The sequence below is a fragment of the Pseudonocardia sp. Ae331_Ps2 genome, from assembly GCF_001932405.1.
Classification (GTDB): domain Bacteria; phylum Actinomycetota; class Actinomycetes; order Mycobacteriales; family Pseudonocardiaceae; genus Pseudonocardia.
In genome coordinates this window covers 5,776,140-5,830,502 of the sequence record NZ_MCIM01000001.1, presented here as the reverse complement: position 1 = coordinate 5,830,502, position 54,363 = coordinate 5,776,140, and the positions used below count along the sequence as shown (strand labels likewise).

The window sequence follows — 54,363 nt, the reverse complement described above, 5'->3', positions numbered from 1 at the left end:
AGCAGGACACGCACAGGGTCCGGCCTCCCTCTTCCGACTCGGTCACGGGTCCGACGGTTCTACTGCACGTCTACTGCACGCGGGGGGAGGCCGGGCGTGGCCCGGCGTCCCCCGATCGGAGGGCCTCGACCTCGACGGTCAGGCCGCGCAGCCGGTGCCCTGTGGTGCGACGCAGGTCGGCGTCGATCCGCTCCCGGACCTCGGCGACGGCGGCCCGCACCGACCCGGGGTGGGCCAGGGTGAGCCGCAGCCGGACGTCGACCTCCCCGGCGTCGCCGGTCGTGTCGCCGCTGGCGCCCCCGACCGTGCCCCGCGCCGGACCGGGCCGCCGGGTCACCCGGGCGGTCGGTCCGGACTCGCCGACGTCGAGCCCGGCGACCCGCCGGGCGCGGTGCCGGGTGGCCGGTGCGGTGTCCGCGGCGTACTCGACGATCTTGCGCAGCACCGCCGGATCGATCTCCAGGACGCCGCGCTCGGCGGGGTCGGGGAGGGTGCTCACCGGTCGCGGCCCCGGCCGAGGCCGGACAGGTCCAGCTCGCCGTCGAGGACCCGGCCGACCACCAGGCCGATGATGCCGAGCACCAGGGTGATGACGAAGGCCAGGAAGCCGCCGGTGGCACCGGCGACGCCCAGCAGGAGGCCCGCGAGCAGGCCGGTCTGGGTGGCGTTCATGAGATGTCCTCTCCGGGACGGGTGGGTCGGGGTGAGTGCCGGCCGGGCCGGTCGACCCGGGGGTGCGTGCGACGTCGGACGGTGCGGATCAGGGCCACCAGGACCCGGGTCGGCAGCGGCAGGTCGCGCACGATCTCGATCGGTGCGTCGTAGCGGGGGTCGTCGTAGTCGGGGTCGCCGAGGCCGGGGGTCGGGCCGCCGCGCGGGTCGGCCGCCAGGGCGCGGAAGCGGGCCAGCCCGGCGCGGAAGACCTCCGGGTCACCCCCGCGGTCGGGGTGGTGGGTACGGACGAACGAGCGGTAGGCCGACCGCTGCTCGGGGGTCAGGCCCCCGTGCGCGCCGGGGTCCGGCTCGACCATCCCGTTTCCACCTCCACCTCAGGTGACCTCCACGTCGGTCACCGTCACGTCGACCGGGACCCCGTCGACCAAGGGAGCGACCGATGCCCGCAGCGCCGCGACGGTAGCCGGGATCGGCCGGTCCAGGCGCAGCACCACCCCGATCTCGACCGGATCGTCGGCACGGTCGATCCCGACGCCGACCAGCCGTCGTCCGGGCAGCCAGGTCGCGATGGTGCCGAACGCGCCGCCGTCGAGCCGCACCACCGACGGGTGCGCGGCGACCGTCTCGGCGACCAGCTCGGCCAGGACGGCCGGGCTCCGTTCCGGCACCGTCACTCCACGACGCGGCCGGTCGGGGCGGGAGCCGCCGGGGCCTCGTCCCGGCTGTCGTCCTCGCCGGCCAGGTGGATGTCGTTCACCGAGATGGTGACCTCGATGACCTCCAGCCCGGTCATCCGCTCGACGGCGCCGATGACGTTGCGGCGCACCGCCGAGGCCAGGTCGGCGATGGCGACGCCGTACTCGACGACGACGTCCAGGTCGATCGCGGCCTGCTTCTCGCCGACCTCGACCGCCACGCCCGCGACGGTCGAGGCGCCGCTGGTGCCGCCGCCGGGGATGCGCTCGCGCAGCGCACCGAAGGCACGCGACGCGCCCGACCCCATCGCGTACACCCCGGAGACCTCGCGGGCGGCGATGCCGGCGATCTTCTGCACGACGGACGGGGCGATGGTGGTGCGGCCCTGACCGGTGCCCTCGGCGAGGCGTCCCGTGGGTGTCGCGGCCGGTGTCGAGGTGGAGGTGGTGGTCGGGGTGCCGGAGGTCATCGGTGCTCCTCTCACGGGCCGGACCCGGGTTGGGGGCCCGCCGCGGTGCGTGTGATGTCCCCCGTGGGATGCCCGTCCCCGGACCTTCCTCACGGTGGTTCACCCGTTCGGCGCAGCCGGGACGGCGGCGGTGGCGCGGACGTAGTGCAGGAGCAGGGTCCCGTCGGCCGCCGCCTCGTGGCCGGCCAGGCGCAGCGCACGCGGTGCGGGGAGGGGGTCCGGCCCGGTCGCGATCCGCCTCTCGGGGCCCCCGACCAGCACCGGGACCAGGGTGAGGCGCAGCTCGTCGACGACGTCGGCCCCGACCAGCGCGCCGAGCAGGGTCGGCCCGCCCTCGCACAGCACGGAGGTGTGGCCGCGGCGGGCGAGGGCGGTGAGCAGCGTGGTGGGGGAGAGGTCGTCGAGCAGGACGACGTCGGCGCCCGCGGCGGCGAGCGCGGCCCGCCGGTCGGCAGGGGCGGCGGCCGTGGTGAGTACGACCGGTGCGGTGACGGTGTCGGTGAACAGCCGTGCGCCGGGGTCCAGCCCGGCCGACCCGGTCACGACGACGACCGGCGGTGGCGGCCCTGGCCGGCGCCCGTTCGGCCCGGGACGGCGCGGCCGGACCCCGCGGTAGTCCTCGTCCCGTGCGGTGCCCGCCCCGACGAGCACGCAGTCGGCGGACCGGCGCAGGGCGCGGAACAGGTCCCGGTCGGCGGGGGTGGACAAGCCGCCGGAGCCGGCCCCGCCCGCGCTCACGGCACCGTCGGCGGAGCTGACCATGACCGCGGTGACCCGCGGCCGGACGGGCGGGGGACCGGACGCGGAGGGCTCGGTGGACACCCGCCGAGCATCCCGCCGTGCGGGCGACGTGACGCACGGGGGTGTTCTGTCGTAGGGCAGCCTCACTTATGGTGAGCGGAGCCGCACCGGATGGGTGGGGCATCCGGTCGAGCAGGGGGCCACGAGCAAGGTGAACGCGATCCGGGTCCGACCACCGTCGGTGCAGCAGCCGGCCCCCCCACGGCGGTCGTTGCGCCGCCGGCGGCTGATCGGCCTCGCGGCGCTGGCCGCGGCGCTGCTGCTGGCGGTGCTGGCCAGCATCGCGATCGGGACCAAGGTCATCCCGGTGAACGAGGTGTTCTCCGCGCTGGTCGCCCCGACCGGCAGCGAGAACGACGTGGTCATCCGGTCCCTGCGGATCCCGCGCACCCTGCTCGGGCTGCTGGTCGGGATCGCGCTCGGCCTGGCCGGCGCGCTCGTGCAGGGCTTCACCCGCAACCCGCTCGGCGACCCGGGCCTGCTGGGCGTCAACGCGGGGGCGGCGTTCTTCGTCGTCATCGGCATCTACGTCTTCGGCGTCAGCACGCTGTTCGGCTACGTCTGGTTCGCCTTCGCCGGCGCGCTGGTCGCCAGCGTCGTGGTGTTCGTGATCGGCACCCGGGCACCCGGCGGCGCCACCCCGGTCTCGCTGGCGCTGGCCGGGGCGGCGGTGAGCTTCCTGCTGCAGGCGGGCACGTCCTCGGTGGTGCTGCTCGACGAGACCAGCCTCGACGCCTACCGGTTCTGGGTGGTCGGCTCGCTCGCCGGGCGCGACGCCGCGGTCGGCGGCCAGGTGGTGTGGTTCATCCTCGTGGGCACGGTGCTCGCGCTGGCCAGCGCGCCCGCGCTCAACGCGCTCTCCCTCGGCGACGACGTCGCCACCTCGCTGGGGCACTCGGTCCGCCGGACCCGGGTCGTCGGCGTCGTCGCGATCACGCTGCTCGCCGGTGCGGCCACCGCGGCCTGCGGGCCGATCGCGTTCCTCGGGCTGATCGTGCCGCACGTCGTGCGGGTGTTCACCGGGCCCGACCACCGGTGGCTGCTGCCCGCCGCCGGTCTCGCGGGGGCGGTGGTGCTGCTGCTCGCCGACGTCGTCGGACGGGTGGTGGCCCGCCCCGGCGAGCTGCAGGTCGGCATCGTGATCGCGTTGATCGGCGGGCCGTTCTTCATCGCGCTGGTGCGCCGACGCAAGCTGGGGGCCGTGTGAGCACGCTGACCGACCCGGACACCGGGCCCCGGCCCTCGACGGTGGTCGTCCCCGGCCGCCGCGCCGTCCGCGCGGGCCGCTTCTCCGGCGTGCTGCGCGTGCGCACCGCGGTGGTGCTGCTCGTCTGCGCCGTCGCGCTGGTGCTGGCCGCCGCGGTCAACATGGGCCGCGGCGACTACCCGATCGCGATCACCGACGTGCTGGCGACGCTGTTCGGCGGCGGTGACGCGGGCCAGCAGCTCGTCGTGCTGGAGCTGCGGCTGCCGCGCACCCTGGTCGGCGCCCTGGTCGGCGGCGCGCTCGCCGTGTCCGGGGCCATCCTGCAGGCGGTCGCCCGCAACCCGCTGGCGAGCCCGGACATCATCGGCGTCCAGTGGGGCGCCAGCGCCGCGGCGGTGTTCGTCATCGTGCTCGGCGGTGGCGCGGCCGGGGTCGGCGGCGCGTTCGCCTCGCTCGGCATCCCGCTCGCCGCCCTGAGCGGCGGGCTCGTGGCCTCGGTCGCGGTGTACGTGCTGGCCTGGCGCAAGGGCATCCAGGGCTTCCGGCTGGTGCTGATCGGCATCGGCATCCAGGCCGTGCTCGTCGCGGCGGTGCAGTGGCTGCTGACCGTCGCGCAGATCTACCAGGCCGCGCAGGCCCAGGTCTGGCTGAACGGCAGCCTGAACGCGCGCAGCTGGAACGAGGTCGTCCCGCTGTCGATCGCGATGCTGGTGCTCGTGCCCGCGGCGCTGGTCCTGGTGCACCTGCTGGGCGCGCTGCGCTTCGACGACGACACCGCCCGCGGCCTCGGCGTGCGGGTGAACGGTGCCCGCACCGCGCTGCTGCTCGTCTCCGTCGGCCTCGCCTCGGTCGCGACCGCGGCCGCGGGCCCGATCGCCTTCATCGCACTGGTCACCCCGCAGATCGCGCGCCGGCTCTGCCGGGTCGGGACCCCGCCGATCGGGGTCTCGCTCGTGCTGGGCGCCGCGCTGACCGTGCTGTCCGACCTGATCGCCCGCACCGCACTGGGGTCCGTCGAGCTCCCGGTCGGCATCGTGACCGCGGTGCTCGGCGCCCCGTTCCTGCTGTACCTGCTCGCCCGCACCCGCCAGGAGGCCCGTCGATGAGCACCGTCGAGGACATCAGTGTCGCGGAGGCCACCGCCTCCTCGACGACCACCGCGGGCGAACCCGTCCGCCCCGGCGAGGTCCGGCTGTCGGCCGAGCAGGTCACGCTCGGCTACGGCGACCGCACCATCGTCGACGGGCTGGACCTGGAGGTGCTGCCCGGCGCGGTCACCACCGTGATCGGCCCCAACGGCTGCGGCAAGTCCACCGTGCTGCGCGCGCTGGGCAGGCTGCTGCCCGCCAGGGCCGGCCAGGTGCTGCTCGACGGCAAGCGGATCGACCGCACCCCGACCAAGGAGGTCGCGCGGGTGCTGGGGATCCTGCCGCAGTCGCCGCTGGCGCCCGAGGGGCTCACCGTCGGCGACCTCGTCGCCCGCGGTCGGCACCCGCACCAGGCCTGGTACCGGCAGTGGTCCTCGGACGACGAGCGCGCCGTCGCCGAGGCGCTGACCTGGACGGGCCTGTCCGACCTCGCCGAGCGCCCGGTCGACGAGCTGTCCGGCGGCCAGCGCCAGCGGGCCTGGATCTCGATGGCCCTGGCCCAGGAGACCGACCTGCTGCTGCTCGACGAGCCGACCACCTTCCTCGACCTGGCCCACCAGGTGGACGTGCTGGAGCTGGTGCGGCGGCTGCAGTCCGAGGCCGGTCGCACCGTGGTCATGGTGCTGCACGACCTGAACCTGGCCGCCCGCTACGCCGACCGGCTCGTCGCGATGAAGGACGGCCGGATCGTCGCGGCGGGGCCGCCGGCCGAGGTCGTCACCGAGGAGCTGCTCGCCGACGTGTTCGGGCTGCGGGCCCGGGTGCTGCCCGACCCGGTCACCGGCACCCCGTTGGTCGTGCCGGACGCGGGCCCGTCGCTGCGCGCCCCGGAGCCGATCGCCGAGGCATGATCTCCGGCGTGACCCCCGGCGACGACCGACCACCCTTCCTCGCGACCCGCGCGGTGCACGCGGGCAACGACGTCGACGCCGGGACCGGCGCGATCCGCCGCCCGATCGTCGCGGCCAACTCCTACGCCCTGCCCGAGGACCCCTCGGAGCTGGACTGGTCGGGCACCGCGACCCGGCTCTACACCCGCAACGGCGGGGCGAACCAGGGCTGGCTGGAGGACAAGCTCGTCGCCCTGGAGGACCCGGCCGGGGTGTCGCCGGGCGGGTGCGCCGCGGTCGCACTGGCCTCGGGCGTCGCGGCGCTGCACGCGGTGTTCTTCACGTTCCTGCGGAGCGGCGACCACGTCGTCAGCTCCGACGTGACCTACGTCGCCACCCACCGGCTGCTCACCGAGCTGCTGCCGGACCGGTGGGGGATCACCGCCACCCTGGTCGACTCCTCCGACCCGGAGGCGGTGCGCGCCGCGATCCGCCCGCGGACCCGGCTGGTGCACGTCGAGACCCCGGCCAACCCGACCACCCGGATCACCGACGTCGACGCCGTCGCCGCGATCGCGCACGAGGCGGGCGCCCTGCTCAGCGTCGACGCCACCTTCGCGACGCCGGTGCTGCAACGCCCGCTGGAGCGGGGCGCGGACCTCGTCGTGCACTCGCTGACCAAGTACGTCAACGGCCACGGCGACGCGATGGGCGGTGCCGTGCTCGGTCGCCGTGAGCTCGTCGAGCGGATCCGGGCCGACGCGATGGTCGACGCCGGGGGAGTCATCAGCCCGTTCAACGCCTGGCTGATCGCCCGGGGCGCGGTGACCCTGCCGATGCGGATGCGCGCGCACTGCGCCGGCGCGCAGCAGGTCGCGGAGTACCTGGAGTCCCGCCCGGAGGTCGCCTACGTGGCCTACCCGGGTCTGGCGTCGCACCCGCAGCACGCGCTCGCGACCCGGACCCTCGACGGCGGGTACGGCGGCATGCTGGCCTTCGCCCTGGACGGGCCGCCGGAGCTGCAGAACCGGTTCGTCGCGGGCCTGCGCGTCATCACCTCGGCGGTGTCGCTGGGCCACGACGAGTCGCTGATCGTGCACGTCGGGGCCGGTGGCGACGGCCGGGCGGCGCACTTCCCGCCGGAGTTCCGCCGCCTCGGGCACCTGCGCCTGTCGGTGGGGCTGGAGGACCCGCGCGATCTCGTCGCCGACATCGCGCGGGCCCTGGACGCCGTGGCGGGCGGCCTCAGCCGATGAGCGACCGGCCGACGATCTCCTTCATGATCTCGTTCGTGCCGCCGTAGATCGCCTGCACGCGGGAGTCGACGAACGCGCGGGCGATCGGGTACTCGAGCATGTAGCCGTAGCCGCCGTGCAGCTGCACGCAGCGGTCGACGACCCGGTTCTGCAGGTCCGAGCACCACCACTTGGCCTTGGCCGCGTCGGGTACCGACAGCTCGCCCTCGCCGTTGTGCTCGGTGATGCAGCGGTCCACGAAGACCCGGGCGATGGACACCTCGGTGTCCATCTCGGCGAGCTCGAAGCGGGTGTTCTGGAAGTTCGCCACCGGGCGGCCGAAGGCCTTGCGCTCCTTGGTGTACTCCAGCGTCATCTTCACGGCGGCTTCGGCGCCCGCCACCGAGGCGACGGCGATCGAGAGCCGCTCCTGGGCGAGGTTCTGCATGAGGTAGATGAAGCCCTGCCCGACCTCGCCGAGCCGGTTCGCGTCGGGCACCCGGACGTCGGTGAAGCTCAGCTCCGCGGTGTCCTGGGCCTTCATGCCGACCTTCTTCAGGCGGCGGCCGCGTTCGAAGCCCTCCATCCCGCGCTCCACGACGAACAGGGTGAAGCCGAGGTGCTTGGCGTCGGGGTCGGTCTTGGCGACGACGATCACCAGGTCGGCCAGGATGCCGTTGGTGATGAAGGTCTTGGAGCCGTTGAGGATCCAGTCGTCGCCGTCGCGACGGGCGTTGGTCGCGATGCCCTGGAGGTCCGAGCCGGTCCCGGGCTCGGTCATGGCGATCGCGGTGATCAGCTCGCCGGAGCAGAAGCCGGGCAGCCAGCGCTTCTTCTGCTCGTCGGTGCACAGCCGCAGCAGGTAGGGCTGCACGACGTCGTTGTGCAGCGGGAAGCCGATGCCGCTCGCACCGGCCGCGACGATCTCCTCGGCCAGGATCGCGTTGTAGCGGAAGTCGTCGACCCCGCCCCCGCCGTACTCCTCGGGGACGGCGGTGCCCAGCAGGCCGGCCGCGCCCGCCGCGGTCCATACCGCTCGGTCGACCTGGCCGTCCTCCTCCCACTGCTCGTGGTGAGGGGTGACCTCCTTCGCGATGAAGGTCCGGCACAGGTCACGGAACGCGTGGTGCTCGTCGTCGAAGATCTCGCGCTGCATGGTCGGCAGTCTCACATACCGACGGGTAACTCCGGTCGTCCTCGCGGGCCGTCGATGACCCACGCGTGCCGATAGGGTGCGCCCGTGGATCTCGTGGACGCCGTCGCCAACGTGTGGGACCGGGCCGTGGTCGGCCACCTCGCCGACCTGCGCCGGATGCCGCGGGACGCGGTGGTGGGCTCCCCGCAGGGGATCCTGTTCCGGTACCGCCCGTTGTCCGGCGTGGATCCCTCCGAGGGCGCGCCGGTGCTGCTCGTGCCGCCGCTGGGTGCCCCGGACTTCGCCTACGACCTGCGCCGCGGCTGCTCGCTGGTGGAGCACCTGCTGCAGCAGGGCCGGACCGTCTACCTGATCGACTACGGGCCCAAGTCGTTCTCCGACCGCACCCTGGGCATCGAGAGCTGGGTCGACGAGCTGCTGCCCGACACGGTCCGCCGGGTCGCCGAGGAGACCGGCGACGAGGTGCACCTCGTCGCCTGGTCGCTCGGCGGGATCTTCGCGCTGCTCACCGTCGCCGCCGCGGTGCAGGCACGCGACCCGCTGCCGGTGCGCTCGGTCGCCGCGATCGGCACCCCGGTCGACATCTCCCGGGTGCCGCTGGTGGCGCCGTTCCGGCCGCTCGCGCAGATCAGCGGTGGCCGGCTGGTCTCGTCGATCTACCGGGCCGTCGGCAGCTTCCCGGCGCCGATGGTGAGCTGGGCGTTCCAGCTGACCGCGGTGGACCGGCTCGTCACCAAGCCGCTCGCGATCGCGTCGCGGATCGACGACCGGGACTGCCTGGCCCAGATCGAGGCCGTCGACCACCTGATGAGCAACATGCACGGCTACCCGGGGCGGGTGTTCGGGCAGCTGTTCCACCTGTTGCTCCGCAGCAACGATCTCGCGAGCGGCGGACTGCGCCTGGGCGGGCGCGACGTGGAGCTGGCCGACGTCGGTGTGCCGGTGCTCGTCGTCGCCGGGCGGGACGACGTCATCGCCCCGCTGCGCGCGGTGCGTGCCGGCGTGCCGCTGCTGACCGGCAGCCCCGAGGTCCGGTTCTCGACCTCGCCGGGTGGGCACCTGGGCGTGCTGACCGGGCGCCGGGCCCGGGACACGACTTGGCCGGAGCTCGACCGGGCCCTGACCGACTGGGACGCCGCCGCGGACACTCCCGACGACGAGGCAGGCCCCGCGGTCGGCGCCTGACCGAGCGCGCCGGCCCTGCCGCCTCCCGGCCCGAGCGCTGATCCCCAGTCCGCGCGCTGATCCGTCCGGCGCGCGCGTCCGGACGCGCGCGCCGGACGGATCAGCGCGCGCCGACGAGCAGAGGGATTGACCGGTGAGGCGGCTAAGTGATTTAGTCACTTTATGACCGCAGGGGAGACGTTGTCGGAGCGCCTGGCCGACGACATCATGGACATCATCCGGACCGGGAACCTCGGCCCGGGGGACCAGCTCGCGTCCTCCCGCGACCTGGCGCGACGGTTCGAGGTCACCACCCCGACGGTCCGCGAGGCGCTGCGACGCCTGGAGGCCACCGGTGCGGTGGAGTTCCGGCACGGCTCGGGCACCTACGTCGGCGACGGGGTCGGGCGGCGGCTGCTCGCGAACCCGCACCGCCCGTCGCGGACCTCCGACGGCGTGCACGAGCTGATCCGCGCCCGGCTCGTCCTGGAACCGTCGATCGCGGCCGCCGCGGCCCGGGAGCGTGACACCGCCGGGCTGGCGATGCTCGCCGAGAGCGTCACCAACGCCCTGCACCCGCCGGTCCGCGACCACCGCCCGGCCGTGCACTTCCACGTCGCACTGGCCGCGACCAGCGGCAACGCCCTGCTCCGCGAGACGGTGGAGGCGCTGCTGCACATCCGCGCCCGCGACCAGGTCGAGATCCGGCACCGCTACGACGACCGCGAGCGCGACCACGCCGAGCACGTCGCGCTGCTCGACGCCGTCCGCGGGGGCGACCCGGACCTGGCCGAGCGGCTCTGCCGCGAGCACCTCACCTCGATCGCCGAGGCGGTGGGCGCGTGAGCACGCGACGCCTGGGGGAGATGACGACGGTCGAGGCCGCGGCCGCCGTCGTCGACAGCCCGGTCGTGCTGCTGCCGGCGGGAGCCTTCGAACAGCACGGGCCGGGGCTGCCGCTCGCGACGGACCTGATCCGCGCCGAGGCGGTCTGCGACCGGGTCGCCGCGGCACTGGGCGGCACCGCGGTGGTCGGGCCGTCGTTGCCGGTCGGGGTGTCGCCGCACCACCTGGCCTTCGCCGGGACGGTCAGCCTGACCACCACGACGTTCGCCACGCTCGTGCGCGAGTACGTCGAGGGCCTGTACCGGCACGGCTGGCGCAAGATCTGCGTGGTCACGGGGCACGGCGGGAACGACGCCACTCTCGCGACGGTCGCGCAGGACCTCCTCGCCGCACGCCCGGACCTGCAGTTCGCGTGGAGCCCGCTCACCCCGCTGGCCGCCGACGTCGTCGCCGCGGCCGGGCCGCCCGAGGTCAGCGGGCACAGCGGGCAGGCCGAGACGGCGCAGATGCTCGCCGTGGCACCGCATCTGGTGCACACCGACCGGCTCGCGGCCGGGACCACCCGGCTCACCGAGCTCGATGCCTTCGGCGCACTGGCCCGGCGGCGCGGTGGTCCGACGCTCACCGCGCCCTACGACCGCCTGTCGGAGAACGGGGTCCTCGGCGAACCCCGCCGGGCCGACCCGGAGCACGGCGAGGCGATCGTCGCCGCGATCGTCGACCGGATCACCGACTTCGTCACGGCGTGGCTCAGGGCCTGACGTCCTCCGACCCGTACGGATCCACAGCACTCCCGCGGTGGCGCCACCGGTGCCCCCGTCGCACGACCTGCCCCGTGACCGGGCGGGACCAGCACCGGCCGTCGACGACGCCGTCCGAAGGGAACCCCATGTCCGCACCGAGATCGTCAGCACCGAGGCCGACGGCAGCGCCACGACCCGCGACGACGCCGTCCGTCCCGGAACGCCCGTCGGACGTGACCCGACGTCCCGGCAGAGCCCGCCTGCGTGCCGTGGCGACGGCCTGCCTCGTCGCGGCCGCCCTCACCACCGGCGCCGCCGTCGCCCCGACCGCCTCCGGCGCGCCCGCCTCGGGCGGGACGCCCGGCCCCGAGGCGACGGCCGGACCCGCCGGCACCGGCACGGCCCCCGGGCTGCCCGGCCCCGAGGCAACGGGACCCGCCGGCGCGACGCCCGGGCGGCCCGGCCCCGGCGCGGCCCCAGGACCGGTCGGAGCTCCGACCCCCGGCTGCGGCACCACACCGCCGCAGGCAGCGGGCACGACCGCGGTCCGCACCATCGACAGCGGCGGCCGGGAACGCAGCGTGCGGGTCCACCTGCCCGACGGCTACCGCCCCGACCGGCCCACCCCGGTGGTCCTGGTCTTCCACGGCCGCGGCAACGACGGCGCCACCACCGAGAACTTCTCCGGCCTGTCCGGGCTGCCGGCCGTCGTCGCCTATCCCGACGGGGTCCCCGGGGGAGAGGGCAAGCGCTCCTGGCAGGGCGCGCCGTACTCGGCGCCGGGCGTCGACGACGTCGCCTTCACCGGGGACCTCCTCGACGACCTGGAGTCCACCCTCTGCGTCGACCCCGGCCGGGTCTTCGCCACCGGCAAGTCCAACGGCGGCGGTTTCACCGAGATCCTGGCCTGCCGGATGTCCGACCGGATCGCCGCGATCGCCCCGGTCGCGGGCGCCTACTACCGCGACGGCGAGCCGCCGTGCCGGCCCGGCCGCCCGGTCCCCGCGCTGTTCGTGCACGGCACCGGGGACGCCACGATCCCCTACACCGGCGACGCCGACCGCGGCCTGCCCGCGATCCCGGCGAAGGTCGCCGAGTGGGTCGCCCGCGACGGCTGCCGGGCCCGCCCGCAGATCCGCCGGATCGAGCCCGACGTCACCATCTCGACCTGGCGGGGCTGCCGCGACGGAGCCCGGGTGGCGCACGTCGCCGTCGACGGCGGCGGGCACACCTGGCCCGGCGCGACCGCCTACTCCGGCGGCGGCGTCACGACACAGACCGTGCGCGCCACCGCGCTGATCGGGGACTTCTTCGGGCTCGGGGGTCCGCGGTGAGCGCGCCCGCCGGCACGTCGGACCGGGAGCTGCCCCGGCTGGTGCGGGCGATGGCCGTCGTCGAACGCGTCGGGAACGCGCTGCCGCACCCGTTCTGGCTGTTCTGGGTGCTGTCGGCGATCCTCGCCGTGATCAGCGCGGGACTGGCGGCGGCGGGCGTCGCGGTGGTGGCACCCGACGGCGAGCCGGTCGCGGTGCGGAACCTGCTCTCCGGCGACGGCCTCGCCATGGCCGTCTCGTCGATGATCGACAACTTCGCGCAGTTCCCACCGATGGCCACCATCGTCACGGTGATCATGGGCGTCGCCGTCGCCGAGCGCAGCGGGCTGCTCGCCGCGGCCATGCGGGCCGGGGTCGCCCGGGTGCCGGCGTCGCTGGTGGTGTTCGCGGTCGCGTTCGCCGGGACCGTCGCGCACGTCGCGTCGGCCGCGGCGTACGTGATCCTTGTGCCGCTGGGCGGGCTCGCGTTCCGCGCGGTGGGCCGCTCGCCGATCCTCGGGATCGTCGTCGCCTACACCGCCATCGCCTCGGGCTACGACGCCAGCCCGGTCCCCACCCCGAACGACGCGATCTTCGCCGGCATCACCACCGCCGCGGCCCGGATCGTGGACCCGGAGGTCGTGGTGACCCCGGTCGGCAACTGGTTCTTCAACATCGTCTCCTCGGTCGTGCTCGCGCTGGTGATCACGGCGGTGACCCGGCTGGTCCTGGCCGAGCGCCCGGACCTGGACCCCGACCCGGACGCCCCCGACGACGACGTCGCCGGCCTGAGCCTGTCGGCGGCCGAACGGTCCGGCCTGCGCCGCGCCGGCTGGGTGCTGCTGGCCTTCGCAGTGCTGCTCGTCGCGGTCATGGCCCCGGAGTGGTCGCCGCTGCGCGGGGAGAACGGGTCGATCGTCGAGTCCCCGCTGGTGGAGGGGATCGGCGCGGTCATCGCGCTGCTGTTCGGCCTGCTCGGCACGGTCTTCGGGCGCGCGGTCGGCACGATCACCACCGCCGCGGACGTCCCGAAGCTGATGGCCGACGGGATCCGGCAGATGGCCCCGGTGCTGGCGCTGTTCTTCGCGATCGCCCAGTTCCTGGCCTACTTCGACTGGACCCATGTCGGGGACGTGCTCGCCGTCGTCGCCGCGGACGCGCTGCGCACCACCGGCGTCCCGATCCCGGTCGTGTTCCTGATGGTGCTGGCCGTGCTCACCGTGGTGAACGTGATGGTGACCAGCGGGACGGCGATGTGGTCGATCGCGGCGCCGGTGATCGTGCCGATGCTGATGCTGGTCGACGTGCCGCCCGAGACCACCCAGGCGCTGTTCCGGATCGCCGACTCCGGCTCGACGGCGATCACCCCGATGAGCCCGTACTTCATCATGGCGCTGGGGTTCCTGCAGCGGTACCGCAAGGACGCGGGCATCGGGACGCTCGCGTCGTACACGCTCCCGCTCGCGATCGCGATGACGGTCGTCTGGACCCTGCTGTTCTTCGCCTGGTGGGCACTGGGGATCCCGCTGGGACCGGGGGCTCCCGTGCGGTAGCGGGGTGCGGGCGGGCCCCGGCGGCGTGGAGGACACTGCGCAGGTGCGCTACCTCGACGGCCTCGCTTCCGGACCACGACGCTGGTCGGTGATGGGGCTGGGCACCTGGCAGTTCGGCACGAGCGAGTGGGGCTACGGCGACACGCTGGAGGCCGGGCGGATCGTCGCCCGTGCCCGCGAGCTGGGTGTCACCGTGTTCGACACCGCGGAGCTCTACGGCCCGCTGCGCAGCGAACGGATCCTGGGCGACGCGCTGCGTGCCTGCGGCGGCCCCGGGTGGCGCGACGAGGTCGTGATCGCGACGAAGTTCTTCCCGGTCCTGCCCCTGGGGCCGGTGCTGCGCCGGCGCGCGGTCGCCTCCGCCGCCCGGCTCGGGGTGACCGAGCTCGACCTCTACCAGGTGCACAAGCCGCACCCGCTGATCGGCGACGCGTCGGCGATGCGCGGCATGGCCGAGCTGCAGCGGACCGGCCTGGTGCGCGACGCCGGTGTCTCCTCGTACTCGCTGGAGCGCTGGCTGGCCGCGGAGGAGGCGCTGGGCGGACCGGTGCTGTCCAACCAGGTCGAGTTCAGCCTGCTGCGCCGCCTGCCCGCCGGGGCCCTCGTCCCGCACGCCGCTGCGCACGGACGCATCGTGATGGCCTACAGCCCGCTCGCCCAGGGACTGCTCACCGGCCGCTACGACGCCGACCACCGGCCCACCAACGCGGTGCGCCGCAGCAAGCCGGAGTGGCTGCCGGAGAACCTGGCCGCGCTGGCCCCGCTCACCGACACCCTGCGCGACGTCGCGTCCGCGCACGACGCGACGCCGTCCCAGGTCGCGCTGGCGTGGGTGGTGCACCACCCGAACACCGTCGCCATCCCCGGTGCGTCGAGCGTGGCGCAGCTGGAGTCCAACGTGGCTGCGGCGGACATCGTGCTGACCTCGGACGAGTACGCCGGTCTCACCGCGGCCGCGCAGCGGGTCCGGCTGCGCACCGGACCCGCCACGCTGCCCGCCGTCGCGCGGGAGCTGTTCTCCCGGCGGTGAGGGCGCCTACTTCACGTGCTCGCGCAGGAACTGCGTCGCGCGGGTCCAGGCGATCTCCGCCTGCTCGGCGTCGTAGGTCCCCATGTGGTTCTCGTCGTTGAAGAAGGCGTGCCCGGCCGGGTACTGCAGGAACTCCGGGCGGGTGCCGGACTCGGACTCGATGCGGTCGGCGAGCGAGCTCACCGCGTCCGGCGTCGCCATGGTGTCCTCGGCCCCGAAGTGGCCCTGCACGGCCGCGGTCAGGTTCGCGAACGACGGGTAGTCCTCCTTCAGGACGCCGTAGAACGGCACCGCGGCCGCGACCTTGTCGCCCTGCTGCGCGGCGAGGACCAGCACGAAGCCGCCGCCCATGCAGAAGCCGACGGCGCCGACGGCCGAGGAGGTCACGTCGTCGCGCCCGAGCAGGTACTCCACGGCTCCGGCCAGGTCGGTGGCCGCCTGCTGGACCGGCAGCTCGGCCATGAGCTTGCCGGCCTCGTCGGAGTCGTGGGTGGTGCGTCCGCCGTAGAGGTCGGGCGCCAGCGCGACGAAGCCCTCGGCGGCGAACCGGTTCGTGACGTCCACGATGTGGTCGGTGAGGCCCCACCACTCCTGGATGACGATCAGGCCGGGCCCGGACCCCGAGTCGGGGCGGGCCAGGTAGCCGTGCGCGGTGCCGCCGCCGGAGGGGAAGGTGACGTTCTGCGCGGGGTTCTCGTTGGTGTGTGCCACGCGGGCGATGACATCACGACGGTGCCGGTGCCGCCCGCCGGGAAGATCGTCGCGCCCCTGTGACGGAGGACCCTCCGTTAATCTTGAGCGTCGCAAACGATATGGGTCTATCGTCACCGCCATGCTCGCCGGGACCGCCACCCGCACCGCGCACGACGCCGCGGTGGAGAACCTGCGCCGGGCGCGCGCCGGAGCCGGCGCCGTCCAGCTGGGGAAACCGTCGTCGAACCTGTTCCGGTTCGGTGACCGCGACACCGGGGCCGCCGCGCGCCGACTCGACACCTCCGCGCTGAACGGTGTGCTCGGTGTGGACCCGGAGCGCTGTACCGCAGAGGTCCAGGGGATGGCGACCTACGAGACCATCGTGGACGCCACCCTCGCCCACGGGTTGATGCCGCTGGTCGTCCCGCAGCTCAAGACCATCACCCTCGGGGGAGCGGTCACCGGTCTCGGTGTCGAGTCGACGTCGTTCCACGCCGGGCTGCCGCACGAGTCGGTGCTGGAGATGGACGTGCTCACCCCGGCCGGGGAGCTGCTGCACGTCACCCCCGACGGCGAGCACGCCGACCTGTTCGCGGCGTTCCCCAACTCCTACGGCACGCTCGGCTACGCCCTGCGGCTGGTCGTCGAGCTGGCCCCGGTGAAGCCCTTCGTGAAGCTCACCCACCACCGCTACCCGACCGCGTCCGCCGCGTCGGCGGCGATCGAGCGGTTCGTCGCCGCGGGGGAGATCGACTTCCTCGACGGGGTCGTGTTCGGACCCGACGAGCAGTACCTGACCACCGGTGAGTTCGTCGACGCACCGATGCCGGGCGCCCGGATCTCCGACTACACCGGCCAGGAGGTGTTCTACCGGTCGCTCCAGCGCCGCCCGGTCGACCACCTCACCGTGCACGACTACCTGTGGCGCTGGGACACCGACTGGTTCTGGTGCTCGCGGGCGTTCGGCGTGCAGCACCCAGTGGTGCGCCGGTTCTGGCCGCGCCGCTGGCGCCGGTCGGACGTCTACCGCCGGCTCGTCGCCCTCGACCAGCGCTACGGCGCGTCCAACCGGGTCCGCGAGGCCCTCGGCGGGACGGCCGAGGAGATGGTCGTGCAGGACGTCGAGATCCCCGTCGAGCGGCTCCCGGAGTTCCTGGAGTTCTTCCACCGCGAGATCCCGGTGCTGCCGGTGTGGCTGTGCCCGCTGCAGCTGCGGGGCGAACGGACCTGGCCGCTCTACCCGATGGAGCCGGGCCGGCTCTACGTCAACGTCGGGTTCTGGTCGTCGGTGCCGGAGAAACCGGGTGACCGGTGGGCACACAACCGGCTGATCGAAGAGTGTGTCGCCGACCTGGGCGGGCACAAGTCGCTGTACTCGACCGTGCACTACGGCGAGGACGAGTTCTGGGCCCACTACAACGGTGCGGCCTACCGCGCGGTGAAGCAGCGGTACGACCCGGACGGTCGGGCACCCGACCTGTTCCGGAAGGTCACCGGCCGCTGAGGGGCACCGCGAGGATCGACACGGGAGGGGATCGGCGATGACAGGAGTGCTGGAACAGCGGACCGCGTCGCTCGAGCCGGTGGCGGGGATCCTGTCCCGCGTCCTGGGCTCGACGCGTGAGCTGCGGGTGGAGGCGTTCGACGGGTCGCGGACGGGACCCGACGACGCCCCGGTCACGTTGCGGGTGAACTCGCCCCGGGCACTTGCCCGGCTGGTGAGCGCACCCGGCTCGCTCGGGCTGGCCCGGGCCTACGTCACCGAGGAGATCGACGTCGACGGGGACCTCTACACCGCGCTGCGCGCGATGTCGGAGGTGACGCTGCACTCGATCCCGCGCCGGGAGCAGCTGTGGCTCGCGCGGCGGCTGCTGCCCTACTGGCGCGAGCACCGGATGCCGCCGCCCGACCTGGAGGCCCGCCCCAAGGGGCTGCTGCACTCCAAGCGGCGTGACTCGCAGGCCATCTCGCACCACTACGACGTGTCCAACCGGTTCTACGAGTTCGTGCTCGGACCGTCGATGACCTACACCTGTGCCGCCTACCCCGACGCCGACGCGTCGCTGGAGACCGCGCAGGCCGCCAAGTACGAGCTGGTCGCGACCAAGCTGGACCTGAAGCCGGGGATGCGTCTGCTCGACGTCGGCTGCGGCTGGGGCGGCATGGTCCGCCACGCCGCCCGCGAGCACGGCGTCCGCGCGCTCGGGGTGACCCTGTCGAAGGAGCAGGCAGCCTGGGCGCAGGAGGCGATCGCCCGCGAGGGGCTGTCCGACCTGGCCGAGGTCCGGCACCTCGACTACCGCGACGTCCCCGACGGCGTGTACGACGCGGTGTCCTCCATCGGCCTCACCGAGCACATCGGCAAGTCCAACCTGGACTCCTACTTCGCGTCGATGTACGCCAAGCTGCGGCCGGGCGGGCGGATGCTGAACCACTGCATCACCCAGCCGTACCGGCCCGACCACCGCCACACCGACCCGTTCATCCACCGCTACGTGTTCCCCGACGGGGAGCTGGAGCCGGTCGCGGTGCTGGTGGACGCGATGAACGAGGCGGGGTTCGAGATCCGGCACGAGGAGAACCTGCGCGAGCACTACGCCATGACGCTGCGCGACTGGGGCACGAACCTGGAGCGCAACTGGACCGACGCCGTGGCCGAGGTCGGCGTCGGCCGGGCCCGGGTGTGGCGGCTCTACATGGCCGCGTGCCGGCTGGGCTTCGAGCTGAACAACATCCAGCTCCACCAGGTGCTGGGTGTCAAGCTCGAAGACGGCGGTCGGTCCGGGTTCCCGCTGCGCGGGGAGCACGGGGCGTACTGAGACCGGGGATCAGCGGAGACGGCGCGCGGCCGCGACGGCCTGCGCGCCGTATCCGCCCCCGAACAGCACCGCGTGCACCAGCAGCGGGAACAGCTGGTGCAGGTCGACCCGCTCGCGCCACCCGTCGGCGAGCGGGGCGGCCTCGTCGTAGGCGGCGAGGACGACGTCGAGGTGCGGCAGCCCGAACAGGTCCAGCATCGCGAGATCGGACTCCCGGTGCCCGCCGTGCGCGGCCGGGTCGATCAGCCACGCGGCGCCTTCCCCGTCCCCGTCGTCGCGGGGACCCCAGAGCACGTTGCCCGACCACAGGTCGCCGTGCAGCCGGGCCGGCGGCTCCGCCGGACCGGCCAGGGCGCCGATCCGTCCGCACACCGCCTCGACGACGGCGGCCCCGGCCGGGTCGAGGGAGCCGCGGTCCCGGGCGGCCCGCAGGTAGGGCAGCACCCGGTCGGCGGCGAACCAGTCGCCCCAGGGGCCGTCGTGGGGACGGTTCGTCATCCGCGTGCAACCGATCCACGCCAGCTCCGGTCCGCCCGGCGGCGGGACACCGAACGCGTCGGCCCCGGCGTCGTGCAGCGTCGCCAGCTCCCGGCCGAACCGCTCGGCGGCGGCCGGCGTCGCCCGGCCCGGGGTGATGAGCCCGGTGACCAGGAGCGCGTCGTCGGCGCCGAACACGTGCGGGACCGGTGGCCCGCCCGGCACCGCGATCCAGCGCAGCCCCGCGGCCTCGGCCCTGGCCGCACCCGGGTCGGCCGAGGAGTCCTTCACCACGACGACGGTGCCGTCGTCCAGGGTCGCGCGCGGCGGGTGGCCGGCCGGGCCCTCGCGCACCGACCGGCCGGTCAGCCGGGCGACGCGGTCGGTCATGCGTTCCGGGTGACGTACTCGACCAGGCCGGGCATCGCCGCCTCGATCATGGCGTGGACCTCGGCGAACCCGTCCGGGCCGCCGTAGTAGGGGTCGGGCACCTCGGCGCCCGCGGGCGCCGCCGGGTCGAACGAGCGCAGCAGGCGGACCCGCTTGGGATCGGGCACCGACTGCTCGAGGGTCCGCAGGTGCCCCATGTCCAGCGCCACCAGCAGGTCCGCGGACAGGATCTCCGAGTCGACCTGGCGGGCGCTGTGGGTGGTGTCGTAGCCGTGCTCGGCGAGCACCTCGGCGGCGCGGTCGTCCATCGGCTGCCCGATGTGCCAGTGACCGGTCCCGGCGCTGGTCACCCGCACCCGGTCGGCCAGCCCGGCGGCCTCGACCTCGGCGGCGAGGATCTTCTCGGCGATCGGGGACCGACAGATGTTGCCGGTACAGACGAAGACGACGTTCACTGCGACGTTCCTCCGGGGAGCGGGGGTGCCGACGTCGACCCTGACGCCTCGGGCGGGGTGGCGTGGACCATTGTCCACAGGGCATCGGTGCGCGCCGTAGGGTGGCCCGATGCCGTTCGATCACCATGCGGCCGGGACGGATCACGCGGGCGGCCACGACCTGCGGCACCACGGCGACGCCGAGGCCGCCGACGGGCTCGTCGACTTCGCCGTCAACGTGATCGGCGACGGCCCCCCGCGCTGGCTGCGGGACCGGCTCGCCGCGACCCTGGACGGGCTCGGCCGCTACCCGCGCGCCGACCACGACGCCCGCGCCCGCGCCGCCGTCGCGGCGCGCCACGGCCGCGACGCGAGCGAGGTGCTGGTGCTCGCGGGCAGCGCGGAGGGCTTCGCGCTGCTCCCGATGCTGCGCCCCCGGCTCGCCGCCGTCGTGCACCCGGGGTTCACCGAGCCGGAGGCCGCGCTGCGCAGCGGCGGGGTGGAGGTGGTGCGGGTGCTGACCGACGCCGCGACCGGACACGCGCTCGACCCGGCCGCGGTGCCGGCGGAGGCCGACCTCGTCGTCGTCGGGAACCCGACGAACCCCACCGGGGTGCTGCACCCGGCCGACTCGCTGCGCGCGCTCGCCCGCCCGGGACGGATCCTGCTCGTCGACGAGGCGTTCGCCGACGCCGTCCCCGGCGAGCCGGAGACCCTCGCCGGCGACGCGGGCGTGCCCGGCCTGCTGGTGTTCCGCTCGCTGACCAAGACCTGGGCACTGGCCGGGCTGCGCGCCGGCTACGCGCTCGGCGCCCCCGACCTGCTGGCCCGGCTCGCCGCACCCCGCCCACCGTGGCCGGTCTCCACACCCGCCCTGGAGGCGGTCATCGCCTGCTGCGAGCCCGACGCGGTCTCCGCGGCGGACCGGAAGGCCCGCGAGCTGGCCGCGCACCGCGTCTCGATGGCCACGGCGCTGTCGGGCGTCGACGGCGTCGCCGTGTCGGCGGGACCCGCCCCGTACCTGCTGCTCCACCTGCCCGACGGCACTGGCGAGGAGGTACGGCGGATGCTGCGCGAGGCCGGGATCGCGGTGCGCCGCGGCGACACCTTCCCCGGTCTCGGGCCCGACCACCTGCGCGTCGCGGTCCGCCCGCCGGAGACGGCCCGCCGCCTCGTCGACTCCCTCGACGAGGCACTGCGCCGGCTGGCGGTGTCGGCATGAGCACCCTGCGCGACGTGATCGCCGCCCTCGACGCGGTCTACCCGCCCCGGCTCGCCATGGACTGGGACGCGGTCGGCCTGGTCTGCGGCGACCCCGACGACACCGTCTCCCGGGTGCTGGTCGCCGTCGACCCCACCCCGGAGACCGTCGACGAGGCGATCTCCTCCGGCGCCCAGCTGCTGGTCACCCACCATCCGCTGCTGCTGCGCGGGGTGCACGGTGTCGGCACCGACACCCCGAAGGGCGCGATGCTGCACCGGCTCATCCGGGCCGGGGTCGCGCTGTTCACCGCGCACACCAACGCCGACGTCGCCGACCCCGGTGTCTCCGACGCGCTCGCCGCGGCCCTCGGCCTGACCGTGTCCGGCCCGCTGGAACCGGTCCCCGGCCCGGCCCTGGACAAGATCGTCACCTTCGTGCCGGTCGGCCCGGCGATCGCCGCCGTGCACGCCGCGCTGTCCGACGCCGGGGCCGGCGCGATCGGCAACTACTCCCACTGCTCGTTCGCCACCGCCGGGACCGGCCAGTTCCTGCCCCTCGACGGCGCCGCCCCGGTCATCGGGTCGGTCGGCCGCCTGGAGCGCGTCGCGGAGACCCGGCTGGAGATGGTGCTGCCCCGGTCGCGCCGCCGCGACGTCGTCGCCGCGCTGCGGGCCGCGCACCCCTACGAGGAACCGGCCTTCGACCTGCTGGAGATGGCGCCGCTGCCGTCGTCGCTGGGGCTGGGCCGGATCGGCGAGCTCGACGACGCCGAGCCGTTCGCCGCGTTCACCCGCCGGGTCGCCGCGGCGCTGCCCGCCACCGCCTGGGGGGTGCGCGGTGCCGGGGACCCGGACCGTCCGATCCGCCGGGTCGCCGTCTGCGGTGGCGCCGGGGACTCGGCCCTGGACTCCGCGGCCCGGGCCGGCGTCGACGCGTTCGTCACCGCCGACCTGCGCCACCACCCCGCCTCCGAGCACGCGCTCGCCGGGACCGGCCCCGGCGGCCCGACACCCGCGCTGGTCGACGTCGCGCACTGGGCCTCGGAGTGGCCGTGGTGCGGGCAGGCGGCCGGGGTCGTGGCCGAGGCCCTCGCAGGTAGCGTCTCGGTCGCGGTCTCGCAGGCCCGTACCGACCCCTGGACCACCGCCGCCCCGAGCAGCGGATCCGACACGACAGCAGGACAACCGGAGGCGAGTGCATGAAGGCCGATCCCACCGCGCAGGCGAAGCTGGTGACGCTGGCCGAGGTGGACGCCGAGATCGGCCGGCTCACCCACCGGCGCTCGACGCTGCCCGAGCTCGCGCAGCTGGACGAGGCCGAGCAGCGCGTCCGGGCGGCACGCGACGCCGTGGTCCGCGCCGAGACCCGTGCCGGTGACCTCGACCGCGACATCGCCCGGCTCGAACGCGACATCGACGGCGTGCGGGCCCGCACCGAGCGCGACCACACCCTGCTCGCCGGCTCGGGCATCTCCGCCAAGCAGGCCACCGAGCTGCAGCACGAGCTCGACACCCTCGCCCGCCGCCAGGGCATCCTGGAGGACGAGCAGCTCGGGATCATGGAGGAGCGCGAGGCGGTCGGCATCGAGCTCGACCACGCCCGTGGCGAGCTGGCCGAGGCCGAGACCGCTGTCGGCGAGGTGACCGCGAAGCGCGAGTCCGCCGAGGGCGACATCGACGCCACCCGCGCCGGGCGCGACCGTGCCCGCACCGAGCTCGTCGCCGCGCTGCCCGCGGACCTGCTCGCCGACTACGAGCGCATCCGCGCCGGCGGCCGGGTCGCTGCCGGGCAGCTGCGCGAGTCCCGCTGCGGCGCCTGCCGGCTCGAGCTCGACCGGACCTTCCTCAGCCAGGTCCGCACGGCGCCCGCCGACGAGGTCGTCCACTGCGAGGAGTGCGGAGCGATCCTGGTGCGTGGCCGGTGAAGCTGGTCGTCGAGGCGGACGGCGGCTCCCGCGGCAACCCCGGGCCCGCCGGCTACGGCGCGGTCGTGCTCGACGCCGGAGCGCGCCAGGTGCTCGGTGAGGTCTACGACGGCCTCGGGATCACCACCAACAACGTCGCCGAGTACCGCGGCCTGATCGCCGGGCTGACCGCTGCCCGTGACCTGGGGGCCACCGAGGTCGAGGCCCGGATGGACTCCAAGCTCGTCGTCGAGCAGATGAGCGGGCGCTGGAAGATCAAGCACCCGCCGCTGCAGGAGCTCGCCGACGCCGCGCGCGAACTGGCCGCGGGCTTCGACGCGGTGACCTTCGTGTGGATCCCGCGCAAGGACAACGCCCGCGCCGACGCGCTCGCCAACCGCGCGATGGACGGCGAGTCCAGCCCGACTCTGGACCCGTCCGCCGCGGCAGGGCCCGCGCCGAAGCCACCCGCCGGGGCGACCGCGTCGACGGACTCGGCGGCAGCGGCGGCCTGGACCGGGCAGACCGGGTCCCCGGTGCGGCTGATCCTGCTGCGTCACGGCCAGACCGAGCTGTCGATCGAGCGCCGCTACTCCGGCCACGGGGATCCCGAGCTGACCGAGCTGGGGCAGCAGCAGGCCGCCGCCGCCGCCCTCGCGATCGCGAAGCGGCTCTCGCGCCAGGGCGTCGAGCCGGCGGCGGTGCTGTCCTCGCCGCTGCGCCGGGCCCGCCAGACCGCCGCGGCCGTCGCCGAGTCGACCGGGACCGAGCTGGAGGTCCGCGAGGGGCTGATCGAAACCGACTTCGGCGGCTGGGAGGGCCTCACCTTCACCGAGGCCCGCGAGCGCGACCCCGAGCTGCACGGCCGCTGGCTGGGCTCCGCCGACGTCGAACCGCCGGGCGGGGAGAGCTTCCGCGCGGTGGGGGAGCGGGTCGAGGCCGAGCGGGCCCGGATCGTGGAGGAGTTCGCCGGGCGGACGGTGATCCTGGTCAGCCACGTCACGCCGATCAAGATGCTGCTGCGCACCGCGCTCGGCGCCGGCGACGAGGTGCTGTACCGCATGCACCTCGACCTGGCGTGTCTCAACATCGCCGACTTCTACCCCGACGGGGGCGCCTCGGTGCGTCTGGTCAACGAGACGTCCTACCTGGACGGCCTCCGGTAGCCAGCGGCCCGTCAGGGGCCCGCCACCACCTGCTGGATCGATACCGTCCTGACCCGTTCGGGCGGTGTCGACTCCGGACAGTTGTCCCCTTTCCTCGCCTGAGCGATGCTTCGCGTGCACCGTACGGGGCGGTCAACCTACGGAGCGTGAACGACGGTCTCGGTGGCGGCGGGGAACAGAGAGACGGTGAGGACAGCGATGTCGCAGATCCACGAGCACGACTACGGCTACGACCTGGCACACGAGATGAAGGTGATCGCCCGGCTGCCCCAGCAGCGGCGCGGCAGCTCGCGCCCGATGGGCGTCCCGGCCCGCGAGATGGACCCGGACACCGACCTCGGCCACGACATGGCCCACGAGTTCTGATCCCTGTCCACCGTCCGCGACGGCCCCGCCCTCTCCGGGCGGGGCCGTCGTGCGCTCGGGGCTACTGCGGCAGGACCGCGAGCGCGGCCCACAGCGCGGTCGTCGCGGCGAGCAGGCCCAACGGGACGGTGAGCGCCCCCAGCCGCAGGAACGTCCCGAGCTGCGGCGGGTCGCCGTAGCCGGTGGCGATGCGCCGCCACAGCAGCGTCGCGAGCGACCCGGCGTAGGTCAGGTTCGGCCCGATGTTGACGCCCAGCAGCATCGCGAGCACCAGCCCGGGGTGCGCGGCCGGACCGAGCGCGGAGAGCAGCACCAGCGTCGCGGGCAGGTTGTTCACCAGGTTCGCCAGTACCGCCGCGACGGCCGCGGTGACCAGCAGCCCGGTCAGGTCCGGGGTGGCGGGCAGCAGTGAACCGATCCAGCCGGACAGCCCCTGCGCGCCGAGCCCGGCGACGACCACCCCCAGGGCCAGCACGAACAGGCAGAACCCGGGGGAGGCGGCCGCGACCAGGCGCAGCGGCCCGGTCTCGCGCCGCACCAGCGCCCGCACCGCCAGCACCGCGGCACCGGCCGCGGCGACCCAGCCCGGCGCGACGCCCAGCGGCGAGGCCACCGCAAACCCGGCCAGGGTCAGCCCGAGCACCACCAGCGCGACGACCGGCGCCGCCGGCACGGGCACCGCGGGGTCGGCGGGGACCGGCACCGGCGATGCGGCCAGGTCCCGCCGGAACACCCACCGCAGCACCAGGTACTCGACGGCGATCACCGCCACCCACGGCCCGGCCATCAGACCGGCGAAGGTCAGGAACCCCACCCCCGACGCCGAGAACGCGAGCAGGTTCGTCAGGTTCGACACCGGCAGCAGCCCCGACGCCGAGTTCGACAGGTGTGCGCAGGCGAACGAGTGCGGCCGCGACGCCACCCCCAGCCGGGCCGCCGTCGCGAGCACCACCGGGGTCAGCAGCACGACCGTCGCGTCCAGGCTCAGCACCGCCGTCGTCCCGGCCGCCGCGACGAACACCGCGGCCAGCAGCCGTCGCGGGGACCCGGCCGACGCCGTCGCCAGCCGCGCGCCCAGCCAGCGGAACACGCCCTCGGCGTCGGCGAGGTGCCCGAGCAGCAGGATCGCGGCGAGGAACCCGACGGTCGGGGCGAGCTCGCCGATCTCGGTCCACGCCCCGGCCGGGGTCACCAGCCCGGCGACGACGGCGACCAGCGCCGCCGGGACCGCCACCACGGCCTCGGGGAGCCCGAACGGGCGCAGCGTCGCGGCGGCCAGGACCGCGGCCAGCAGGGCGACCGCCAGCAGGAGGTCGATCACCACCGGACGGTATCCCGCTGCGACGTCGCGGTGCTCCCCGGCGGCCGACCGTTCGGGTCCGTAGCCTGGAACCCATGACCGCAGCCACCGAGATCGCGTTCGAGAACACCTTCGTCCGCGACCTGGAGGGGCTCTTCGTCCCCTGGCAGGCCGCCCCGACGCCGGACGCGCGGCTGGTGCTGCTCAACGAGTCCCTGGCCCGTGAGCTGGGCCTGGACCCGGCGCAGCTGCGCACCCCCGAGGGGGTCGCGCTGCTCACCGGCACGACCGTGCCCGACTCGGCGACAACCGTCGCGCAGGCCTATGCCGGCCACCAGTTCGGCAACTACTCGCCCCGGCTCGGCGACGGCAGGGCACTGCTCGTCGGGGAGCTCGTCACCCCGGGCGGCACCCGCCGCGACCTGCACCTGAAGGGATCGGGGCGGACCCCGTTCGCCCGCGGCGGCGACGGGAAGGCCCCGCTCGGGCCGATGCTTCGCGAGTACGTGATCTCCGAGGCGATGCACGCGCTCGGGGTTCCGTCGACGCGCTCGCTCGCCGTCGTCGCGACCGGTGAGCCCGTGCTGCGCGACCGCGGCCCGGAGCCGGGTGCGGTGCTCGCCCGCACCGCGGCCAGCCACCTGCGGGTGGGGACGTTCCAGTTCGCGGCAGCGAGCAGCGCAGGCGGATCGCGCAGCGACACCGCGACCGGTGAGGTGGACCTGCTGCGCCGGCTCACCGAGTACGCCATCGCCCGGCACCACCCGCAGGCGTCCACGCCGCTGGAGTTCTACCGCGCGGTGATCGCCGCCCAGGCCGAGCTGATCGCGCGCTGGATGCAGATCGGGTTCGTGCACGGCGTCATGAACACCGACAACATGACGATCTCCGGGGAGACCATCGACTACGGCCCGTGCGCGTTCCTCGACGCCCACGACCCGTCGACCTGGTACTCCTCGATCGACTCCGGCGGCCGCTACGCCTACGGCAACCAGCCCGGCATCGCGCAGTGGAACCTCGCCCGCTTCGGGGAGTCGCTGCTGGGCCTGTTCGCCGACTCCCAGGAGGAGGCGGTCCGCCTCGCGACCGAGGAGCTGGCGGGCTTCGCAGGCGCCTACCGCGCCGCCCACGACCGCGGCTACCTGGCCAAGATCGGCGTCGGGACCCCGGAGCTGCTCGCCGACCTGTTCGCGGTGATCGAGGACCAGAAGCCCGACCACACCCTGTTCTTCCGACGGCTGTCCGAGGCCGCCCGCGGCGACGCGGGGCCGGTCCGCGACCTGCTGTCCGACCCGGGCGCGCTGGACCCGTGGCTGGAGTCCTGGCGGGCCGCCGGCCCGGACGCCGACGCGATGGACCGGGTCAACCCGGTCTACGTGCCGCGCAACCACCTGGTCGAGGAGGCGCTGGGCGCCGCCGTCGAGGGGGACCTGGAACCGGTGCAGTGGCTGCTGCAGGTCCTCGCGGACCCGTTCACCGAGCGCGAGGGCTACGAGCGTTACGCCCTGCCGGCCGGGCCGGACGCGCCGCCGTTCAGGACGTTCTGCGGGACGTGAGCAGCGAGCATCGGGCGACCGAGACCAGCCAGTCCCGGTAGCGCGCGACCGGCCAGCCGCGCAGTGCTACCAGTCGGCGCGCCGCTGTCCGAGGACTCGGGCCGCGCCGAACCGGCGGAGGCCGTGCGGGCCGCCGTGGCGACATGAGTATCCTCGTCGTTGCGGACGAGTCGGTCGGGCGGCCGCGGCGGGACCTCCGGGTCCTGCCGAGGAAAGTCCGGACTCCACAGGGCAGGGTGGTTGTCAACGGCAACCCGGGGCAACCCGCGGGACAGTGCCACAGAGAACAGACCGCCACCGGCCTCAGGGCCGGGGGTAAGGGTGAAACGGTGGTGTAAGAGACCACCAGCACCCCGGGTGACCGGGGTGGCTCGGTAAACCCCACCCGGAGCAAGGTCGAGAGGCCGTACATGTACGGCTGCGCAGGCGTTCGAGGGCTGCCCGCCCGAGCCTGCGGGTGGACCGCTGGAGCCTGCCGGCGACGGCAGGCCGAGATGGATGGTCGCCGAACGGAGCACCGTGAGGTGTCCGGGAACAGGATCCGGCTTACAGGCCGACTCGTCCGCCCCGCTCTCCCCGACATGCGACGGGGGAGCGGGGTTCGCACGCTGACCAGGGGAAACGCTCTCGCTACCTCTTGTCGTCTCTCGACGGTCTGCGACGTCCCACGGCCCAGCGACGGCCCGGGACATGATCATGCTTGTCGCGCTGTCCCGGCTCTTACCCACGCGCCCGGCCTGCTGGTGATCTCCTCGCGGCGCGGGTTCACCCCTGCCAGGCCGGGGAGCGGGGTGCAGGGCACGAGGTCCCGCCTTGCACCCCGCTCCCCGGTCTGGCTGCCGTCTCGGCGCGCCGTGAGGAGATCACCAGCCCCGCCGCACTCCCCCTGATCTCCGAGCGGTGTCGGGTCCGGGCGGAGCCCGGGGGTGTTCGTCCCCGTTCCCACCGGGCAGCCTTCTGCGTGTGAGCGCGTACGACGTCGAGGTCTTCCCGATCGAGCCGACTCGCTGGATCGCGGTCATCGAGGGTCCCCGCGGCCTGTTCTCGGCCGAGACCACGGCGCCCGAGCTGATCGTCGACGAGGTGCGCAGCTCGATCCGGGGGGTGCTCGACGACGCGACCCCGACGCTGCGTCTGGTCGACGAGGACGGACGTCCCTGGGCTGTGGAGAGCGCTGCCGCTCAGCTCGCCGGGCTCGATGACCGGTGACGTCGGCTGCGCCCCGGGCCCGGCTCTGAGATCCGGGTCGTCCTCCGTTGGCCTGGGGCCGGGTAGCCGAGCCACGGCGCCGCGAACGGGCCGGAGGTGTAGTGAGCGAGCGACGGGGCCGGCGTGGCCGGCCCCGCGCCGCCGGAGGCGGCGCCTTGATCCTCAAGAGGCGGATTCGGCAGCACGCGGATGTGAGCCGTCGTTCGGTCCGGTCGGGCTGTCGGTCAGCCTGCGACCCGCGGGGCCGGGAAGACGTAGACCAGGGCGGGTTCGGTGAGGCCGTCGCCGAACCCGTGGATGACCTCGGCGATCCGCTCGGCGCCGGAGCGGTCGTAGAGCCCGACGGCGGCGGTGTCCTTGGCCATCACGTCGAAGACCACGGTACGGCCGATGAGCTGGGCGTGGCGACGTAGGGCGAGGATCAGGAAGCCCGCGAGGCCCGTCCCGCGGTGCCCGGGGTCCAGGAACAGGCGCGCCATGACGGCGATGTCGATGCCGTGGTCGCCGGTGTGTTCGATCCAGGCGCGGGCCGCGTCGTCGTCCGGCTGGGCCTCGGTGAGCGTGACCTGCCCGACCGGGACGTCGTCGACGACGGCGGTCCAGCTCCGGATCTCGTGCGGGTGCTCCAGCCATGCCCGGGGATCGGCGATGCCCTCCACCGGGTATCCGTCGTGGGCGTGGACCCGCTCCAGTACTCCGGCGAGTGCGGGAAGGTCGCCGTCCTGACGTTCGCGGACGGTGCGCACCGGCTCGGTCACTGCTCCTCCACTGGCATGTCGTAGTCGAGAGCGGAGTAGTCCGCGCGCATCACGAAGCGGGTCACCTCGAACGGTTCTCGGTCGGCGTTGATCCCGGTGTGCCACAGCTCGATCACCGGGACGCCGTCGGGGATTGTCATGCGCTGGGCCTCCTCGCGGGTGGGCATCCTCGCCGAGATCTCCTCACGGACGTGGGTGATCACGTGGCCGAGGGCGGCGAACTGGCCGTAGATGCCCTCCGGGCCAAGGGCGGCTGAGTCGCCGAGGGGGTTGCCCTCGACTAGGCTCCACGCGGCGTAGGTGACACCGATCTGCAACGGCTCGTCGTCGGCGAAGTACCAGTTCTCGCGCTGCACGACCGGGGTCCCGGGGTCGATCCCGAGCCGCTCGGCGACTTCCGCGGGTGCCTCGACCCTGGTGATGCGGGAGTCGACGTGCGGGGTCCGGCCCTGGGCGACGGCCTCGGCACCGAACGGGCCGAGCTCGTTGGTGGAGCGCATCGCGGCGCTGTAGCGGCGTCGACCGAAGCGCATCCACCGCGGCTTGCTGCGGACGAACACCCCGCGGCCGTGGTGGGCGCTGACCAGGCCCTCGCGACGCAGGGCAGCGATGGCCTCGCGGGCGGTGTTGCGGGCGGCGCCGTGCTGCTCGGCGAGCGCGCGCTCTGAGGGGAGCTTGTCGCCGGGCTGGTACTCGCCCGAGGTGATCGCCTCGCGCAGCTCGTGCGCGATGGCTCGGTAGTCGCTGTTGGCGCCCCGCGGCGTCCGTGCCGAAGACGTCATGTCTTCACGATAGCGAACTGGCCTGGGCCAGCCACTTGCCCTACTGGCTCAAGCCTGCTGTACTGGATCAAGCCAGTGAGGCGACACATAACCAGGAGGCCAGTCATGGCGATCACCAACAAGTTCCCCGTCGCGATGGGCGACGTGTTCCCGCATGGCGCGTTCGTCGTGTCGGAGGTCGAGTCGGTGCGCGACTTCGACAAGTCCTCCCCGGGGCGCCCGGTGCAGCAGACCGACAAGGAGTCCGGGCTGCCGGTGTGGTCGGTGTCGGTCCTCGACGCCGACCCCGCGGCCCGCCGGACGGACAAGACGGTGACGGTGAAGATCGCGGCCCCGCATCAGCCGGTGCCGCCGGAGGCGGCCGCGGGGCTGCCGTTCCGCCCGGTCGAGTTCGACGGCCTCACCGTCACCCCGTACGTGCAGGAGACCGGAGGCCGGCCCCGCGTGGCCTACAGCTTCCGCGCCGCCGGGATGCGCGCCCCCGCCGGTCACGGCCACCGACCGGCGCCGGGCAAGAACCAGGACGCGGCCTGAGCTGCCACTCACCCGCCGCCGCACCAGGTGGAGGGAAGCCCGTCTCCAGCGGGCTCCCCTCCGATCTCCCTCGCCCCTCGTAGCCCTGCCAGGCACTCAAGACTCGGAAGGACACCGAGCGTAGATGCACTCGTCCCTACCCCGTCATGCCCTGACCTCGACCACTCCCACCAACGCCGCGGTCGTGCCGGTGGCACGTCTCGTGGAGGCCGGCCTCCGCCGGGTCGCCGTCGCCATCGCGGCCACCCTCGACCCGGTTCCGTCGCTGGACCCGGTCGCGCACGCGGCCCGGGCCCGTCGCCTGGCTGCGCTGCACACCCGTCGGGGCCGCTGGTGGGCGGTGCTGGAGCGCAGCATCGTCGCCGATCACGACATGCCGATCATCCACGCCCAGGCCGCCTACGCCGCCGGCTCGGTCGCCGAGCGCGAGGCCCGGTTCTGGTCCGACGCCGCCGACGACTGGCAGGCCCGCTCCGAGCAGCGACCAACCTCAGAGGTCGCGGGGGCCATGTCGAACTGGGCCGACCTCGGCCTGACTGAGCCCGCCGCCCCCGGCCTGCCCGACGTTTCGGCGGTGGCCCGATGAGCGCGGTGTCGTCCGGGAGGCCGGTGCTGCGGCTGGTCCCGATCACCGACCCGGCCGCCGTCGTGTCCGGGCCCGGCTGGCGCCAGGAAGCGGTCTGCCGGGGGTTGGACACCGAGCTGTTCTTTCCCGTCGATGACCGCGCTGTCTCGGTGGAGCCGCCGCGTCGGGTGTGCCGGGGCTGCCCCGTGCGCGCCGCGTGCCTGGTCGACGTCCTGTCCACGGAGGACCCGGCGCGGCGGTTCGGGATCGTCGGCGGCACCACCCCTGCCGAGCGCCGGACCCTGCACCGCGCCGGGCTCACGATCACCACCCGCCCGGCCGCCGGAGGCGACGTCGCATGACCACCACGACGAAGCCGCCGCGCCCGCCGTGGTGCGAGGTCTGCCGGACCCCGCTGCACGAGCGCCCCGACCCGCGGCGCCGTCGCTGCGCTGATCACCTCGACCAGCTCGCCCTGGTCCCGCTCACCACCGTCCGCACCACCCGCCGGAAGGGGAACCGTCGATGATCACCACCGCCGTCACCCCGGCCGCGGACGTGCCGCTGTCGTGGGAGCAGATCACCATGGTTGGCGGCGCCGCCCTGGCCGCGGTGCTCTACGTTCTCTACCGGGTCGGTCACTACCTGGCCCGGGTCCTGGAAGCCCTCGCCACAGCCGCCGTCGTGTTCGTCGCCCTCTACCTCTCCGTCAAGGGCATTGTCCTCGCGCTGGTGTGGGCGGTCCGGCACTGGCGCACCACCACGACCGTGACCGTCGTGTCGGTGTGGTGCTGGTGGTGGGGCTGGCTGTCGCTGCTGCTCACCCTCACCGCCGTGACGGTCGCGCTCGGGGTGTGGCGGGTCGCCTCGCTGCCCTCGTTCGACCACTGGGCCGGACGTCACCTGCGCTCCTGGTGGCAGCGCTGGCTCGTCTACGCACCCCGGATGCCACGGTGGCTGCGCTCGGTCGGCCTCACCGTCCCCGACCGCGGCGGGGCCACGGTCATCCAGGTCAACCCTCTGCGCCGCACCGCGACCGCGCCCCGGGAGCGCCCGCGCCGCGACCAGCTCCCGCGCATCCTCTCGGTCCGCTCCGGCCCCTCCTGGGACGAGGTCAAGGTCCGCCTCGTGCCAGGGCAGACCCCGGAGGACTTCGACACCGCCGCCCGCGCCCTGGCCGTCGCCCGTGGGGTGAACCGCTGCCAGGTCCGCGAACTCGCACCGAACGTGGTGTCGATCGACTACCAGCGCCGCAACCTCCTCGACGCCGTCGTCGCCGCACTCGACCTCGACGCCATGGCCGGGCTCTCCGGGGACGGGATCGACCTGGACCGGGTGCTGTCCGGAGCCACGGAGTACGGGACCGAGTGGCGGCAGTCGATCCGCGGTAGCCACACCCTGATCGGTGGCGCCACGGGGGCCGGTAAGGGCTCGCTGATGTGGACGCCGCTGCTGTCGATCGCCCCGGCCATTCGCGACGGCCTGGTGCGGGTGAACGGGATCGACCCGAAGGGGATGGAGCTGGCCTACGGCCGCGACGTCTTCCACCGCTACGCCGTCACCAGCAAGGACGCCCTCGCTCTGCTCGACGACCTGGTCGACCAGATGGAGACCCGCAAGCGCGCCCACGCCGGAACCACCCGCCTCGTCCCGATCACCCGCGACACCCCGTTGGAGATCGTCGAGTTCGACGAGATCGGCGCCCTGCTGCGCTACGTCGGGGACCGCAAGACCCGGGAGGCGATCACCGAGCGGATCGCGCTGCTGACCACCCAGGGCCGCGCCCTCGGGTTCACCGTCCGCGGCTACGTCCAGGAACCGACCAAGGACACCGTTCCGGTGCGGGAGCTGTTCCCGCGCCGCATCTGCCTACGCGTGGCCACCAAGTCCCACGTCGGGATGGTGCTGGGGGACAACGCCTACGAGCGGGGCGCGTGGGCGAACCGCATCGGCGAGTCCGAACCTGGCGTCGGCTACCTGTTCGGCGAAGGCGTCCGCGAACCCCTGCGTGTGCGCGCCGCCTGGGTGCCGGACGAGGCGATCAAGGCTCTCGAACGGTTCGTGACCGCGCCGTCCCCGGACCCGACTCGACGGCCGGCGCCGGTGCTGGCGTTCCGGCCTGGCACGCCCGCCCTGCCCACCGGAGGTGCCGCATGACCGACGAACAGACCGCCCCGACCCCGACGGCGGCCCCGATCGATCAGGAGTCGATGACCCGCGCCCAGAAGGCCATACTTGCCCTCTCGGCCGACGTCGCGACTCAGCTCGCCGAAGACCACGGCGTCTGCGTCCGCCCCCTCGCCATGCGCCGGATCGACCAGAGCGGCGGCCGGGTCGAGGTCGTTCCCGTGCCGTGCAGCTCCACGCGGGCCGACCAGTGCCGCCCCTGCGCGGAGAAGGCCCGACGCCTGCGCATGGTCCAGTGCCGCGAGGGCTGGCACCTCGAGGACGAACCCATCGCCAAGCCCGCCGCCCCCACCACAGCGCAGAAAGACCTCATGGCGGTCCGCGCCGACCTGCACGCCGCCTACACCGACGCCCGCGCCCAGGGCGACGACGCCGAGTGCGAGGAGATCCGCGAGATCGTCGCCGAGGTCGACGCCGAGCTTCGTGCCCTCGGGGTCCGCGGCCGCCTGGCCCCGCTCGACCCCGGCCCACAGACCGTGCGCCGGACGACCCGCCGCCGCCAGGACGCACCGAACCTGCCCCGACGGCCGGTGGAGGACCGCACCCTGGGCCGGGTGTTCGGCGGGAAGTACCGGCCCTCGACCTTCCTCACCCTGACCCTGGACACCTATGGGCGGGTGGACAAGCACGGCGCCGCCCTCGACCCGGACACCTACGACTACCGCCGCGCCGCTCGCGACGCGATCCACTTCCCGAAGCTGCTCGACCGGTTCTGGCAGAACACCCGCCGTTGCGTGGGCTGGGACGTGCAGTACTTCGGCACCGTCGAACCACAGAAGCGCGGGGCACCGCACTTCCACGCCGCCATCCGCGGCACCATCCCCCGCACCGAACTCCGAGCCATCACCGCCGCCACCTACCACCAGGTCTGGTGGCCCGCCCACGACGAGATCCTCTACTCCGGCGACCGGCTCCCGCGCTGGGACAACCACCACAAGGCATTCGTCGACCCCGACACCCGGAAGCCGCTACCGACCTGGGACGAGGCCACCGACCCCGACACCCTGACCGCTCCGGCGCACACGGTGGTGTTCGGGCCCCAGGTCCACGTCAAAGGCATCCTCGGCGGCACCGAAGAAGCCGGACGCCACATCGGCTACCTGACCAAATACCTCACCAAATCCGTCGGACAGGCCGCCGGCCTCGACGACACCGCCACCACCCGCCAACGGGAACACGCCCGCCGCCTCGCCGCCGAGCTCGCCGTCACCCCGTGCTCGCCGCGCTGCCCGATCTGGCTGCTCTACGGCATCGAGCCCAAGGGCGCCCGCCCCGGAACGGCACCAGGGCATTGCACGGGCAAAGCGCACAAGCCCGAACACCTCGGCATCGCCGGGCGCCGGGTCCTGGTCTCGCGCAAGTGGTCCAACAAGTCGCTCTCGGACCACCGCGCGGAGCGGACCGCGTTCGTTCGGCAACTCCTCGACCAGGCCGGGGTGAAGCCCGCCTACGCCGTCGACGACGGCCCCTTCACCTGGGAGACAACCAAACCCGGCGACAGCGACGTGCCACCCCGCACAGTCCTGCTGATCCACGCGATCAACCAACGGAGTCGATGGCGCGCCGACTACGACGCCGCCGTCCTGGCCACCACCGACGCACCACCCGACGACCGTTCGGCAACCGGGTCCGATAACGCCACGGAGGTCCGTCATGCAGCGTGAGCGGCCGGAGATCCATCCGCTGTGGACGGCTGCTGAGCTGTCCCACTACCTCGGCGTCCCTGTCCAGACCCTCTACCAGTGGAAGTGGCTCGGCCAGGGCCCGCCCGTGCACAAGATCGGCCGCCACCTGCGGTACGACCCGTCCGAGGTGCGTGCCTGGATCGCCGCTTCCCGCTCGGAGGTGGCGTAGGCATGGGACACGTCGAAGACCGCTGGTGGCGCGCCGAGCGAGATCCCGCCACCGGCCGAACGGAGCGACGCAAGACCGAGCGGTTCGGCCGCGGACACCGCTACCGGGTCCGGTTCCTCGACCCCGACGGGCGCGAGCGCAGCCGTAGCTTTCCCGACCGTCGGAAGCGCGCCGCCGACGAGTTCCTGGTCAGTATGGAGAGCGACAAGAGTCACGGCAGTTACATCGACCCGAAGGCCGGTCGGATCACCTTCGGCGACTACGCGGGCCGCTGGCTCGCCTCGCAGACGTTCGAGGCGTCGACCCACAACAGCGTGACGTGGCGGCTGAACGCGCAGATCCTGCCGTTCTTCGAGCGGCGCGAGCTGGGTGCCATCAGTCCGACCGACGTCCGGACCTGGATCCGCGGGATGCAGGATCGCGGTGTCGCCGAGAGCTACCAGGCCGGATGCTTCGCGCACGTCTCGTCGATCCTCACCGCGGCGGTCGACGATCGGCTCATCCGCGAGAACCCGTGCCACGCCCGGTCGGTGGTCCGGCCCAAGCGCCCGCCGGTGAAGGTGATCCCGTGGTCCCGCCAGCGGGTGGACTCGATCCGGACGGCGATGCGCGACCGGCTCGCGATCTTCGTCGCGCTCGGCGCCGGGTGCGGGCTGCGTCAGGGGGAGGCGTTCGGCATGTCCCCGGCCGACATCGACCGGAAGGCCGGCGTCCTGCACGTCGTTCGGCAAGTGTGCCTCGTCGACAGCCGACTCGTGTTCGCGCCGCCCAAGCGCAACAAGACCCGCGACGTCCCGATCCCGACCAGCGTGCTGGACCTGGTCGACGAGCACATGGATCGGTTCCCACCAGTGCCGGTCACGCTGCCGTGGCGCACTCCGTCCGGCGAACCGACGACCGTCCTGCTGTTGATCACCGATGAGCGCGGGGGAGCGCTGCGGCGCAACCACTTCAACGAAGCCGTGTGGAGTCCGGCGCGGAAGGCCGCCGGTGTCCAGAACCCGACCCGGCAGGACGGGACGCACGCACTCCGCCACTACTACGCCTCGGTCCTACTCGACGCGGGGGAGAACATCCGGGCGCTCTCCGAGTACCTGGGCCACCACGACCCCGGGTTCACGCTCCGGACCTACACCCACCTGATGCCGTCCAGCTCGGCCCGTACCCGCCGCGCCATCGACGCCGCGTTCGGGGGCCGCGAGGATCGACCCGACGGCCCCGGGACGGCCCAGGGCGATCCACAGGTCTCTGACCTGCGGTGACATCTGCATCCGGCTTACAGACCGACTCGTCCGCCCCGTTCTCCCCGACATGCGCCGGGGGAGCGGGGTTCGTGCGCTGAGCAGCGGAGATGCTCTCGCGACCTCTCGTCGTCTCTCCGCGACGTGCCACAGCCCGGCGATGGGCCCGGGACATGATCATGCGCGGCGCGCCGTGCGCAGGTCACCGGCCCTGCCGCACCTCCCTGATCTCCGAGCGGTGCCGGGTCCGGGCGGAGCCTGATGTGTGCGCTTCCTCGGGGGTGGCGCCGTGGGCCGTCTGCTCGCTAGCGTCCGGCTCCGTGAGCGACTGGGAGATTGCACAGGTCAACATCGCGCTACCGGTGGTTCCGCTGTCCGAGCCCGAACTCGGGTGGTTCGTCGAGGCCCTCGCCCCCGTGAACGCTGTGGTCGACAACGCGCCCGGATTCCGGTGGCGCATGCAGACCGAGGACGGCGACGCCACCGCGGTCCGGGCGTTCGGAGACGACCGGCTCATCGTCAACATGTCCGTGTGGGCCTCGGTCGAGGCGTTGGCCGACTTCGTGTACCGCGACCCGGCCCATGTCGCGGTGCTCCGCCGCAAGCGGGAGAGTTTCGTGCGCCTCGGCGAGATGCATCAGGCGCTGTGGTGGGTCCCGGCCGGGCATCGGCCTTCGGTGGACGAGGCAGAGGAGCGGCTCGCCCATCTCCGGGCTCACGGACCGACGCCTCGGGCGTTCACGTTCCGGATCCAGTTCCCGATCCCCGGCACCGAGGCCGACTCGATCTCCGGACACGACGATTGGTACTGCCGCGCTTGAGACATGAGGCCTCCCGTCGTCGGTGACGCGGGTCGGCCTGGCCGGCCCCGGGCCGGGGGCACACAGGGGGCACAAGGCCTGCTTGCTGGTTCGGTGGCTCGGCGAGACAGTGCAGAGATGCTCGTGGACGAGGTACCCGCCTGGGTCGGGCCGTGGTGCCGGGAGAACCTGGGCAGCGAGCCGGTCGAGGTGCTGTTCGCTGTTGCGCAGATGTCCGTGGTTCTGGGGCTGTGCCTCGATGACGGGGCTGAGGTGGTCCTGAAGGCCAGGGAGGACGACAGCCGTGCGAAGGCATGTGTGCTGGCACAGGCGCAGCTCGCCGAGCGCGGGTTCCCGTGCCCGAGGCCGTTGACCGCGGCGATCAGTTCCGGCGGGATGGTCCTCCATGCCGAGGAGTTCAGGCCCGGTGGGGAGGTCTCGGGTGGTGACACTCCCGAGGTCGCGTCGCGCTATGGGGGAGTCTTCGGCTGGCTGCTCGCCGAGTTGCAGAACGTGCGGGTGGCGCCGCCGTTGCCGAATCCGCGCTGGGTCTGCTGGGACCACGCCGGCCGCGGTGTCTGGCCGAGCATCGGGTTCCTGGACCAGCGGGACCAGAGTGTGGTGCCGCAGTTCGTCGAGGACATCGCGCAGCGAGTGCGGGCCAGGCTGCGCGGGGCGGACGCGCCCTGCGTCCTGGGGCATTCCGACTTCGAGGCGCAGAACCTGCGCTGGCACGGACCGACGCTGTGGGCGCTACACGACTGGGACAGTCTTGCCTGGCAGCCGGAAGCTGCGCTCGTCGGTGCTGCGAGCGGGGCGTTCCCCCGCTCGCCCGGTGAACCACCGACGCTGGCGAGCCTCACCAGCTCCGAGGCGTTCCTGAACGCTTATCAGAACGTGCGCGGTCGACCCTTCACGCCCGACGAGCTGGAACTCGCGTGGGCAGCAAGTCTGTGGCCGGCTGCTCACAACGCCCGCTGGGACGCTCTGCACGGGGAACCGGAGTCACCGTCGACCACGGCTCTGATCGAGCAGGCGGCAGATCGGTTGGCCCGCGCCGGAGTGCGACCGGTCGGAGGCATTCGCGCGCGCTAGCCCGGCGATGATGCGGGTGGTGGCTCCGGTTCCACGAACCCTCGGACGGACTGCGAGGCGCGGACGGCGGGGTCGGGGAAGCGCACAGATCCCCGTCGACGAGCCGACTACCGCCCCCGGAGATACGCAGTGATCATCGCGGTCAGCTCGTTCTCCAGCCGTCGCGCGGGGATCCGGTCCGGTGCCGCCGACAGCGCGTGGACCATGAGCTCCAGGGTGGTCGTGACGATCTGCGCGGCGGCCTCCGTGTCCTCGACGCCCGCCTCGGGATGACGGACCAGGAGGTCCCGGAACCTGCGCATCCGGCCGCGCTGGTACGCCTCGATCTTCGTCATGACGGCGCCGGCGCGGGGCGCTTCCTCCATGAACAGCCGCAGCAGTCGTGGGTCGTCGCGGTGGTTCGCGATCGCCGTGCGCACCATCGCCCGCACGAGCTCCTCCAACGGCTGATCGCCTGCGTCCTCACCGGTCGTCAGCGGCGCGGCGCCCTGGTCCAGGTGCCGGGTCAGGAGCTCGGCCAGGATCGCGTCCTTGTTCGGGAAGTACTGGTACAGCGAGCCGATCGAGCACCGGGCCTCCTCGGCGATCCGGTTCGTGGTGCCTGCGGCGTAGCCGTACGTGGTGAAAACGTGAGCAGCCGCGGTGAGGATCCGCTCGCGGGTGAGTTCTGCCCGGACCTGACGCGGCCGCCGACGTGCGGCGATCCGGCGCTGTTGCGGGGTCATGTCCCTCCCGGGTGCGCGGGCCGAAAGCGAGTAGCCCAGAAAGTGAGCTCCTACTTAGAATATGGCTTCTACCTGCGACGATACAACCAAGGGAAGGCTCACCATGCTCCAGGTGCTCAGCACGCTCGACCCGCGAACCGCCGCCGTCCTCGAACGGCTCTACGTCGAGTCCGACAGCCGGCCCGAGCCTGTCCCGCCGAAGGACCTCGCGGAGTACCCGCGTCCCGTCGAGCTCACCGAGGAGCAGGTCCGCGCGTTCGACGACGAGTTCCTGACCCTGGAGAAGGAGCAGGCGGCGTACTGCTACACCCAGGCCCGCGCCACGGGCGCGCGCACGATCGTCGAGTTCGGGACGTCGTTCGGGATCTCGACGATCTGGTTGGCCGCCGCGGTCCGGGACAACGGCGGCGGAACGGTGATCAGCGCCGAGCGGGTGCCGCGCAAGGCGGAGCGGGCCCGCGCCCACATCGCCGAGGCGGGTCTGGAGCAGTACGTCGAGATCCGGGTCGGCGACGCCCGCGAGACCCTGCGCGCCCTCGACGGCCCGGTCGACATGTTTCTCAACGACGGCTTCCCGGACGTCGCACTCGAGGTCCACCGCCTGGTGACCCCGGCACTGAGGCCGGGCGCCCTGGTCATCACCGACAACGTCGGGCTGATGCCGGACCTCTACGCCGACTACCTCGCCTGGATCCGCGACCCGGCGCACGGGTTCGTCTCGGTCCGCATCCCGTTCCACGGCGGCACCGAGTTCTCCGTGCTGACCGAGGCGGTGCCCGCGTGAAACGACTCATCGACACCCTGCTCCGGACGGCGACCGTCGAGCACGTCGAGCCCCTCGCGGGCCGCTTCCGGGCGATCACCCTCACCGGCGCCGGGATCCGCGACCTCGAGGTGAAGCCCGGCCAGCAGATCCGTGTGCAGGCCGGGGCGGCCAACCCGGTCGTCGACCTGCTCGTCGGCGCGCTGCGGACCTACTCGATCTGGGAGTACGACCGAACCCGCATGGAACTGCGGATCTTCGATCACGGCGAGGGCCCGGGCGCGCAGTGGGCACGGCGGGTCCGTCCGGGCGAGGAGGTCAGCGTGTTCGGACCGGAGGGCTCGTTCGTCACCCGGCCCAGCGCCTACCACCTCTTCGCCGGGGACGAGACCGCCGCGGTCGCGTTCGGCGCGATGATCCGCGGTCTGGACGACGGCGCCCCGGTGCACGCGGCGATCGAGGTCGACACCGAGCAGGAGCGGCTGCCGATACCCGGCGAGGTCACCTGGATCCACCGCAACGGCCGATCGGCCGTCAAGTCCGCCGATCTCGTCGCGGCCGTGGCGAAGCTGGACTTGCCGGAGACACCGGGGACGGCGTACCTGGCGGGCGAGGCCGGGACCATTCAGATGGTGCGCGAGCACCTGGTCCGCGACCGGGGCTGGCACCGGCGCAACGTCGTGACCAAGCCGTTCTGGGCGCCGGGGAGGACCGGAATGGACTGACTCCCGCGGTCGGGGCGGGTCAGCTCGTCGCCGGGCCGGGGCGCAGTGGCCGGCCGCCCACCGGTTTCCCGGCCTCCTCCGCCACCGAGGACCGGACCTGACCGCATCGGGCGGCAGGGTCGTCCTCGACCGCTCCCGAACACCCCGGAGGACGCCATGTACGCACCCGCCCGCCACGACGAGACCACCGGACTCCTCCACTACATCGACCAGCAGCTCACGGCGATCCGTTCGGCCCTGTACGGCCTCACCGAGGAGCAGGCCCGTGCGACCCCGTGCCGCAGCGCGCTGTCGATCGGCGGCCTGGTCAAGCACGCCGCCTACTGCATGCGCGGCGCGGTGCAGCGGCTGACGACCGAGGTCACCACCCAGCCCCTCGACGCGGCCGCGGTCGCCGAGTTCACCGCCGGCTTCGCGATCGGCGACGACGAGACGGTCGCCGGCACCCTGGCCCAGTTCGACGACGCACGGACCGAGCTGCTCGCCGTCGTCTCGCGGACCGACCCGGCGGCGGAGTCCACGGCGCCGCCCACCCCGTGGAACGGGATCCACGACGCGCGCCCGATCCACACCCGCTACTACCTCGTCCACCTGGTCGAGGAGTTCGCCCGGCACGCGGGCCACGCCGACATCATCCGCGAGCAGATCGACGGTGCCACCGTCCCGGCGCTGGAGCTCACCCTCGCCGGGGCCCCCGCGAACGACTTCTTCACCCCGTACGAGGCCGCGCCGGGCACCGTGCTGGCCTGAGCGGTGCCAGGATCGTCGCCATGCGGATCGCGGGGGAGATCGTGCACTGGCGGGGTCCGGCGCCGTACCACTTCGTCCGGCTGCCGGACGATGCCGCGGCGGTCGTCGCCGACGTCGCGCGGGACGTCACCTACGGCTGGGGCATGGTCCCCGTCGACGCCGTGCTGGGCGCGACCCGGTTCAGCACCTCGCTCTTCCCGCGCGACGGCGGGTTCCTCCTACCCGTGAAGGACGCCGTACGCCGGGCCGAGGAGGTCGAGGTCGGCGACGTCGTGCAGGTCGAGCTGGAGATCCGTACCCGTCGGTGACGGTATCCCCGCGCCGGTCCGGTCGTTGACCAGCACGGACCCGCTCGAGGAGGACGGATGCGTCGACGACGACGGAACGGAGCGGTCGCGGCCGCCCTCGCGGTGGCGGCCCTGGTCGGGCTCGCCTCGCTGCAGCCCGCACTGGCGATCGGCCCGTTCGGCCCCTCGGGGCGGGTGACCGTCACCCCGACGGCCTCCAACCAGTTCGCCGGGACCCTCGACGAGGGCTCCGGCAGCCGCGAGTACACCGCCCGCCACGGTGCCCCGCCCGACGGCGGCACCGGCGCGCTCGAGCTGCGCACCCCGGGCGACGGCGACAAGCGTCAGTACGCCACCGACGAGGTCGCCGGGCCGTTGTCCCGGTTCACCGACGCCAGCTACTGGGCGTACCGCGACCCGGCGTCCTCGAGCGGGCAGATGCCGTCGTTCGCGATCGCCGTCGACGTCAACGGGAGCACCCTGGAAGCCCGTGACCTGTACGTCCTCACCTACCTGCCCGACCGGGCGCCCGCCGGCACCTGGACCCGCTACGACGTCGGCGCCGGCACCTTCTGCCTGACCCACCAGATCGGCCGGGTGGACGCCTACCGGCAGTGCCGCGACGGCGGCGAGCAGCGCACCCTGGAACAGATCATGGCCGAGTACCCGCAGATGACCGCCTACGCCGCCGGGTTCAACCAGGGCGGGGGCGACGGCGGCCTGGTCGGCGCGGTCGACCTGATGCAGGTCGGCGGCCGGGTCTACGACTTCGAACCCGCCTGAGCCGGGCGGGTCTCAGCTCACACAGAACTCGTTGCCCTCGGGGTCGCAGAGCGTGGTGGTCACCGGGCCCCGGTCGCTCGTCGTCCACAGCACCCGCGCCCCGAGCGCGACCAGGCGCTCCACCTCCGCGGGCGCCTCGGTCGGCCCGACCTGCAGGTCCAGGTGCACCCGGTTCTTGGCCGACTTCGACTCGGGGACATGCTGCACGAACAGCCGCGGCCCCGGCCCGCGGGCGGTGGCGACGTCCCGGAACCCGCGGCGGTCGCCGTCGGCCAGCACGTCGGCCTCGCCGAGGTGGCCGGCGGCCAGCAGGCCGTCGACGACCGTCGTGTGGTCCTCCACCTCGTAACCGAGGGCAGCCGCCCAGAATCGCACGAGGGCGTGCGGGTCCGTGGCGTCGAACGCGATCTGCAGGGTCGGGCTCATGGCGACGATCCTGGCCCATGACGAGGACAGCCCCTGTCCGCCTGAGGAGACCCACTGGGTTCGGCACTGCCATAGGCTCGCCGGGTGCTGTACGACTTCACCGACCTGCGACTGTTCCTGCACGTCGTCGCCGAGGGCTCCATCACCGGTGGCGCCGCGCGGGCCAACCTGAGCCTGCCGTCGGCGAGCGCGCGGGTCCGGGCCCTGGAGCGGCACGCCGGGGTCGAGCTGCTGGTCCGGGAGCGGCGCGGTGTGCGCACCACCCCGGCCGGGCGGGCACTGGCCCGGCACGCCCGCGACGTCCTCGACCGGGCGGCGCGCCTCGACGGCGCGATCGCCTCCTACTCCCGGCCGGCGAGCGCGCCCCTCTCGCTGCTCGCCGGGAGCTCCGCGATGCACGACCTCGTGCCGCGGGCGGTGACGGCGTTCCTGCTGGCCCGGCCGCACTCCGACGTCGACGTCACCCTGCGGCGCAGCGTCGAGACCGCCCGCACACTCGCCGACGGTGGAGCGGACCTGGGGATCGTGCTCGACCAGGTGGCCGCCGGGCAGGGACTGCGCGCGGAGCCGCTGTGCGACGACTCGCTGGTCGTCGTCGGCACCGGGCACGGTGTGCTCGACGGTCGGGACTCGATCGCGTTCGCCGAGGCGGCCGAGCACCCGATGGTGGGGCTGGCCGCGTCGGCGCCGCTGCAGCTCTCGCTCGACGCGCAGGCGGCCGAGGCCGGGCTCGCGCCGCGGTACCGCACCCGTGCCGCGGACCTGGGCACGGTGGTCGCGCTGGCCGAAGCGGGGGCCGGACTCGCCGTCGTGCCCCGTCGCGCGGCCGCCGTCCCGTCCCGTGCCGGCCGCCTGCAGGTGGTCGCGCTGGACGAGTCGTGGGCCCGGCGCGGGCTGTCGCTGTGCTGGGGCGCGGCCCTGGAGCCGAGCTCGCCGGGGTGGCCCGCGGTGCAGGCGCTCGCCGACCACATCCGCTCTGTCTCTGCCACTGCCGAAGGCTGAGAGCGGAACTTCCGCATTGTCCGGTGGACCGGACGGGCCGACCCTCGACCCATGAACCTCTGCGACGAGCCCGACGGTGTCGAGCGGGCCCTGGCCGGACTCCGGCGGGTCGTCGTGCCCGTCGCGGCCGGGCTGCTCCTGCTCTTGGCGATCGCGGCCGGCGACGCCGCCGAGACCGCCGCCGCCGAGTCGACCGGAACCACACGGGTGGGCGCGACCGTGCTCGGGACGACCGCGGGGCCCGGGCCGGTCACGGTCGGCTGGACCGACGACCGCGGCGTGGTGCGGACCGCCACGGTGACCGTCGGCGGGCGGGTCGACCCCGGCCGGACGGTCGGGTTGTGGCTCGGCCCGGACGGTGCCCCGGCCGCGCCGACCCGCCCGACCGAGGTCCGGACGGCCGGCATCCTGCGGTCGGCGACGGTGCTGGCCGTCGGTGGGTTCCTGCTGGTCGCGCTGTACACGGCCGCCGGCGTCCTGGGCCGGGCCCGGGCGTCGGGACGGGTGGACCGCGAGTGGCGCGCGGTCGAGGCGCGCTGGCGGGAGCTGCCCAGCGGGTGAACGGAACTGTCGGGGGTCCGGTGCAGCATGCGTCCCGAACCCGCCCCCGAGCGCCGGAGGACCCGTGGACCAGCCCGCCACCACCGACCCCGTCATGGACCCGGTCATGGACGCCGTCGTCGTCGCCGTCGAGGCGGGTCGTGCCGGGGACCGGACCGGCGCACGTGCCCGGTTCGACGCCCTGTGGGAGCAGGTGGGTGTCGACGGCGACCCGTTCCACCGGTGCACGCTGGCCCACTACGCCGCCGACGTGCAGGACGACCCGCACACCGAGCTGATGTGGGACGAACGCGCCCTGGCCGCCGCCGACGAGCTGACCGACGAGCGGGTGCAGCGCCACCACGCGTCGCTGAGCGTCGGTGGGTTCCTGCCCTCGCTGCACCTCAACCTCGCCGACGTGCACCGCCGCCTCGGCGACGACGAACGGGCGCGCCACCACCTGTCCCGTGCCCGGGACCGGGTGGGGGCGCTGCCCGACGACGGCTACGGCGCGATGATCCGCGCCGGGATCGACCGCTGTGGTGAACGCCTCGACCTCGGTGACCGCTCGTGACCCGCGCGCACTCAGACGACCGCGCCGTCGCCCGCGCGGCGCCGTGCCCGGTCGGCCTTCGACGGGTGGCGCCGTCCCGCCTTGCCGACCGGCTGCTTCGCTCCGGACGTCCGCGGCGCGGGCCCCGGCCAGCGCCGCTGCAACAGGATCGACACCGGCCCGGCGACGACGATCGTCGACACCGTCCCGACCACGATGCCCACGATCAGCGCCAGCGCGAAGTCGCCGAGGGTCGCCCCGCCGAGGAAGAGCAGCACGGTCAGGATCGTCAGCGTCGAGATGCCGGTGTTCACCGTCCGCGGCAGGGTCGAGAGCACCGCCGACCCCACGAAGGTGTGGAACGGCAGCGTCGCGTTGCGTGCCCAGTGCTCGCGGACCCGGTCGAACACGACGACGGTGTCGTTGACCGAGTAGCCGATGACGGTGAGCAGCGCCGCGAGGAACACCCCGTCGGCGGTGCGGCCGGTCCAGGCGAACACCCCGACCACCACGAGGACGTTGGTCAGCAGCGCCGCGACCGCGCCGGCGCCGAGCGTCCAGCGGAACCGGAACGCCAGGTACAGGAACTGCGCGGCGAGCGCGACACCCAGCGCGATGATCCCGCCGCGGGCCAGTTCGGCACCGAGGCTGGGCCCGATGAGCTCGTCGCGGAGCAGCTCGGCGCCGCCACCCGCCGCGCCGACGGCCTCGCGCAGCTGCCCGACCTGGGCGTCGGTGAGCTCGCCGGAGCGCAGGGCCACCGCGCCGTCGCCGGTCTCGGTGACGGTGAGCCCGCCGATCCCGGTGGCGTCGACGGCGTCGCGGACCTGCTCCACGCTCACCGGGTTCGACGTCGTGAACTCGACCAGCCGGCCGCCGGTGAACTCGACACCGAGCTCCAGGCCGCGTACGAACAGCCCGGACACCATCACCACCACGACGACCCCGGCGCCGGCGAGGTAGCGGGCCGGGCGCCGCAGGAACCCGGGGTCGCTCGCCTCCAGCCTGCGCCGGACCGGGCCGATCTCGGTGATGCCGGTGATCCTCGGCCTGCGCTTGACCGCGGGGATCCGCAGGACGGCGAGGGTGAGCAGCCGGGACAGCACCAACGCCGAGAACAGCGACACGACCACACCGATGACCAGCGTGACACCGAACCCGCGGACCGGCCCCGACGCGAGTCCGAACAGCAGCACGGCGGCGAGCAGCGAGGTCACCGCGACGTCGCCGACCGCGGACAGCGAGTTGGCGTAGCCCATCTCCGAGGCGCGTTCCAGGCGTGGCTTCGCCGCGTACTCCTCGCGGGAGCGTTCGGCGATCAGCACGTTCGCGTCGACGGCCATGCCGACCGCGAGGACGAAGGCGGCCAGGCCGGGCAGCGTGAGCGTCGCGCCGAGCCCGGTCTGCACCGCGTAGGCGACGAGCGCGTACCCGCCGAGCGCGACGACGGCGACGAACCCGACGAGCCGGTACACCACGATGAGGAAGGCCCCGGCCAGCGCGGAGCCGATGATCGCGGCCCAGGCGCTCGCGGAGATCGCGTCGGCGCCCAGGGTCGGGCCGACGGTCCGCTGCTCGATGATCTCCACCGGCAGCGGGAGGGCGCCGCCCTCGATCAGCACGGCCAGCTCGGAGGCCTGCTCGGGGGAGAAGTTGCCGGTGATCTGGGTCTGCCCGCCGAGCATGCCGACGTTGCACGGGATGTCCTCGACGACCTGCGGGGAGGAGATGACCTGCTGGTCGAGCACGATCGCGACCCGACGCTGCGGGTCGCCGGACGGCGCGCAGGCGGCCTGGCCGGTGAGGGCCTGCCAGCGGGCGGGGCCGTCACCGTCGAAGGAGATGTTGACGATGTGCCCGACACCCTGCGGGTTGGGCGAGGACATCGCCGAGCCGACCATGTCGCCGGTCAGGGCCGGCGGGCCGAGCTGCAGCGGTTGGCCCTGCTCGTCGACGCCGGTCCCCCCGGCGGCGGGGTCACCGACCCCCAGCACCGGGTGCATCGTCAGCTGCGCGGTGCGCCCGAGCGTCTCCGCGGCCTCCGCGGGGTCGGTCAGCCCGGGGAGCTCGACGATGATCCGGTTCTCCCCGGACCGGGCCAGGCTCGGCTCGGCCACACCGAGCCCGTCGATGCGCCCGCGCAGCACCTCCAGCACGCGGTCGGTGGCCTCACCGTCGGCGGCGACCTCGGGGGTGTCGCGGGTCTCCAGGACGATCTGGGTGCCGCCGCGCAGGTCCAGGCCCAGCGTGGGGGCGGTGGTGAGCGCGACGACGGAGGACAGGGCGAGCACGGCGAGCGCGATGAGCGCCCGCCAGAGCACGGGGCGTGGCTTCACAGGGATCCTCGGCGGCGGGCACCCCGGTCGGGACCGGGGCACGGCGGGGGTGCGGGGGAGTCGCGGGCGGTGGCGACCGGTGGGGTCGTCCGGTCAGGCCCGCGGGGGTCCCCGCGACCCGATGTCCGCGCCGGTCCCGGGCGCCGGGGCGGCGGCCGGCGCGTGGTCGTCGACGCGGCCGGGCGCCTCGTGCGGGAGCCCGGCGGCGTCGAGGACCAGCAGGTCCAGGGCGGGGCCGGGGTGGCCGGCCGCGTCGGGTGCGACCGGACCGTCGTGGGCGGAGCGCCCCAGCAGCGCGGGCCGGGGCGCCTCGGCGGGAGCGACGTCCTGCCCGACCGAGGCCGCCGCCGTGGCCGGGACGGCCTCGGCGGTCAGCGACCCGGCGACCGGGGCGAGCGCGGCCACCAGCGACAGCAGCAGCACCGCGACGAGGCGGCGGGCCGGGCTGCGGGTCGTGCGCACGAGGGTGATCCGTCCGGTTCGGGGGTTTCCGCCCGCGACGGTACCGGTCACCGCGCCGCCGACGACGGAGCAGGGGGCGGACTGGGGGGCGCGCGACCGTCCCGGTTCGGCACAATCGTGACCGCACCACCCCGTGAAGACCCGAGAGGACGACTGACGTGAGCACGGATCCGTCGACCAGCCAGAACACCGACTCCGCGGAGACCGGCGGCGGGACGACCGGCGGCGAGACGATCGAGTTCCAGGCCGAGGCCCGGCAGCTGCTGCGGTTGATGATCCACTCGATCTACTCGAACAAGGACGTCTTCCTGCGCGAGCTGATCTCCAACGCCTCCGACGCGCTGGACAAGCTCCGTCTCGCTGCCTACCAGGACAAGGACCTGGGCGCCGACACCGACGACCTGCACGTCGAGCTCGTGCCGGACGCCGAGGCGCGCACCCTCACCGTGCGCGACAACGGCATCGGCATGACCCGCGACGAGGTCGTCGACCTGATCGGCACGATCGCGCGGTCGGGCACCGCGGAGCTCCTCGCGAAGCTGCGGGAGGCGGGTGACGACGCCCGCCAGGAGCTGATCGGCCAGTTCGGCGTCGGCTTCTACTCCTCGTTCATGGTGGCCGACCGGGTCGAGCTCGTGACCCGCAAGGCCGGCACGTCCGAGGGCGTGCGCTGGAGCTCCGACGGCGAGGGCACCTACACGATCGAGCCGGTCGCCGACGCCCCGCAGGGCACCGCGGTCACGCTGCACCTCAAGGCGTCCGACGCCGAGGACCAGCTGCACGACTACGCCGACCCCTCGGTCCTGCGGCGCATCGTGAAGACCTACTCCGACTTCATCACCTGGCCGGTCCGCATGCCTGCCGGAACCGGCACGGCGGGGGACACCGACGACGCCGCGCCCGAGACGCTGAACTCGATGAAGGCGCTGTGGGCCCGCCCGCAGAAGGACGTGACCGAGGAGGAGTACGCCGAGTTCTACCGGCACGTCAGCCACGACTGGCAGGAGCCGCTGGAGACGATCCGGCTCGCCGCCGAGGGCACCTTCGAGTACCAGGCGCTGCTGTTCCTGCCGAAGGTCGCACCGATGGACCTCTACATGCGCGACGCCCGCCGCGGGGTGCAGCTCTACGTCCGGCGGGTGTTCATCATGGACGACTGCGAGGCGCTCGTCCCCGAGTACCTGCGGTTCGTGAAGGGCGTCGTCGACGCCGCGGACCTCTCGCTGAACGTGTCGCGGGAGATCCTGCAGCAGGACCGCCAGATCTCGGCGATCCGCAGGCGCCTGGTGAAGAAGGTGCTGTCGGTCCTCGGGTCGATGCGCGACAACGAGCCGGAGAAGTTCGCGACCTTCTGGGAGCAGTGCGGCCGGGCGCTCAAGGAGGGCCTGCTGTCCGACGCCGACAACCGCGACACCATCCTCGGGGTGTCGGTGTTCGAGAGCACCCACGACGCGGAGAAGCCGACCTCACTCGCGGCCTACAAGGAGCGGATGCGCGAGGGCCAGGAAGCGATCTACTACATGACCGGGGACTCGCGGACCGCGATCGAGGCCTCCCCGCACATGGAGGCGTTCCGGGACAAGGGCTACGAGGTCCTGCTGCTGACCGACCCGGTCGACGAGGTGTGGGTCGACGCCGTCGACGGCTTCGACGGCACCCCGCTGCGCTCGATCGCCAAGGGCCAGGTCGACCTGCAGACCGACGAGGAGAAGGAGGAGGCGGCGGCCAAGCAGGCCGAGTTCGCCGACCTCTGCACCTGGATGGCCGAGGTCCTGACCTCCGACGTCAAGGAGGTGCGGCTCTCCACCCGGCTCACCACCTCCCCGGCCGTCCTCGTCGGCGACGAGTTCGACATGACCCCGACCCTGGAGAAGATGTACCGGGCGATGGGGCAGGAGCCGCCGAAGGTGAAGCGGATCCTCGAGCTCAACCCGTCGCACCCGCTGGTCGCCGGGCTGCGGGACGCGCGCGCGGCCGGCAAGGACGAGAGCGGCACCGTCGAGCTGCTGCACGGCATGGCGCTGCTGGCCGAGGGCGGCGAGCTCGCCGACCCGTCCCGGTTCGTGGGGCTGCTCGCGGAGCGGCTGCAGCACACCCTCTGACGCCGCGCGGCGCGGGGACCGGCCCCTGACGAGAGCCGCACATCTGAAGAGCTAATCAGGTGTCGTGGCTATGCTGTCGCGGTGATCGGGAACCCGCGCCGCTGGGCGCCGCTGCTCGCCGGGCTGCTGCTCCTCGCGGGGTGCGGCGCGGGTGACCCGGCTCCGGCGCCCGGCGACCTCGGCGACCACAGCGCCGCACCTGCCACGGCGTCGGTGGTGAACTGCGGCGTCGACGTCCCGGTGCAGCGCCCGGAGCGGGTCGTCGCGATGTTCCAGAACGGCATCGAGGCCGTCCTCGCGCTCGGGGCGGGGGACCGGCTCGTCGGAGCGGCCTACCTGGACAACCCGCTGCCGGCGCAGCTCGACGGTGACTTCCGCCCGCAGAGCTACTGGCCCGAGGAGTACCCGTCGCGCGAGGAGGTGCTGCGGGTCGATCCGGACCTCGTCGTCTCCGGCTTCACCGGCGCGTTCACCCGGGAGGGCCTCGGCACCCGCGCCGAGCTCGGCGCCACCGGCACGGAGACCTTCCTGTTCAGCGCCTACTGCCCGACCGCCGACGGCGGCGGTCAGCAGAGCATCGGCGCCAACGACGTGTCCTTCGCCGGCGTCGAGCGCGACCTCACCGACCTCGGTCGGCTGCTCGGCGCCGAGGACCGGGCCGCGGAGGTCGTCGCCGGCATGCGCAGCACCCTCGGCGACGTGGCGGGCCGGCTCGCCGGGGTCGCCGACCGTCCGCGGGTGGCGATGCTGAACTCCCCGGGCGGCACCGGTGAGCTGCGGGTCTTCGGCATCGGCGACGTCGCGACGACGATCATCGAGGCCGCGGGCGGGCGGCAGGCGTTCGACACCATCGCCGGCCGGCAGCGCACCGTGTCGCTGGAGGGCATCGTCGCGGCCCGCCCGGACGTGATCGTGATCCCGGCCTGCTGCGGGCGCGATGTCGGACCGGAGGGCGCGGAGCCGCTGGCCGAGCGTCTGCGGAACGACCCGGCCCTGGCCACGGTCCCCGCGGTCCGCGACGGCAAGGTGTTCACCACGACCTTCGCCGAGGTCAGCCCCGGCATCCGCAACGCCGACGCGGTCGCGACGCTCGCCCGCCGGCTGCACCCGGACCGGTTCGGCGGCTGAACCCCGGCGCCGTCGCGCGCGGTCCGGTCGGGCGCCGGGCGGCGTCGCGCGGTCCGTTTCGACGGCCGGGTCCCGGCCCGGCGCGGGGCCCGGCGGCTGCGGTCGGACCGCTGCAGCACCCGGTGCGACGAGGCGGAGGAGTGCGGATCCGCCCGGCGCCGTTGCCGAGCGGACGGCCAGAACCGTATCCGGTCCGCGCCGCCCGCGGGAGCCACCGTGCCCCGATCGTTGCTAGGTCTCCGACCCCGCGGGCAGCGGCGGGTTCCCCGGGCGCAGCCCGTCGAGGAGCAGCGCCAGGTAGCGTGCGCGGTCCTCGCCCGACGCCGTCGCCGCCGCGTCCGACCCCTCGGCGACGGCGAGCGCCATGACCAGCACCGCCGACAGGTCCCGTGGGGTGAGCTCCGGGCGGACCGCGCCCGCCTCACGCGCCCGCTCCAGCAGCCGGGTCAGCGTCCGGCCGTAGCGCTCGGCGGACTCGACATCGAACGCACCGGTCTCCCGGGCCAGCTGCAGGAGCGTCCGGCGTCCGGCGATGGCCTCGACCGCCCGGCCCAGCGACCCGGCCAGGTCGGCCCACGGGTCGCCGTCCCCGGCGGCCGCGGTCGGCTCGATCTCGGCGACGAACACCTGGTCCAGCACCGCCCGCACCAGCACGTCGCGGGTCCGGAACCGGCGGTACAGCGTCGCGACGCCTACCCCGGCCCGGCGCGCGATCTCCTCCAGCGGGACGTCCGCTCCGTCCGACTCGAACGCCGCGGCCGCCGTGTCGATGATCCGGCGGTGGTTGCGGGCGGCGTCGGCGCGCAGCGGACGGCCCGCCGGGGAGCCGTCGAGCGACGAGGCGGTCATCGGAGCACGGTATCGCCCTGGCTCACCAGGTCACCGGCAGCGTGTGCATGCCGTAGACGAAGTGGTACGCCCGGAAGGCCTCGGGCGGGACCGGCCCGGCCGGGGCGAGCGTGGGGAAGCGGCGGAGCAGGGCGGGGAACGCCGTCGCCATCTCCATCCTGGCCAGCGGGGCGCCGAGGCAGTGGTGCACGCCGTGCCCGAACGCGACGTGCCCGGCCGCACCCCGGGTGACGTCGAGCCGGGCGGGGTCGTCGAACCCGGACGCGCTGTCGCGGTTGGCCGCGGGGAGCGAGCACATCACCAGCGACTGCGCCGGGATCGGGGTGTCACGCAGCACGGTGTCGGTCGTCGTCACCCTGACCACCCCGGTGTGCACGATCGACAGCCACCGCAGCAGCTCCTCCACGGCGGGGCGGGCGAGCTCCGGGTCGCTGCGCAGCAGCGCGGCCTGCTCCGGGTCCTCCAGCAGTGCCAGGGTGCCCAGCGACAGCATGTTCGACGTCGTCTCGTGCCCGGCGATCAGCAGCAGCGACGCGATCCCGACCAGCTCGTCGTGGCTGATCTCCTCGCCGTGCTCGCGGATCAGCATGCCCAGGATGTCCTCGCCCGGGTCGGCCAGCGCCCCGTCGACGAGCCGGCTCATGTAGGCCCGGTTCTCCCGCCCGACGGCGAGCCGCTCCTGCGCCGGAAGGGACACGTCGAGCAGGCGGGTCGAGCGTGCGGTGAACTCGTCGCGGTCGGTGTAGGGCACCCCGAGCAGCTCGCAGATGACCATCGACGGTACCGGCAGGGCGAACAGGGTGACCAGGTCGGCACCCGGCCCGGCGGCCTCCAGCGCGTCGAGGTGCTCGTCGACGATCTCGGTGATCCGCGGCGCCAGGCGGGTCATCCGGCGCTGGGTGAACTCGCGGGTGAGGAAGCGGCGCAGCCGGGTGTGCTCCGGCGGGTCCTGCGCCAGCAGCTGGCCCGCCCGCATCTGCTCCTGCTCCCGCTCCGAGAGCGGCGGGGCGTCCGGGCGGGTCAGCGCGGCGCTCCCGGCGTTGGAGTAGGTGGCGGCGTCGCCGAGCACCTGGCGCACGTCGTCGTAGCGGGTCACGAGGTAGGCGTCGGCGCCGAACGCGGTCCGTACCCGCGGGATCTCGCCGGAGTCCCGGATGCGCTCCAGGTCGGCGTCGGGTCGGAACCGGTCGCGGCGCATGTGCAGCGGGAGCGAGAAGTCCGTGGCGGTGTCGGTCATGGTGCTGGCCTCCGGTGGGTGGGCGGCGCGTCGCTCTCCACGGTAGCCGCTCAAACGACAGCGCGCTCTCGTTTTGTGTGCCCTGTCCGGTACGCCCCGGACGGCCGCCGAACCGGTGAAACCGGGCGAAGCGTGACAGGCTGCGACCGTCAACGGCGACGGCACCCCGGGGGGCGACCTGTGTTCCAGCACGATCCCGAACCGCTCGGCAGCGTCTGGCTGTCCGCGCTCGTCGCACTGCTCCCGCTGGTGGCGATCTTCGTGACGCTGGGTGCCCTGCGCTGGAAGGCGCACTGGGCCGGGCTGGCCGCGCTCGTCGTCGCGGTGGTGGTCGCGGTGGCGGCCTTCGGAATGCCCGTTCACCTGGCCCTGCTCTCGGCCACCGAGGGAGCGGTGTTCGGTCTCTTCCCGATCATGTGGATCGTCTTCACCGCGATCTGGCTCTACCAGCTCACCGTGGCGGCGGGCCGGTTCGAGGACCTGCGCGCCGCCTTCGGGCTGATCTCCGACGACCCCCGGGTACAGGCGATCATCATCGCGTTCTGCTTCGGCGGGCTGCTCGAGGCGCTGGCCGGGTTCGGCGCCCCGGTGGCGATCACCGGCGTCATGCTGATGGCGCTCGGGTTCTCCCCGGTCCGGGCGGCGGTCGTCGTGCTGCTGGCCAACACCGCACCCGTCGCGTTCGGCGCGGTCGGCACCCCGATCATCACCGCGGGCACCCTGACCGGGATCCCGTACGACGAGATCGGTGCCGTCGTCGGACACCAGACCCCGGTGCTCGCGGTCGTCGTCCCGACGCTGCTGGTGCTGCTCGTCGACGGCAGGCGCGGCGTGCGCCAGGTCTGGCCGGTCGCGCTCGTCATCGGACTCGCGTTCGCCCTCGCCCAGTGGCTGGCCGCCACCTACCTGTCGGTCGAGCTCACCGACATCGTCGCCTCGCTGGCCGGGCTGGCCGCCGGCGTGCTCCTGCTGCGCTTCTGGCAGCCGCGCGGCGGCGCCGAGGCGAGGGAGACACTGCGCATCGAGCGCACCGCCGACGCACCTGTCGAGGAGCCGGGCGGAGCCGACGGCGGCCGGTCCGTCGCGACCGAGCAGCGCACCCTCGCCGAGCGCTCGCAGGCACTGTCGGTCGGCCGGCTGGTCATGGCCTTCGCCCCGTACCTGCTGATCATCGTGGTGTTCTCGGTGGCGAAGCTGGTCGGCCCGGTGACGTCCTTCCTGTCCGGGACCGACGTCAGGATCGGGTGGCCGGGCCTGGACGGGCAGGTCCTCGGCGCGTCCGGAGACCCGGTGTCGACCACGGTCTACAGCCTCCAGTGGCTGTCCTCACCCGGCTCGCTGCTGCTGATCTGCGGCATCGGCGTCGCCGCGCTGTACCGGCTGTCGCCCGCGACGGCCGTCCGCGAGTTCACCGGGACCGCGTACCGGCTGCGGTTCGCCTTCCTGACCGTGGCCACCGTCCTCGCCCTCGCCTACGTGATGAACCTGTCCGGGCA

At 73.8% G+C, this 54,363-nt stretch carries 60 protein-coding genes and 1 other RNA gene (2 of these 61 running past the window's edge); 41 read left to right on the top strand and 20 right to left on the bottom strand.

Annotation, left to right across the window (positions count from 1 at the left end; genetic code table 11):
- The 7 genes from Ae331Ps2_RS27255 to Ae331Ps2_RS27230 all read right to left on the bottom strand — a co-directional run.
- Window positions 1-14, bottom strand: the beginning of a protein-coding gene (locus Ae331Ps2_RS27255; RefSeq protein WP_075305690.1) for a DUF6286 domain-containing protein. 535 nt of this gene lie to the left of the window's left edge; 14 of the gene's 549 nt are visible here — the first part of the coding sequence; it begins with the start codon at window positions 12-14; the stop codon falls past the left edge of the window.
- A 56-nt stretch (window positions 15-70) separates the two neighbouring features.
- Entirely contained in the window at window positions 71-499 is a 429-nt protein-coding gene (locus Ae331Ps2_RS27250; RefSeq protein ID WP_075305691.1) for a hypothetical protein, read from the bottom strand.
- A complete protein-coding gene (locus Ae331Ps2_RS31505) occupies window positions 496-672 on the bottom strand; it encodes a hypothetical protein (protein ID WP_020622970.1) in 177 nt (58 codons plus the stop codon). The genes Ae331Ps2_RS27250 and Ae331Ps2_RS31505 overlap by 4 nt, the downstream gene beginning before the upstream one ends.
- Complete coding sequence (locus Ae331Ps2_RS27245) at window positions 669-1,031, bottom strand: hypothetical protein (protein ID WP_075305692.1); 363 nt, start codon at window positions 1,029-1,031, stop codon at window positions 669-671. The genes Ae331Ps2_RS31505 and Ae331Ps2_RS27245 overlap by 4 nt, the downstream gene beginning before the upstream one ends.
- An 18-nt stretch (window positions 1,032-1,049) precedes the next feature.
- Window positions 1,050-1,343 carry a hypothetical protein gene (locus Ae331Ps2_RS27240; RefSeq protein ID WP_233147500.1) on the bottom strand — a complete coding sequence of 98 codons (294 nt, stop codon included), beginning with the start codon at window positions 1,341-1,343 and terminating at the stop codon, window positions 1,050-1,052.
- Window positions 1,344-1,345: 2 nt separating this feature from the next.
- Window positions 1,346-1,840 (bottom strand): Asp23/Gls24 family envelope stress response protein, encoded by a 495-nt coding sequence (locus Ae331Ps2_RS27235; RefSeq protein WP_075305694.1) that lies wholly within the window; start codon window positions 1,838-1,840, stop codon window positions 1,346-1,348.
- A gap of 99 nt (window positions 1,841-1,939) precedes the next feature.
- Window positions 1,940-2,662 carry a dihydrofolate reductase family protein gene (locus Ae331Ps2_RS27230; protein WP_233147501.1) on the bottom strand — a complete coding sequence of 241 codons (723 nt, stop codon included), beginning with the start codon at window positions 2,660-2,662 and terminating at the stop codon, window positions 1,940-1,942.
- Between the two features lie 130 nt (window positions 2,663-2,792).
- Between Ae331Ps2_RS27230 and Ae331Ps2_RS27225 the strand changes: the two genes are divergently transcribed.
- From Ae331Ps2_RS27225 to Ae331Ps2_RS27210, 4 genes are read left to right on the top strand one after another with little or no spacing between them, the layout of a single operon-like run.
- Complete coding sequence (locus Ae331Ps2_RS27225; protein ID WP_075311613.1) at window positions 2,793-3,848, top strand: iron chelate uptake ABC transporter family permease subunit; 1,056 nt, start codon at window positions 2,793-2,795, stop codon at window positions 3,846-3,848.
- Window positions 3,845-4,954 (top strand): iron chelate uptake ABC transporter family permease subunit, encoded by a 1,110-nt coding sequence (locus Ae331Ps2_RS27220; protein ID WP_233147502.1) that lies wholly within the window; start codon window positions 3,845-3,847, stop codon window positions 4,952-4,954. The genes Ae331Ps2_RS27225 and Ae331Ps2_RS27220 overlap by 4 nt, the downstream gene beginning before the upstream one ends.
- Entirely contained in the window at window positions 4,951-5,847 is an 897-nt protein-coding gene (locus Ae331Ps2_RS27215; protein ID WP_020622977.1) for an ABC transporter ATP-binding protein, read from the top strand. Before Ae331Ps2_RS27220 ends, Ae331Ps2_RS27215 begins: the two co-directional genes overlap by 4 nt.
- An 8-nt stretch (window positions 5,848-5,855) precedes the next feature.
- Complete coding sequence (locus Ae331Ps2_RS27210; RefSeq protein WP_233147503.1) at window positions 5,856-7,082, top strand: PLP-dependent aspartate aminotransferase family protein; 1,227 nt, start codon at window positions 5,856-5,858, stop codon at window positions 7,080-7,082.
- Here the strand turns inward: Ae331Ps2_RS27210 and Ae331Ps2_RS27205 are convergent.
- Window positions 7,072-8,217 (bottom strand): acyl-CoA dehydrogenase family protein, encoded by a 1,146-nt coding sequence (locus Ae331Ps2_RS27205; protein WP_075305696.1) that lies wholly within the window; start codon window positions 8,215-8,217, stop codon window positions 7,072-7,074. The genes Ae331Ps2_RS27210 and Ae331Ps2_RS27205 overlap by 11 nt on opposite strands.
- Before the next feature lie 84 nt (window positions 8,218-8,301).
- Between Ae331Ps2_RS27205 and Ae331Ps2_RS27200 the strand changes: the two genes are divergently transcribed.
- From Ae331Ps2_RS27200 to Ae331Ps2_RS27175, 6 genes are all read left to right on the top strand, one after another.
- Window positions 8,302-9,402 carry an alpha/beta fold hydrolase gene (locus tag Ae331Ps2_RS27200; protein WP_075305697.1) on the top strand — a complete coding sequence of 367 codons (1,101 nt, stop codon included), beginning with the start codon at window positions 8,302-8,304 and terminating at the stop codon, window positions 9,400-9,402.
- Window positions 9,403-9,564: 162 nt separating this feature from the next.
- Window positions 9,565-10,227, top strand: coding sequence for a FadR/GntR family transcriptional regulator (locus Ae331Ps2_RS27195; protein WP_075305698.1), 663 nt, complete (start codon window positions 9,565-9,567; stop codon window positions 10,225-10,227).
- On the top strand, window positions 10,224-10,988 hold the full coding sequence (locus Ae331Ps2_RS27190) for a creatininase family protein (RefSeq protein WP_043277253.1): 765 nt from the start codon (window positions 10,224-10,226) through the stop codon (window positions 10,986-10,988). The genes Ae331Ps2_RS27195 and Ae331Ps2_RS27190 overlap by 4 nt, the downstream gene beginning before the upstream one ends.
- 251 nt (window positions 10,989-11,239) lie before the next feature.
- Window positions 11,240-12,304 carry a PHB depolymerase family esterase gene (locus tag Ae331Ps2_RS27185; RefSeq protein ID WP_075305699.1) on the top strand — a complete coding sequence of 355 codons (1,065 nt, stop codon included), beginning with the start codon at window positions 11,240-11,242 and terminating at the stop codon, window positions 12,302-12,304.
- 50 nt (window positions 12,305-12,354) lie between these two features.
- The gene (locus Ae331Ps2_RS27180; RefSeq protein WP_083696382.1) at window positions 12,355-13,836 is read left to right on the top strand and encodes an AbgT family transporter; all 1,482 of its coding nucleotides are present in this window, start codon (window positions 12,355-12,357) and stop codon (window positions 13,834-13,836) included.
- 4 nt (window positions 13,837-13,840) lie between these two features.
- Window positions 13,841-14,866 carry an aldo/keto reductase gene (locus Ae331Ps2_RS27175; RefSeq protein WP_233147504.1) on the top strand — a complete coding sequence of 342 codons (1,026 nt, stop codon included), beginning with the start codon at window positions 13,841-13,843 and terminating at the stop codon, window positions 14,864-14,866.
- Window positions 14,867-14,872: 6 nt separating this feature from the next.
- On the opposite strand, the gene Ae331Ps2_RS27170 is transcribed toward Ae331Ps2_RS27175, so the two are convergent.
- The gene (locus Ae331Ps2_RS27170; RefSeq protein ID WP_020622584.1) at window positions 14,873-15,577 is read right to left on the bottom strand and encodes a dienelactone hydrolase family protein; all 705 of its coding nucleotides are present in this window, start codon (window positions 15,575-15,577) and stop codon (window positions 14,873-14,875) included.
- Window positions 15,578-15,698: 121 nt separating this feature from the next.
- Here Ae331Ps2_RS27170 and Ae331Ps2_RS27165 point away from each other — a divergent pair, with 121 nt between their 5' ends.
- Both Ae331Ps2_RS27165 and Ae331Ps2_RS27160 read left to right on the top strand, forming a co-directional pair.
- Window positions 15,699-17,063, top strand: coding sequence for an FAD-binding oxidoreductase (locus Ae331Ps2_RS27165; protein WP_075305702.1), 1,365 nt, complete (start codon window positions 15,699-15,701; stop codon window positions 17,061-17,063).
- Window positions 17,064-17,100: 37 nt separating this feature from the next.
- Entirely contained in the window at window positions 17,101-18,378 is a 1,278-nt protein-coding gene (locus Ae331Ps2_RS27160) for a cyclopropane-fatty-acyl-phospholipid synthase family protein (protein WP_075305703.1), read from the top strand.
- A 9-nt stretch (window positions 18,379-18,387) separates the two neighbouring features.
- On the opposite strand, the gene Ae331Ps2_RS27155 is transcribed toward Ae331Ps2_RS27160, so the two are convergent.
- A complete protein-coding gene (locus tag Ae331Ps2_RS27155; protein ID WP_075305704.1) occupies window positions 18,388-19,245 on the bottom strand; it encodes a fructosamine kinase family protein in 858 nt (285 codons plus the stop codon).
- Window positions 19,242-19,700, bottom strand: coding sequence for a low molecular weight protein-tyrosine-phosphatase (locus Ae331Ps2_RS27150; protein WP_020622580.1), 459 nt, complete (start codon window positions 19,698-19,700; stop codon window positions 19,242-19,244). Before Ae331Ps2_RS27150 ends, Ae331Ps2_RS27155 begins: the two co-directional genes overlap by 4 nt.
- A 109-nt stretch (window positions 19,701-19,809) precedes the next feature.
- Here Ae331Ps2_RS27150 and cobC point away from each other — a divergent pair, with 109 nt between their 5' ends.
- The 5 genes from cobC (at window position 19,810) to Ae331Ps2_RS32245 (ending at window position 24,318) form a co-directional block, all read left to right on the top strand.
- Window positions 19,810-20,901 (top strand): Rv2231c family pyridoxal phosphate-dependent protein CobC, encoded by a 1,092-nt coding sequence (gene cobC / locus Ae331Ps2_RS27145; protein WP_075305705.1) that lies wholly within the window; start codon window positions 19,810-19,812, stop codon window positions 20,899-20,901.
- Window positions 20,898-22,085: a Nif3-like dinuclear metal center hexameric protein gene (locus Ae331Ps2_RS27140; protein ID WP_075305706.1), complete on the top strand. Its 1,188-nt coding sequence runs from the start codon at window positions 20,898-20,900 to the stop codon at window positions 22,083-22,085. Before cobC ends, Ae331Ps2_RS27140 begins: the two co-directional genes overlap by 4 nt.
- Complete coding sequence (locus tag Ae331Ps2_RS27135) at window positions 22,082-22,807, top strand: zinc ribbon domain-containing protein (RefSeq protein WP_020622577.1); 726 nt, start codon at window positions 22,082-22,084, stop codon at window positions 22,805-22,807. The genes Ae331Ps2_RS27140 and Ae331Ps2_RS27135 overlap by 4 nt, the downstream gene beginning before the upstream one ends.
- 2 nt (window positions 22,808-22,809) lie before the next feature.
- Complete coding sequence (locus tag Ae331Ps2_RS27130; RefSeq protein ID WP_198932285.1) at window positions 22,810-23,952, top strand: bifunctional RNase H/acid phosphatase; 1,143 nt, start codon at window positions 22,810-22,812, stop codon at window positions 23,950-23,952.
- 198 nt (window positions 23,953-24,150) lie between these two features.
- A complete protein-coding gene (locus Ae331Ps2_RS32245; protein WP_020622575.1) occupies window positions 24,151-24,318 on the top strand; it encodes a hypothetical protein in 168 nt (55 codons plus the stop codon).
- Between the two features lie 61 nt (window positions 24,319-24,379).
- On the opposite strand, the gene Ae331Ps2_RS27125 is transcribed toward Ae331Ps2_RS32245, so the two are convergent.
- Window positions 24,380-25,636 carry an SLC13 family permease gene (locus Ae331Ps2_RS27125; protein ID WP_170918322.1) on the bottom strand — a complete coding sequence of 419 codons (1,257 nt, stop codon included), beginning with the start codon at window positions 25,634-25,636 and terminating at the stop codon, window positions 24,380-24,382.
- Window positions 25,637-25,713: 77 nt separating this feature from the next.
- Between Ae331Ps2_RS27125 and Ae331Ps2_RS27120 the strand changes: the two genes are divergently transcribed.
- From Ae331Ps2_RS27120 to Ae331Ps2_RS27110, 3 genes are all read left to right on the top strand, one after another.
- Window positions 25,714-27,174, top strand: a complete 1,461-nt coding sequence (locus tag Ae331Ps2_RS27120; protein WP_075305708.1) for a YdiU family protein — start codon at window positions 25,714-25,716, stop codon at window positions 27,172-27,174.
- Window positions 27,175-27,340: 166 nt separating this feature from the next.
- An RNA gene (gene rnpB / locus Ae331Ps2_RS27115) (RNase P RNA component class A) lies at window positions 27,341-27,739 on the top strand.
- Between the two features lie 398 nt (window positions 27,740-28,137).
- Window positions 28,138-28,383: a hypothetical protein gene (locus Ae331Ps2_RS27110; protein ID WP_075305709.1), complete on the top strand. Its 246-nt coding sequence runs from the start codon at window positions 28,138-28,140 to the stop codon at window positions 28,381-28,383.
- A gap of 224 nt (window positions 28,384-28,607) precedes the next feature.
- Here the strand turns inward: Ae331Ps2_RS27110 and Ae331Ps2_RS27105 are convergent, their stop codons facing one another.
- Window positions 28,608-29,141, bottom strand: coding sequence for a GNAT family N-acetyltransferase (locus Ae331Ps2_RS27105; protein WP_075305710.1), 534 nt, complete (start codon window positions 29,139-29,141; stop codon window positions 28,608-28,610).
- Window positions 29,138-29,923 (bottom strand): GntR family transcriptional regulator, encoded by a 786-nt coding sequence (locus Ae331Ps2_RS27100; protein WP_075305711.1) that lies wholly within the window; start codon window positions 29,921-29,923, stop codon window positions 29,138-29,140. The genes Ae331Ps2_RS27105 and Ae331Ps2_RS27100 overlap by 4 nt, the downstream gene beginning before the upstream one ends.
- A gap of 105 nt (window positions 29,924-30,028) precedes the next feature.
- Here Ae331Ps2_RS27100 and Ae331Ps2_RS27095 point away from each other — a divergent pair, with 105 nt between their 5' ends.
- The 10 genes from Ae331Ps2_RS27095 to Ae331Ps2_RS27055 all read left to right on the top strand — a co-directional run bounded on the left by Ae331Ps2_RS27095 (window position 30,029) and on the right by Ae331Ps2_RS27055 (window position 38,199).
- Window positions 30,029-30,457 (top strand): plasmid replication, integration and excision activator, encoded by a 429-nt coding sequence (locus Ae331Ps2_RS27095; protein WP_075305712.1) that lies wholly within the window; start codon window positions 30,029-30,031, stop codon window positions 30,455-30,457.
- A 124-nt stretch (window positions 30,458-30,581) separates the two neighbouring features.
- Window positions 30,582-31,043, top strand: a complete 462-nt coding sequence (locus Ae331Ps2_RS27090; RefSeq protein WP_075329810.1) for a hypothetical protein — start codon at window positions 30,582-30,584, stop codon at window positions 31,041-31,043.
- Window positions 31,040-31,384, top strand: coding sequence for a WhiB family transcriptional regulator (locus Ae331Ps2_RS27085; protein ID WP_083696063.1), 345 nt, complete (start codon window positions 31,040-31,042; stop codon window positions 31,382-31,384). Before Ae331Ps2_RS27090 ends, Ae331Ps2_RS27085 begins: the two co-directional genes overlap by 4 nt.
- The gene (locus Ae331Ps2_RS32240) at window positions 31,381-31,551 is read left to right on the top strand and encodes a hypothetical protein (protein ID WP_170918273.1); all 171 of its coding nucleotides are present in this window, start codon (window positions 31,381-31,383) and stop codon (window positions 31,549-31,551) included. The genes Ae331Ps2_RS27085 and Ae331Ps2_RS32240 overlap by 4 nt, the downstream gene beginning before the upstream one ends.
- Window positions 31,548-33,179, top strand: coding sequence for an FtsK/SpoIIIE domain-containing protein (locus tag Ae331Ps2_RS27080; RefSeq protein ID WP_075305714.1), 1,632 nt, complete (start codon window positions 31,548-31,550; stop codon window positions 33,177-33,179). The genes Ae331Ps2_RS32240 and Ae331Ps2_RS27080 overlap by 4 nt, the downstream gene beginning before the upstream one ends.
- Window positions 33,176-34,873 (top strand): replication initiator, encoded by a 1,698-nt coding sequence (locus Ae331Ps2_RS27075; protein ID WP_075305715.1) that lies wholly within the window; start codon window positions 33,176-33,178, stop codon window positions 34,871-34,873. The genes Ae331Ps2_RS27080 and Ae331Ps2_RS27075 overlap by 4 nt, the downstream gene beginning before the upstream one ends.
- Window positions 34,863-35,063 carry an AlpA family transcriptional regulator gene (locus Ae331Ps2_RS27070; RefSeq protein WP_075305716.1) on the top strand — a complete coding sequence of 67 codons (201 nt, stop codon included), beginning with the start codon at window positions 34,863-34,865 and terminating at the stop codon, window positions 35,061-35,063. Before Ae331Ps2_RS27075 ends, Ae331Ps2_RS27070 begins: the two co-directional genes overlap by 11 nt.
- A 2-nt stretch (window positions 35,064-35,065) precedes the next feature.
- Entirely contained in the window at window positions 35,066-36,325 is a 1,260-nt protein-coding gene (locus Ae331Ps2_RS27065) for a site-specific integrase (RefSeq protein WP_075305717.1), read from the top strand.
- 299 nt (window positions 36,326-36,624) lie between these two features.
- Entirely contained in the window at window positions 36,625-37,125 is a 501-nt protein-coding gene (locus Ae331Ps2_RS27060) for a DUF3291 domain-containing protein (protein ID WP_075311619.1), read from the top strand.
- A gap of 117 nt (window positions 37,126-37,242) precedes the next feature.
- Complete coding sequence (locus Ae331Ps2_RS27055) at window positions 37,243-38,199, top strand: hypothetical protein (RefSeq protein WP_075305718.1); 957 nt, start codon at window positions 37,243-37,245, stop codon at window positions 38,197-38,199.
- A gap of 107 nt (window positions 38,200-38,306) precedes the next feature.
- Here Ae331Ps2_RS27055 and Ae331Ps2_RS27050 read toward each other — a convergent pair whose 3' ends face one another.
- Complete coding sequence (locus Ae331Ps2_RS27050; RefSeq protein WP_075305719.1) at window positions 38,307-38,924, bottom strand: TetR/AcrR family transcriptional regulator; 618 nt, start codon at window positions 38,922-38,924, stop codon at window positions 38,307-38,309.
- A gap of 112 nt (window positions 38,925-39,036) precedes the next feature.
- On the opposite strand from Ae331Ps2_RS27050, the gene Ae331Ps2_RS27045 reads away from it, so the two are divergent.
- From Ae331Ps2_RS27045 to Ae331Ps2_RS27025, 5 genes are all read left to right on the top strand, one after another.
- Window positions 39,037-39,708, top strand: a complete 672-nt coding sequence (locus Ae331Ps2_RS27045; RefSeq protein WP_198932155.1) for an O-methyltransferase — start codon at window positions 39,037-39,039, stop codon at window positions 39,706-39,708.
- The gene (locus Ae331Ps2_RS27040) at window positions 39,705-40,412 is read left to right on the top strand and encodes a siderophore-interacting protein (RefSeq protein WP_020623720.1); all 708 of its coding nucleotides are present in this window, start codon (window positions 39,705-39,707) and stop codon (window positions 40,410-40,412) included. The genes Ae331Ps2_RS27045 and Ae331Ps2_RS27040 overlap by 4 nt, the downstream gene beginning before the upstream one ends.
- A gap of 156 nt (window positions 40,413-40,568) precedes the next feature.
- Window positions 40,569-41,162, top strand: a complete 594-nt coding sequence (locus Ae331Ps2_RS27035) for a DinB family protein (RefSeq protein ID WP_075305721.1) — start codon at window positions 40,569-40,571, stop codon at window positions 41,160-41,162.
- Window positions 41,163-41,182: 20 nt separating this feature from the next.
- Window positions 41,183-41,470: a DUF1905 domain-containing protein gene (locus Ae331Ps2_RS27030; RefSeq protein WP_020623722.1), complete on the top strand. Its 288-nt coding sequence runs from the start codon at window positions 41,183-41,185 to the stop codon at window positions 41,468-41,470.
- Between the two features lie 57 nt (window positions 41,471-41,527).
- A complete protein-coding gene (locus tag Ae331Ps2_RS27025) occupies window positions 41,528-42,232 on the top strand; it encodes a hypothetical protein (protein WP_139318686.1) in 705 nt (234 codons plus the stop codon).
- A gap of 12 nt (window positions 42,233-42,244) precedes the next feature.
- On the opposite strand, the gene Ae331Ps2_RS27020 is transcribed toward Ae331Ps2_RS27025, so the two are convergent.
- The gene (locus tag Ae331Ps2_RS27020) at window positions 42,245-42,658 is read right to left on the bottom strand and encodes a VOC family protein (RefSeq protein WP_075305723.1); all 414 of its coding nucleotides are present in this window, start codon (window positions 42,656-42,658) and stop codon (window positions 42,245-42,247) included.
- A gap of 84 nt (window positions 42,659-42,742) precedes the next feature.
- Here Ae331Ps2_RS27020 and Ae331Ps2_RS27015 point away from each other — a divergent pair, with 84 nt between their 5' ends.
- The 3 genes from Ae331Ps2_RS27015 to Ae331Ps2_RS27005 all read left to right on the top strand — a co-directional run bounded on the left by Ae331Ps2_RS27015 (window position 42,743) and on the right by Ae331Ps2_RS27005 (window position 44,774).
- Window positions 42,743-43,660, top strand: coding sequence for a LysR family transcriptional regulator (locus Ae331Ps2_RS27015; protein ID WP_075305724.1), 918 nt, complete (start codon window positions 42,743-42,745; stop codon window positions 43,658-43,660).
- Window positions 43,661-43,711: 51 nt separating this feature from the next.
- Complete coding sequence (locus Ae331Ps2_RS27010) at window positions 43,712-44,221, top strand: hypothetical protein (RefSeq protein WP_075305725.1); 510 nt, start codon at window positions 43,712-43,714, stop codon at window positions 44,219-44,221.
- Window positions 44,222-44,285: 64 nt separating this feature from the next.
- The gene (locus Ae331Ps2_RS27005; protein ID WP_233147505.1) at window positions 44,286-44,774 is read left to right on the top strand and encodes a hypothetical protein; all 489 of its coding nucleotides are present in this window, start codon (window positions 44,286-44,288) and stop codon (window positions 44,772-44,774) included.
- An 11-nt stretch (window positions 44,775-44,785) separates the two neighbouring features.
- Here Ae331Ps2_RS27005 and secD read toward each other — a convergent pair whose 3' ends face one another.
- Window positions 44,786-47,089: a protein translocase subunit SecD gene (gene secD, locus Ae331Ps2_RS27000; protein WP_249265551.1), complete on the bottom strand. Its 2,304-nt coding sequence runs from the start codon at window positions 47,087-47,089 to the stop codon at window positions 44,786-44,788.
- Window positions 47,090-47,182: 93 nt separating this feature from the next.
- The gene (locus Ae331Ps2_RS26995; RefSeq protein WP_139318687.1) at window positions 47,183-47,551 is read right to left on the bottom strand and encodes a hypothetical protein; all 369 of its coding nucleotides are present in this window, start codon (window positions 47,549-47,551) and stop codon (window positions 47,183-47,185) included.
- 233 nt (window positions 47,552-47,784) lie between these two features.
- Here Ae331Ps2_RS26995 and htpG point away from each other — a divergent pair, with 233 nt between their 5' ends.
- The gene (gene htpG, locus Ae331Ps2_RS26990; RefSeq protein ID WP_075311624.1) at window positions 47,785-49,653 is read left to right on the top strand and encodes a molecular chaperone HtpG; all 1,869 of its coding nucleotides are present in this window, start codon (window positions 47,785-47,787) and stop codon (window positions 49,651-49,653) included.
- 81 nt (window positions 49,654-49,734) lie between these two features.
- Window positions 49,735-50,781, top strand: a complete 1,047-nt coding sequence (locus tag Ae331Ps2_RS26985) for an ABC transporter substrate-binding protein (protein WP_075305727.1) — start codon at window positions 49,735-49,737, stop codon at window positions 50,779-50,781.
- Window positions 50,782-51,012: 231 nt separating this feature from the next.
- Here Ae331Ps2_RS26985 and Ae331Ps2_RS26980 read toward each other — a convergent pair whose 3' ends face one another.
- Both Ae331Ps2_RS26980 and Ae331Ps2_RS26975 read right to left on the bottom strand, forming a co-directional pair.
- On the bottom strand, window positions 51,013-51,630 hold the full coding sequence (locus tag Ae331Ps2_RS26980; protein WP_075305728.1) for a TetR/AcrR family transcriptional regulator: 618 nt from the start codon (window positions 51,628-51,630) through the stop codon (window positions 51,013-51,015).
- Window positions 51,631-51,652: 22 nt separating this feature from the next.
- Window positions 51,653-52,867 carry a cytochrome P450 gene (locus Ae331Ps2_RS26975; protein WP_075305729.1) on the bottom strand — a complete coding sequence of 405 codons (1,215 nt, stop codon included), beginning with the start codon at window positions 52,865-52,867 and terminating at the stop codon, window positions 51,653-51,655.
- A 180-nt stretch (window positions 52,868-53,047) separates the two neighbouring features.
- Between Ae331Ps2_RS26975 and Ae331Ps2_RS26970 the strand changes: the two genes are divergently transcribed.
- Window positions 53,048-54,363, top strand: partial view of an L-lactate permease gene (locus tag Ae331Ps2_RS26970; protein ID WP_075305730.1) — the 5' portion only. 385 nt of this gene lie beyond the right edge of the window; 1,316 of the gene's 1,701 nt are visible here — the first part of the coding sequence; it begins with the start codon at window positions 53,048-53,050; its stop codon lies beyond the right edge, outside the window.

Bases quoted from the DNA above. Each gene is read 5' to 3' on its own strand.
- Ae331Ps2_RS31505 (WP_020622970.1), bottom strand. From the start codon at position 672: ATGAACGCCACCCAGACCGGCCTGCTCGCGGGCCTCCTGCTGGGCGTC.
- Ae331Ps2_RS27245 (WP_075305692.1), bottom strand. From the start codon at position 1,031: ATGGTCGAGCCGGACCCCGGCGCGCACGGGGGCCTGACCCCCGAGCAG.
- Ae331Ps2_RS27235 (WP_075305694.1), bottom strand. From the start codon at position 1,840: ATGACCTCCGGCACCCCGACCACCACCTCCACCTCGACACCGGCCGCG.
- Ae331Ps2_RS27215 (WP_020622977.1), top strand. From the start codon at position 4,951: ATGAGCACCGTCGAGGACATCAGTGTCGCGGAGGCCACCGCCTCCTCG.
- Ae331Ps2_RS27205 (WP_075305696.1), bottom strand. From the start codon at position 8,217: ATGCAGCGCGAGATCTTCGACGACGAGCACCACGCGTTCCGTGACCTG.
- Ae331Ps2_RS27195 (WP_075305698.1), top strand. From the start codon at position 9,565: ATGACCGCAGGGGAGACGTTGTCGGAGCGCCTGGCCGACGACATCATG.
- Ae331Ps2_RS27180 (WP_083696382.1), top strand. From the start codon at position 12,355: ATGGCCGTCGTCGAACGCGTCGGGAACGCGCTGCCGCACCCGTTCTGG.
- Ae331Ps2_RS27165 (WP_075305702.1), top strand. From the start codon at position 15,699: ATGCTCGCCGGGACCGCCACCCGCACCGCGCACGACGCCGCGGTGGAG.
- Ae331Ps2_RS27160 (WP_075305703.1), top strand. From the start codon at position 17,101: ATGACAGGAGTGCTGGAACAGCGGACCGCGTCGCTCGAGCCGGTGGCG.
- Ae331Ps2_RS27155 (WP_075305704.1), bottom strand. From the start codon at position 19,245: ATGACCGACCGCGTCGCCCGGCTGACCGGCCGGTCGGTGCGCGAGGGC.
- cobC (WP_075305705.1), top strand. From the start codon at position 19,810: ATGCCGTTCGATCACCATGCGGCCGGGACGGATCACGCGGGCGGCCAC.
- Ae331Ps2_RS27140 (WP_075305706.1), top strand. From the start codon at position 20,898: ATGAGCACCCTGCGCGACGTGATCGCCGCCCTCGACGCGGTCTACCCG.
- Ae331Ps2_RS27135 (WP_020622577.1), top strand. From the start codon at position 22,082: ATGAAGGCCGATCCCACCGCGCAGGCGAAGCTGGTGACGCTGGCCGAG.
- Ae331Ps2_RS32245 (WP_020622575.1), top strand. From the start codon at position 24,151: ATGTCGCAGATCCACGAGCACGACTACGGCTACGACCTGGCACACGAG.
- Ae331Ps2_RS27120 (WP_075305708.1), top strand. From the start codon at position 25,714: ATGACCGCAGCCACCGAGATCGCGTTCGAGAACACCTTCGTCCGCGAC.
- Ae331Ps2_RS27100 (WP_075305711.1), bottom strand. From the start codon at position 29,923: ATGACGTCTTCGGCACGGACGCCGCGGGGCGCCAACAGCGACTACCGA.
- Ae331Ps2_RS27095 (WP_075305712.1), top strand. From the start codon at position 30,029: ATGGCGATCACCAACAAGTTCCCCGTCGCGATGGGCGACGTGTTCCCG.
- Ae331Ps2_RS27090 (WP_075329810.1), top strand. From the start codon at position 30,582: ATGCACTCGTCCCTACCCCGTCATGCCCTGACCTCGACCACTCCCACC.
- Ae331Ps2_RS27085 (WP_083696063.1), top strand. From the start codon at position 31,040: ATGAGCGCGGTGTCGTCCGGGAGGCCGGTGCTGCGGCTGGTCCCGATC.
- Ae331Ps2_RS32240 (WP_170918273.1), top strand. From the start codon at position 31,381: ATGACCACCACGACGAAGCCGCCGCGCCCGCCGTGGTGCGAGGTCTGC.
- Ae331Ps2_RS27080 (WP_075305714.1), top strand. From the start codon at position 31,548: ATGATCACCACCGCCGTCACCCCGGCCGCGGACGTGCCGCTGTCGTGG.
- Ae331Ps2_RS27075 (WP_075305715.1), top strand. From the start codon at position 33,176: ATGACCGACGAACAGACCGCCCCGACCCCGACGGCGGCCCCGATCGAT.
- Ae331Ps2_RS27070 (WP_075305716.1), top strand. From the start codon at position 34,863: ATGCAGCGTGAGCGGCCGGAGATCCATCCGCTGTGGACGGCTGCTGAG.
- Ae331Ps2_RS27065 (WP_075305717.1), top strand. From the start codon at position 35,066: ATGGGACACGTCGAAGACCGCTGGTGGCGCGCCGAGCGAGATCCCGCC.
- Ae331Ps2_RS27055 (WP_075305718.1), top strand. From the start codon at position 37,243: ATGCTCGTGGACGAGGTACCCGCCTGGGTCGGGCCGTGGTGCCGGGAG.
- Ae331Ps2_RS27050 (WP_075305719.1), bottom strand. From the start codon at position 38,924: ATGACCCCGCAACAGCGCCGGATCGCCGCACGTCGGCGGCCGCGTCAG.
- Ae331Ps2_RS27035 (WP_075305721.1), top strand. From the start codon at position 40,569: ATGTACGCACCCGCCCGCCACGACGAGACCACCGGACTCCTCCACTAC.
- Ae331Ps2_RS27030 (WP_020623722.1), top strand. From the start codon at position 41,183: ATGCGGATCGCGGGGGAGATCGTGCACTGGCGGGGTCCGGCGCCGTAC.
- Ae331Ps2_RS27025 (WP_139318686.1), top strand. From the start codon at position 41,528: ATGCGTCGACGACGACGGAACGGAGCGGTCGCGGCCGCCCTCGCGGTG.
- Ae331Ps2_RS27020 (WP_075305723.1), bottom strand. From the start codon at position 42,658: ATGAGCCCGACCCTGCAGATCGCGTTCGACGCCACGGACCCGCACGCC.
- Ae331Ps2_RS27010 (WP_075305725.1), top strand. From the start codon at position 43,712: ATGAACCTCTGCGACGAGCCCGACGGTGTCGAGCGGGCCCTGGCCGGA.
- Ae331Ps2_RS26980 (WP_075305728.1), bottom strand. From the start codon at position 51,630: ATGACCGCCTCGTCGCTCGACGGCTCCCCGGCGGGCCGTCCGCTGCGC.
- Ae331Ps2_RS26975 (WP_075305729.1), bottom strand. From the start codon at position 52,867: ATGACCGACACCGCCACGGACTTCTCGCTCCCGCTGCACATGCGCCGC.